Origin of the sequence: Clostridium swellfunianum (assembly GCF_023656515.1) — a bacterium.
Taxonomy (GTDB): Bacteria; Bacillota; Clostridia; order Clostridiales; family Clostridiaceae; genus Clostridium_AT; species Clostridium_AT swellfunianum.
In genome coordinates this window covers 4,110,858-4,168,528 of the sequence record NZ_JAMOFV010000006.1, presented here as the reverse complement: position 1 = coordinate 4,168,528, position 57,671 = coordinate 4,110,858, and the positions used below count along the sequence as shown (strand labels likewise).

At 32.8% G+C, this 57,671-nt stretch carries 49 protein-coding genes, 5 tRNA genes and 2 other annotated features (1 of these 56 only partly in view); of the genes, 48 read left to right on the top strand and 6 right to left on the bottom strand.

Going from position 1 to position 57,671, the window contains the following annotated elements:
- The 11 genes from NBE98_RS19830 to NBE98_RS19780 all read left to right on the top strand — a co-directional run.
- Positions 1 to 321, top strand: the end of a protein-coding gene (locus tag NBE98_RS19830; RefSeq protein WP_250816740.1) for an ABC transporter permease. The gene continues 597 nt to the left of window position 1, outside the view; the window shows 321 of its 918 coding nt (coding positions 598-918); the start codon falls outside the window, past its left edge; its stop codon occupies positions 319 to 321.
- Positions 322 to 333: 12 nt separating this feature from the next.
- Positions 334 to 1,353: an ABC transporter ATP-binding protein gene (locus NBE98_RS19825; protein WP_250816739.1), complete on the top strand. Its 1,020-nt coding sequence runs from the start codon at positions 334 to 336 to the stop codon at positions 1,351 to 1,353.
- Positions 1,353 to 2,309 carry an ABC transporter ATP-binding protein gene (locus tag NBE98_RS19820; protein ID WP_250816738.1) on the top strand — a complete coding sequence of 319 codons (957 nt, stop codon included), beginning with the start codon at positions 1,353 to 1,355 and terminating at the stop codon, positions 2,307 to 2,309. Before NBE98_RS19825 ends, NBE98_RS19820 begins: the two co-directional genes overlap by 1 nt.
- Positions 2,310 to 2,433: 124 nt before the next feature.
- Positions 2,434 to 2,715: an alpha/beta-type small acid-soluble spore protein gene (locus NBE98_RS19815; protein WP_250816737.1), complete on the top strand. Its 282-nt coding sequence runs from the start codon at positions 2,434 to 2,436 to the stop codon at positions 2,713 to 2,715.
- A gap of 76 nt (positions 2,716 to 2,791) precedes the next feature.
- Positions 2,792 to 3,532 carry a class I SAM-dependent DNA methyltransferase gene (locus NBE98_RS19810; RefSeq protein WP_250816736.1) on the top strand — a complete coding sequence of 247 codons (741 nt, stop codon included), beginning with the start codon at positions 2,792 to 2,794 and terminating at the stop codon, positions 3,530 to 3,532.
- Between the two features lie 21 nt (positions 3,533 to 3,553).
- Positions 3,554 to 4,432 carry an Hsp33 family molecular chaperone HslO gene (gene hslO, locus NBE98_RS19805; protein ID WP_250816735.1) on the top strand — a complete coding sequence of 293 codons (879 nt, stop codon included), beginning with the start codon at positions 3,554 to 3,556 and terminating at the stop codon, positions 4,430 to 4,432.
- An 89-nt stretch (positions 4,433 to 4,521) separates the two neighbouring features.
- Positions 4,522 to 4,597: transfer RNA gene (locus NBE98_RS19800), tRNA-Val, on the top strand.
- Between the two features lie 6 nt (positions 4,598 to 4,603).
- Positions 4,604 to 4,680, top strand: a tRNA-Asp gene (locus NBE98_RS19795).
- Positions 4,681 to 4,810: 130 nt separating this feature from the next.
- Positions 4,811 to 4,886 (top strand) — tRNA-Phe (locus NBE98_RS19790).
- Positions 4,887 to 4,892: 6 nt separating this feature from the next.
- Positions 4,893 to 4,967, top strand: a tRNA-Gly gene (locus NBE98_RS19785).
- 3 nt (positions 4,968 to 4,970) lie between these two features.
- Positions 4,971 to 5,045: transfer RNA gene (locus tag NBE98_RS19780), tRNA-Cys, on the top strand.
- A gap of 106 nt (positions 5,046 to 5,151) precedes the next feature.
- Here NBE98_RS19780 and NBE98_RS19775 read toward each other — a convergent pair.
- On the bottom strand, positions 5,152 to 5,850 hold the full coding sequence (locus NBE98_RS19775; protein ID WP_250816734.1) for a DUF6873 family GME fold protein: 699 nt from the start codon (positions 5,848 to 5,850) through the stop codon (positions 5,152 to 5,154).
- Between the two features lie 191 nt (positions 5,851 to 6,041).
- Here NBE98_RS19775 and ytxC point away from each other — a divergent pair, with 191 nt between their 5' ends.
- The 19 genes from ytxC to NBE98_RS19680 all read left to right on the top strand — a co-directional run bounded on the left by ytxC (position 6,042) and on the right by NBE98_RS19680 (position 28,345).
- Positions 6,042 to 6,941: a putative sporulation protein YtxC gene (ytxC, locus tag NBE98_RS19770; protein ID WP_250816733.1), complete on the top strand. Its 900-nt coding sequence runs from the start codon at positions 6,042 to 6,044 to the stop codon at positions 6,939 to 6,941.
- A gap of 52 nt (positions 6,942 to 6,993) precedes the next feature.
- Positions 6,994 to 7,108 (top strand) — a sequence feature (ribosomal protein L20 leader region).
- A gap of 61 nt (positions 7,109 to 7,169) precedes the next feature.
- The gene (infC, locus tag NBE98_RS19765; protein ID WP_284703666.1) at positions 7,170 to 7,667 is read left to right on the top strand and encodes a translation initiation factor IF-3; all 498 of its coding nucleotides are present in this window, start codon (positions 7,170 to 7,172) and stop codon (positions 7,665 to 7,667) included.
- Positions 7,668 to 7,687: 20 nt separating this feature from the next.
- Positions 7,688 to 7,885, top strand: a complete 198-nt coding sequence (gene rpmI / locus NBE98_RS19760; protein ID WP_250816731.1) for a 50S ribosomal protein L35 — start codon at positions 7,688 to 7,690, stop codon at positions 7,883 to 7,885.
- Positions 7,886 to 7,914: 29 nt separating this feature from the next.
- Positions 7,915 to 8,274, top strand: coding sequence for a 50S ribosomal protein L20 (rplT, locus tag NBE98_RS19755; protein ID WP_250816730.1), 360 nt, complete (start codon positions 7,915 to 7,917; stop codon positions 8,272 to 8,274).
- A 259-nt stretch (positions 8,275 to 8,533) separates the two neighbouring features.
- A complete protein-coding gene (locus tag NBE98_RS19750; protein ID WP_250816729.1) occupies positions 8,534 to 9,880 on the top strand; it encodes a TrkH family potassium uptake protein in 1,347 nt (448 codons plus the stop codon).
- Positions 9,881 to 9,924: 44 nt separating this feature from the next.
- Positions 9,925 to 10,587, top strand: coding sequence for a potassium channel family protein (locus NBE98_RS19745; RefSeq protein WP_250816728.1), 663 nt, complete (start codon positions 9,925 to 9,927; stop codon positions 10,585 to 10,587).
- An 11-nt stretch (positions 10,588 to 10,598) separates the two neighbouring features.
- Positions 10,599 to 11,390, top strand: coding sequence for a TrmH family RNA methyltransferase (locus tag NBE98_RS19740; protein ID WP_250816727.1), 792 nt, complete (start codon positions 10,599 to 10,601; stop codon positions 11,388 to 11,390).
- A 23-nt stretch (positions 11,391 to 11,413) separates the two neighbouring features.
- Positions 11,414 to 11,627: a binding site (T-box leader), on the top strand.
- 60 nt (positions 11,628 to 11,687) lie between these two features.
- A complete protein-coding gene (gene pheS / locus NBE98_RS19735) occupies positions 11,688 to 12,707 on the top strand; it encodes a phenylalanine--tRNA ligase subunit alpha (RefSeq protein ID WP_250816726.1) in 1,020 nt (339 codons plus the stop codon).
- 45 nt (positions 12,708 to 12,752) lie between these two features.
- Positions 12,753 to 15,134 carry a phenylalanine--tRNA ligase subunit beta gene (gene pheT, locus NBE98_RS19730; protein WP_250816725.1) on the top strand — a complete coding sequence of 794 codons (2,382 nt, stop codon included), beginning with the start codon at positions 12,753 to 12,755 and terminating at the stop codon, positions 15,132 to 15,134.
- A gap of 166 nt (positions 15,135 to 15,300) precedes the next feature.
- Positions 15,301 to 15,870, top strand: coding sequence for a cell division protein ZapA (locus tag NBE98_RS19725; protein WP_250816724.1), 570 nt, complete (start codon positions 15,301 to 15,303; stop codon positions 15,868 to 15,870).
- Positions 15,871 to 16,049: 179 nt separating this feature from the next.
- Complete coding sequence (locus NBE98_RS19720) at positions 16,050 to 17,051, top strand: glycosyltransferase family 4 protein (protein ID WP_250816723.1); 1,002 nt, start codon at positions 16,050 to 16,052, stop codon at positions 17,049 to 17,051.
- A gap of 152 nt (positions 17,052 to 17,203) precedes the next feature.
- Positions 17,204 to 19,555 (top strand): U32 family peptidase, encoded by a 2,352-nt coding sequence (locus NBE98_RS19715; protein ID WP_250816722.1) that lies wholly within the window; start codon positions 17,204 to 17,206, stop codon positions 19,553 to 19,555.
- Positions 19,556 to 21,916 carry an endonuclease MutS2 gene (locus NBE98_RS19710; RefSeq protein WP_250816721.1) on the top strand — a complete coding sequence of 787 codons (2,361 nt, stop codon included), beginning with the start codon at positions 19,556 to 19,558 and terminating at the stop codon, positions 21,914 to 21,916.
- Positions 21,913 to 22,371, top strand: coding sequence for a 2-thiouracil desulfurase family protein (locus NBE98_RS19705; RefSeq protein ID WP_250816720.1), 459 nt, complete (start codon positions 21,913 to 21,915; stop codon positions 22,369 to 22,371). The genes NBE98_RS19710 and NBE98_RS19705 overlap by 4 nt, the downstream gene beginning before the upstream one ends.
- A 151-nt stretch (positions 22,372 to 22,522) precedes the next feature.
- The gene (glnA, locus tag NBE98_RS19700; RefSeq protein ID WP_250816719.1) at positions 22,523 to 23,953 is read left to right on the top strand and encodes a type I glutamate--ammonia ligase; all 1,431 of its coding nucleotides are present in this window, start codon (positions 22,523 to 22,525) and stop codon (positions 23,951 to 23,953) included.
- A 134-nt stretch (positions 23,954 to 24,087) separates the two neighbouring features.
- Positions 24,088 to 24,984 (top strand): phosphate butyryltransferase, encoded by an 897-nt coding sequence (locus tag NBE98_RS19695; protein WP_250816718.1) that lies wholly within the window; start codon positions 24,088 to 24,090, stop codon positions 24,982 to 24,984.
- A gap of 31 nt (positions 24,985 to 25,015) precedes the next feature.
- Positions 25,016 to 26,776 carry an indolepyruvate ferredoxin oxidoreductase subunit alpha gene (gene iorA, locus NBE98_RS19690; RefSeq protein ID WP_250816717.1) on the top strand — a complete coding sequence of 587 codons (1,761 nt, stop codon included), beginning with the start codon at positions 25,016 to 25,018 and terminating at the stop codon, positions 26,774 to 26,776.
- Position 26,777: 1 nt separating this feature from the next.
- On the top strand, positions 26,778 to 27,353 hold the full coding sequence (locus tag NBE98_RS19685) for an indolepyruvate oxidoreductase subunit beta (RefSeq protein ID WP_250816716.1): 576 nt from the start codon (positions 26,778 to 26,780) through the stop codon (positions 27,351 to 27,353).
- Positions 27,354 to 27,511: 158 nt separating this feature from the next.
- Positions 27,512 to 28,345 carry a hypothetical protein gene (locus tag NBE98_RS19680; RefSeq protein WP_250816715.1) on the top strand — a complete coding sequence of 278 codons (834 nt, stop codon included), beginning with the start codon at positions 27,512 to 27,514 and terminating at the stop codon, positions 28,343 to 28,345.
- Between the two features lie 31 nt (positions 28,346 to 28,376).
- Here NBE98_RS19680 and NBE98_RS19675 read toward each other — a convergent pair whose 3' ends face one another.
- Entirely contained in the window at positions 28,377 to 29,867 is a 1,491-nt protein-coding gene (locus NBE98_RS19675) for an aminotransferase class I/II-fold pyridoxal phosphate-dependent enzyme (RefSeq protein ID WP_250816714.1), read from the bottom strand.
- 222 nt (positions 29,868 to 30,089) lie between these two features.
- On the opposite strand from NBE98_RS19675, the gene NBE98_RS19670 reads away from it, so the two are divergent.
- The 3 genes from NBE98_RS19670 to NBE98_RS19660 all read left to right on the top strand — a co-directional run bounded on the left by NBE98_RS19670 (position 30,090) and on the right by NBE98_RS19660 (position 33,701).
- The gene (locus NBE98_RS19670) at positions 30,090 to 30,695 is read left to right on the top strand and encodes a 50S ribosomal protein L25 (RefSeq protein WP_250816713.1); all 606 of its coding nucleotides are present in this window, start codon (positions 30,090 to 30,092) and stop codon (positions 30,693 to 30,695) included.
- Positions 30,696 to 30,828: 133 nt separating this feature from the next.
- Positions 30,829 to 32,562 (top strand): phospho-sugar mutase, encoded by a 1,734-nt coding sequence (locus tag NBE98_RS19665; protein ID WP_250816712.1) that lies wholly within the window; start codon positions 30,829 to 30,831, stop codon positions 32,560 to 32,562.
- Positions 32,563 to 32,627: 65 nt separating this feature from the next.
- Positions 32,628 to 33,701, top strand: a complete 1,074-nt coding sequence (locus tag NBE98_RS19660; protein WP_250816711.1) for a tetratricopeptide repeat protein — start codon at positions 32,628 to 32,630, stop codon at positions 33,699 to 33,701.
- A 44-nt stretch (positions 33,702 to 33,745) separates the two neighbouring features.
- Here NBE98_RS19660 and NBE98_RS19655 read toward each other — a convergent pair whose 3' ends face one another.
- Complete coding sequence (locus NBE98_RS19655; RefSeq protein ID WP_250816710.1) at positions 33,746 to 34,765, bottom strand: LCP family protein; 1,020 nt, start codon at positions 34,763 to 34,765, stop codon at positions 33,746 to 33,748.
- A gap of 194 nt (positions 34,766 to 34,959) precedes the next feature.
- Between NBE98_RS19655 and galU the strand changes: the two genes are divergently transcribed.
- From galU to NBE98_RS19595, 12 genes are all read left to right on the top strand, one after another.
- Positions 34,960 to 35,862, top strand: a complete 903-nt coding sequence (gene galU / locus NBE98_RS19650; RefSeq protein ID WP_250816709.1) for a UTP--glucose-1-phosphate uridylyltransferase GalU — start codon at positions 34,960 to 34,962, stop codon at positions 35,860 to 35,862.
- Between the two features lie 576 nt (positions 35,863 to 36,438).
- Entirely contained in the window at positions 36,439 to 37,737 is a 1,299-nt protein-coding gene (gene aepX, locus NBE98_RS19645; RefSeq protein WP_250816708.1) for a phosphoenolpyruvate mutase, read from the top strand.
- A 4-nt stretch (positions 37,738 to 37,741) separates the two neighbouring features.
- Positions 37,742 to 38,875 carry a phosphonopyruvate decarboxylase gene (gene aepY / locus NBE98_RS19640; RefSeq protein ID WP_250816707.1) on the top strand — a complete coding sequence of 378 codons (1,134 nt, stop codon included), beginning with the start codon at positions 37,742 to 37,744 and terminating at the stop codon, positions 38,873 to 38,875.
- Positions 38,876 to 38,896: 21 nt separating this feature from the next.
- Entirely contained in the window at positions 38,897 to 39,640 is a 744-nt protein-coding gene (locus NBE98_RS19635; RefSeq protein ID WP_250816706.1) for a phosphocholine cytidylyltransferase family protein, read from the top strand.
- Complete coding sequence (locus NBE98_RS19630; protein WP_250816705.1) at positions 39,627 to 40,730, top strand: 2-aminoethylphosphonate aminotransferase; 1,104 nt, start codon at positions 39,627 to 39,629, stop codon at positions 40,728 to 40,730. The genes NBE98_RS19635 and NBE98_RS19630 overlap by 14 nt, the downstream gene beginning before the upstream one ends.
- A 355-nt stretch (positions 40,731 to 41,085) precedes the next feature.
- A complete protein-coding gene (locus NBE98_RS19625) occupies positions 41,086 to 42,012 on the top strand; it encodes a LicD family protein (protein ID WP_250816704.1) in 927 nt (308 codons plus the stop codon).
- Positions 42,013 to 42,078: 66 nt separating this feature from the next.
- The gene (locus NBE98_RS19620) at positions 42,079 to 43,422 is read left to right on the top strand and encodes an O-antigen ligase family protein (protein WP_250816703.1); all 1,344 of its coding nucleotides are present in this window, start codon (positions 42,079 to 42,081) and stop codon (positions 43,420 to 43,422) included.
- 13 nt (positions 43,423 to 43,435) lie between these two features.
- The gene (locus tag NBE98_RS19615; protein WP_250816702.1) at positions 43,436 to 44,536 is read left to right on the top strand and encodes a glycosyltransferase; all 1,101 of its coding nucleotides are present in this window, start codon (positions 43,436 to 43,438) and stop codon (positions 44,534 to 44,536) included.
- 73 nt (positions 44,537 to 44,609) lie between these two features.
- Positions 44,610 to 46,145, top strand: a complete 1,536-nt coding sequence (gene murJ, locus NBE98_RS19610; protein WP_250816701.1) for a murein biosynthesis integral membrane protein MurJ — start codon at positions 44,610 to 44,612, stop codon at positions 46,143 to 46,145.
- A 42-nt stretch (positions 46,146 to 46,187) separates the two neighbouring features.
- The gene (locus NBE98_RS19605; protein WP_250816700.1) at positions 46,188 to 47,075 is read left to right on the top strand and encodes a LicD family protein; all 888 of its coding nucleotides are present in this window, start codon (positions 46,188 to 46,190) and stop codon (positions 47,073 to 47,075) included.
- Positions 47,076 to 47,175: 100 nt separating this feature from the next.
- Positions 47,176 to 48,564: a sugar transferase gene (locus NBE98_RS19600; RefSeq protein WP_250816699.1), complete on the top strand. Its 1,389-nt coding sequence runs from the start codon at positions 47,176 to 47,178 to the stop codon at positions 48,562 to 48,564.
- Between the two features lie 57 nt (positions 48,565 to 48,621).
- Positions 48,622 to 49,725: a glycosyltransferase gene (locus tag NBE98_RS19595; RefSeq protein ID WP_250816698.1), complete on the top strand. Its 1,104-nt coding sequence runs from the start codon at positions 48,622 to 48,624 to the stop codon at positions 49,723 to 49,725.
- Between the two features lie 102 nt (positions 49,726 to 49,827).
- On the opposite strand, the gene NBE98_RS19590 is transcribed toward NBE98_RS19595, so the two are convergent.
- Positions 49,828 to 51,078 carry an O-antigen ligase family protein gene (locus tag NBE98_RS19590; protein WP_250816697.1) on the bottom strand — a complete coding sequence of 417 codons (1,251 nt, stop codon included), beginning with the start codon at positions 51,076 to 51,078 and terminating at the stop codon, positions 49,828 to 49,830.
- Between the two features lie 19 nt (positions 51,079 to 51,097).
- A complete protein-coding gene (locus NBE98_RS19585) occupies positions 51,098 to 52,195 on the bottom strand; it encodes a glycosyltransferase family 4 protein (RefSeq protein WP_250816696.1) in 1,098 nt (365 codons plus the stop codon).
- Positions 52,196 to 52,400: 205 nt separating this feature from the next.
- On the opposite strand from NBE98_RS19585, the gene NBE98_RS19580 reads away from it, so the two are divergent.
- Together NBE98_RS19580 and NBE98_RS19575 are read left to right on the top strand one after the other, a co-directional pair.
- Positions 52,401 to 53,231 (top strand): LicD family protein, encoded by an 831-nt coding sequence (locus NBE98_RS19580; protein WP_250816695.1) that lies wholly within the window; start codon positions 52,401 to 52,403, stop codon positions 53,229 to 53,231.
- Positions 53,232 to 53,269: 38 nt separating this feature from the next.
- Positions 53,270 to 54,394 carry a glycosyltransferase family 4 protein gene (locus tag NBE98_RS19575; protein ID WP_250816694.1) on the top strand — a complete coding sequence of 375 codons (1,125 nt, stop codon included), beginning with the start codon at positions 53,270 to 53,272 and terminating at the stop codon, positions 54,392 to 54,394.
- 41 nt (positions 54,395 to 54,435) lie between these two features.
- Here NBE98_RS19575 and NBE98_RS19570 read toward each other — a convergent pair whose 3' ends face one another.
- Positions 54,436 to 55,890 carry an oligosaccharide flippase family protein gene (locus tag NBE98_RS19570; RefSeq protein ID WP_250816693.1) on the bottom strand — a complete coding sequence of 485 codons (1,455 nt, stop codon included), beginning with the start codon at positions 55,888 to 55,890 and terminating at the stop codon, positions 54,436 to 54,438.
- 257 nt (positions 55,891 to 56,147) lie between these two features.
- Between NBE98_RS19570 and hutH the strand changes: the two genes are divergently transcribed.
- Complete coding sequence (gene hutH, locus NBE98_RS19565) at positions 56,148 to 57,671, top strand: histidine ammonia-lyase (RefSeq protein ID WP_250816692.1); 1,524 nt, start codon at positions 56,148 to 56,150, stop codon at positions 57,669 to 57,671.

Here is a 57,671-nt window from a genome sequence, read left to right as displayed (position 1 = left end):
GCTGCTCATGCACTTGGTGCAAATCCATCAAGAATTATAATAAGACACTTACTTCCAAATACAATCGGTATTATGATTGTTAATATAACTCTTGACGTTCCAAGTTTTATATTTGGTGAGGCGTTCTTAAGTTATATAGGACTTGGAATTCAGTCCCCAAATACAAGCTTGGGTGCATTAGCATCAGCTGCTCAACAAAACTTGTTCTTCTATCCATATCAGTTATTCTTCCCGGCAGCTCTAATTAGTATGATTATGTTGTCATTTAATTTGCTAGGTGATGGATTAAGAGATGCTCTCGATCCTAAGCTACGTCAATAGGGAGGGATAAAAATGGAAAAAGTTTTAGAAGTAAAAGATCTAAGAGTTTCATATCACACTTATGCTGGTGAGGTACAATCTGTTAGAGGGATTTCATTTCATTTAAATAAAGGTGAAACTTTAGCGATAGTTGGAGAATCAGGCTGTGGAAAAACTGTTACAGCTAAATCCTTAATGAGACTTATACAGACTCCTCCTGGAGAAATAAAAGAAGGTTCACAGATTCTATTTGAAGGTAAAAATATTGCAACAATGAGTGAAAAGGAATTAAGGGAATATAGAGGATCAGAAATTAGTATGATTTTCCAAGACCCAATGACATCTCTTAATCCTACAATGAAGATTGGTAATCAAATAGCAGAAAGCTTGGTTATTCATAGAGGTATGAGCAAGCATGAAGCATTTAAAGAAGCTGTAAAAATGCTTCAACTAGTTAATATTCCAAACGCTGAAAAAAGAGCAAATCAGTATCCTCATGAATTCTCAGGCGGTATGCGACAAAGAGCTATGATAGCTATAGCCCTAGCTTGCAACCCTAAGATTCTTATTGCTGACGAGCCAACAACAGCATTGGACGTTACAATACAAGCACAGATTATGGAGCTTATTGCTGATCTACAAGACAAGCTAGGTACAGCTGTTGTTCTTATAACTCACGATTTAGGTGTGGTTGCTGACGTTGCTCATAGAATTCAAGTTATGTACGCAGGAAAAGTTATAGAAAGAGGAACTACAGAAGAAATTTTCTATAATCCTCAGCACCCATATACTTGGGCATTATTACGTTCTGTTCCAAGACTTGAAACTGGTCATAAGGATCAGCTGTATTCAATAAAAGGAACGCCTCCTGATCTTTTAAAGCCGCCAGTTGGCTGTCCATTTGCTGCAAGATGCGAATATGCTATGCCGATTTGTAAAGAGGCTATGCCAGAGGCTACTAAACTTAGTGATACCCACGAAGTTCAATGTTGGCTGAAGCATCCACTGGCACCAAAGGTTGAATCACCATTAGGCATAGGAGGTGCTAAATAATGTCTGCAAAAAACTTAATCGAAGTAAAAAACCTTAAGAAGTATTTTAAGGTTGGGAAAAATGCAACATTAAAAGCAGTAGATGATGTTAGCTTCGTAATAAGAAAGGGTGAAACTTTAGGATTAGTTGGTGAGTCAGGTTGTGGAAAGACAACTTGTGGAAGAACTGTTATGGGACTTTACTCAGCAACAGGTGGTGAAGTTTTATTCGATGGAGTAAATATACAGGGATTAAGCGGTAAAGAAAAGAAAGATTTTGCTAGAAAAGCACAAATAATCTTCCAAGACCCTTATGCATCCTTAAATCCAAGAATGACAGTAGGGGATATAATTGGAGAAGGTATTGATATACACAATCTCTATACAGGACAAGAGAGAACAGAAAGAATTTATAAGTTGCTTGAGCTTGTTGGATTAAATAAAGAGCACGCTTCAAGATTCCCACATGAATTCTCAGGTGGACAAAGACAAAGAATAGGTATAGCAAGAGCTCTTGCAATCGAGCCAGAGTTTATAGTTTGCGACGAACCTATATCTGCTCTTGACGTATCCATACAAGCACAGATAGTAAACCTACTAATTAAGCTTCAAAAAGAGTTAGGTCTTACTTATCTATTTATTGCCCATGACCTTTCAATGGTTAAGCACATCTCTGACAGAGTTGGAGTTATGTACTTGGGCACAATGGTTGAGCTAGCAAGCAGCCACGATTTGTATTCTAAGCCTTTACATCCATATACTCAGGCGCTTCTTTCAGCTATTCCTATTCCAGACCCTGAAACGGAGAAGAATAGACAAAGAATAATGCTTGAAGGAGAAGTACCAAGCCCAATCAATCCTAAGCCAGGATGTAGATTTGCGGCTAGATGCAGGTATGCTAAGCCTGTCTGCAGCGAGGTATCACCAGAGCTTAAGGAAGTAGAAAAAGATCATTTTGTGGCTTGTCATCTCTTTTAGATGGCGGGAGATTATCTCCCCCATCTTTTTTTATTTTCAAACTCCAGAAGTTTTTTTGAATAAATGAACTCCTCAAGGTTAAACTAATACGTATGAAAGCAGTTAGTTAATGGAGGGGAGCACAATGGGAAAAACACCGCTTAAGAAGGTCATTAAAGCAAAAATAAAATCAAATAGAGAACTTACTGAGATTGAAAAAGTAAGAGAAAAAATAAAGTATGAGATTGCAGCTGAATTAGGACTTTCTGATAAAGTGGATAAATTAGGATGGAGCGGTCTTACTGCAGAGGAGACAGGAAGAATTGGCGGAATAATGACTAGAAGAAAAAAGGAACTTAACTTGCCTAAAAATAAAGAAATAATTATGAATAATGGATATGTTAACTTTGATTATGAGGATAAATAAATATATTGACTTAAACTTTTAAAATATATAATATTAGTTTGGATGTAAAAACAGCAAGGAGAGGAAGGATTAGAAAATGGATCAATATAAGGACTTTGCTGCTATTTATGATAAACTAATAAACAGGGATATAGATTATAATGTATGGGCGGATAAAATAGTAAACTTGTGCAGCGGTCAAAATATAGAAATGAGAGATTATCTCGATTTAGCTTGTGGAACAGGAAATATGACAGAAATACTTGCAAAGCATTTTAGAACTACTTGGGCAGTGGATATGTCTAGTCAAATGTTGACTGAAGCTGAAACAAAACTTAGAGCTTCAAATATAAAAGCTAAATTTGTGTGCCAGGATATTTCTGGCTTAAAGCTTAATAACAAGTTTGATTTAATTACTTGTTGCTTGGATTCTACGAATTATATTTTGGACAATGAAGACCTGAAAAATTATTTCGAAAATGTCTACAATCATCTAAAAGATAATGGATTGTTTGTATTTGATATAAATACTTATTATAAGCTTACTGCTATTTTAGGCAATAATACATTTACTTATGACAATGAAGACGTAGTGTATATATGGGATAACTTTTTGGAAGAGGATGTGGTTCAAATGAATCTTACCTTTTTTGTTAAAGAAGGGAGCGTATATAGGCGTTTTGATGAGGAACATTGTGAAAGAGCATATAAAGAAGAGTTTTTAGATAGGATACTACATAAGATAGGGTTTAAAATTGTTTGTAAGCTAGATAATTATGTGAACTTATCCATACTTGAGGATTCGGAAAGAATAGCCTATGTACTACGAAAAAATTAATTTTTTAAAGCGAGGTAAACTATGGGAGACAAACTAGTTAGAGCTACTGCTCAAAATGGAAGTATAAGAATATTTGGGGCGATAACTACAGATATGGTTGACAAAGCAGTAAAGATTCATGATTGTGCTGCTACGGCTGCAGCTGCACTTGGCAGAATGCTAACTGCAGGAAGTCTTATGGGTGCAATGATGAAGTCGGATAGAGAAACACTGACTCTTCAAATATCAGGGGGAGGAGAGGCACAAGGAGTTGTTGTTACTGCATATCCAAATGGAAAAGTGAAAGGGTATATAGGAAATCCTTCTGTGGATTTGCCTGCTAATAGTAATGGCAAGCTTGATGTTGGAGGAGCTATTGGAACAAATGGTAATTTACTTGTTATAAGAGATATGGGATTAAAAGAGCCGTATGTAGGTCAGGTGCCGATATATACTGGCGAAATAGGTGATGATTTAGCTTACTATTTTACAAGTTCTGAGCAGACTCCTTCTGCCGTTGGCTTAGGGGTACTTGTAGGTAAGGATTTAAGCATAAGCGCTGCTGGAGGGTTTATTATACAGATGATGCCTGGAGCAAGTGAACTGGTTGCGGATTTAATTACTTACAGACTTCAAGAAATACCATCTATTACTGATATGATTATGAAATGCATGAGTATTGAAGAAATATTGGAATATATATTTGAAGATATGGACTTAAATATATTGGATAGTTTAATGCCTAGCTTTGAGTGCGACTGCTCAAGAGAGAGAGTTGAAAAAGCCTTAATAAGCATAGGAAGAAAAGATTTAGAAGAAATATATTCTGAAGGCAAAGATGAGGAAATAAAATGCCATTTCTGTAACAGTTCATATGTTTTTAAAAATAAAGAAATTGGTGAATTATTAAGAAACATATAAATCCAATTTAAGTGGATAAATTGTGTAAAAAAGTTATTGACAATTAATTTGTAACATTATATAATCATAATTGTCTTAAGAAACTTTGTGGGCGCATAGCTCAGCTGGGAGAGCATCTGCCTTACAAGCAGAGGGTCACAGGTTCGATCCCTGTTGTGCCCACCACAAAGTGGCCCAGTGGCTCAGTTGGTTAGAGTGCCGGCCTGTCACGCCGGAGGTCGAGGGTTCGAGCCCCTTCTGGGTCGCCATTTTTTCAAAAATCATTAGAAATGAGTAGCTCAAGGAAACTGTGAGCGAGGAAGCAGAGTTTACTTAGGTAAATGAGCGCCGCAGCGAGTAAGTTGACGCAGAGATGTGAAATTTATAAGGATTTTTCAAGGCTAGATAGCTCAGTCGGTAGAGCAGAGGACTGAAAATCCTCGTGTCCCTGGTTCGATTCCTGGTCTAGCCACCATAACATGCGGAAATGACTCAACGGTAGAGTGTCACCTTGCCAAGGTGAAGGTTGCGGGTTCGAATCCCGTTTTCCGCTCCATATGGCGCTATAGCCAAGTGGTAAGGCAGAGGTCTGCAAAACCTCTATTCCCCAGTTCAAATCTGGGTGGCGCCTCCAATAGAAAAACCTGCATTTATATGCAGGTTTTTAATTTATATATTTTTTAAAAAAATAGGTTTAGAATAGAATATGTATTTTAAAGATAGTTAGACTATGATTAAATTTATATCGTAAATATGCTTCCTCTGTCAATAAGTTTGCCTTCTCTTAAAAATAAGGGATTAACTTTATGTTTTATAAGAAAATTCATAACCTCTTTTCCATAGGCATAGTGTTTTAAGTCTCCATAAAAAGCTAACAAGCCCTCTTCTAAAAGTCCGCAGCATCCTCCTATAAAACCATAATTAAGACCAGGCAGAAGGATATCTCCTGGAGGCAGCAAAAGTACATCTAAGTCTTCTTCTTGTGCGCATGCCGCAATGCCTTTATCGCTTGTTATTAAAGCAGAATTACTGATTATAGCAGTTGAGCATTTTGTATAGCCTTGTTTAACGTTTTTAATATTTTTATTTTGAGTTTGTTTGAGAAGTTCGATGTCAGTATATTTTAGAGTATGTATAAATAAACTATCTAAGTTAACAGCATTTAATATTATGTTATCAGGATATTTATTTTGTAGAGAGAGGTTTGTAAAATTTACTGTTATACCTAATTCTAAAAGCTTGCTTGTAAAATTTAAATCCATATCCTTATGGACAATAACAGTTTTACAATCAATAATATGTAAAAGCATGTCGGGATGACCACATACAGCTTCGTACAATATATCACTTGGCGGGACAGGTAAGACTTTATACCCTAGCTGTTCTAGATTTTTCTTTTCAATATTATCAATTCTATAATCAACTAATACAGTTTTCATTGTGAAACTCTCCTAAAATTTATAGTTTTATCATACAGACTATTTGCATCAAAATCAACACTCTGTGGATTTTAAAGAAAAGCCTACATTAATTTTAAGTCCAATTTTACTTATTTGTCGATAATTGCTTTTTTTACTCTGCATATACATTCTCTTTAGACACATACTAGACTAAGAAGGGAGTGTGAGATATGCTGCTTTTAACTGTTGTATATGATAACAGCAAGGAAGACATAATAGAGCAATTCAATGAAATGAAAAAGTATTTTCACGACAGGAACATAATAGTAGGCTTTTCAGAAAGTATTGACAATAACACGCACTTCTTAAAGATATTTTGTGATGACAATGCTTTAAATGAGAGACTTATTAATATATTCAATTTGTATATGGCAAATATATTGTATAATGTAGTTGTTGACGAATTTTATAAAAAAGATATGCAAAGTTTCCTTACGGATACTTATTTTTTTCTCAAATATGACGAAATAAAGGATATTAAAGAGTTGAGTGTTGAGGCTCTCAAGAGCGAAGGAGAAATACTTAACGAGTATATGGTTTATTTTAGGAATAGAAAAAATTCCATGACGCAAAAAATAATTGAGTGCCTGGAAGACAACAAGGAAATAAATATTAAAGGTTTTATAACATTTAGAATGAAGGAACTAAAGGAAGACCTTGAAAGCATTATAGATAAAGTAGTGGAAAGTTACATGGTTGACAAGGAATACAATGAGTTTATTAAACTCTTAAAATATTTTGTTGAAATTCAAGACAGCAAAATCGAAAAAGTGAACATAATTATTAAGGCAGATGGTACTTATGTAGTACAGGATGGAACTGGAAAAGACATAATGGAGGTTTTATTCAGTGAATTGTCTGAAGCCAAATATAGTGGGACAGTTAATATGGATGACCTGCTTATTAGTGGACTTATAACAAGCGCGCCAAGCACGCTAGCTATTCATGGAGAGGAGAATTGTATCAACAAGGAAATAATAGAAACAATAAAAAAGGTATTTGGAGATAGGGTAGTGTTCTGCAGAAGCTGTGATATGTGTGAAAAGGTTAAAGCTGGAGTAAAAATATAATAGAATAAAAAATAAAATGTTGACAAATTGAAAAATAAATTGTAAAATGTTCTATGTTAAGAAGAAACAGCCGTTTCTCACCTTGCAGCTTTGCTGGCATGGTTACTATGAGTCAATTATTTTATTAGACTATTAGAGGACGGCATATGCCGTCCTTTTTTATATTATAAATTATTCAAAAACCTTTTAAACTTTTAGGAGGTGAAAATTATTAGCAAGGATTTTCTTTTGAATGAGGAAATAAGGGAAAAAGAAGTTAGAGTTATCGGAAGCGATAATGAACAGCTAGGCATACTTCCAACAAAGGAAGCTTTAAGATTAGCAGAGGAGAAGGAACTAGATTTAGTTCTTATAGCCCCTACAGCCAATCCACCTGTCTGTAAAGTAATGGATTATGGTAAATTCTTATATGAGCAGGCAAAGAAGGATAAGGAAGCTAAGAAAAAGCAGAAAATTGTTGATATAAAGGAAGTAAGGTTAAGCCCAACTATTGAAGAGCATGACATTAACATTAAGGCTAATAATGCTAGAAGATTTTTATCTGATGGCGATAAGGTTAAGGTTACTGTAAGGTTCAGGGGTAGGGAAGCTGACTATTCCCATATTGGTTTTGAAATATTGAAATCTTTCTTTGATAAATTAGAGGAAATTTCAGTAATTGAAAAATCGGCTAAACTTGAAGGAAAAAATATGATAATGATACTTGCTCCCAAAAGAGCATCATAACCGAGAGGAGGAACTTTATTATGCCAAAAATGAAGACACATAGAGGTGCAGCTAAGAGATTTAAGAAGACAGGATCAGGTAAGCTTAAGAGAGCTAAGGCGTTCAAAAGCCACATACTTACTAAGAAGAGCTCAAAGAGAAAGAGAAATCTTAGAAAGACTGGTTATGTAGCAGTAGCCCAAGAAAAAGCAATGAAGAAGTTATTACCATATCTATAATATAAAGGTCGAAGAAGGAGGTATTTTAAATGGCAAGAGTTAAAAGAGCAATGAACGCTCGTAAATATCATAAAAAAGTGTTAAAGCTAGCGAAGGGCTATTATGGTGGAAAAAGCAAGTTATTTAAAACTGCTAATGAAACTGTTATAAGAGCATTAAGAAATGCTTATGTTGGAAGAAAGCTTAAGAAGAGAGACTTCAGAAGTCTTTGGATAGCTAGAATAAATGCAGCTACAAGAATGAATGGCTTATCCTATTCAAGATTTATGAATGGAATAAAGCTAGCTGGAATTAACATAAACAGAAAAATGCTTTCAGAGATTGCTATAAATGATCCAAAGGCATTTGCTGATTTAGTTGAAGTAGCTAAGAAGAATTTAAACGCTTAGTAAATAGAAAAATGCAGTTTTATGCTGCATTTTTATTTTTTAACAAAGCTTGTAAATATTGTGTATACAGAGTATAATATGTGTTAAGTTATTTACTTAACAATAATATTAATAATTAATTTTTAGCCGGATATTTCGATTCCTTACTCATTGGGAATTCAATATTCGGCTTCAGATGTTTTGGAGGGGATTAAAAAACAAGTAAATAGAAATAATACATATAAATATATTTATTATAAATTATATTAGAGGTGCTTTTATGCAGATTAATATTTATAAAGGTATTAAAATAAGGCCAGTTCAAATATTAGTTTTAGGCTTCGCATTAATTATTTTGATTGGAGGTCTCATATTAACTCTTCCAATAGCGTCCAGTTCGGGAACAAGAACTCCTTTTATAGATGCACTGTTCACTGCAACAACCTCTGTATGTGTTACAGGATTGGTAACTGTGGATACAGGAACTCATTGGAGCTATTTTGGGAAAACAGTTATAATGATACTAATACAGGTTGGCGGTCTAGGTTTTATGGCCTTTGCTACACTTATTTCCCTAATTATCGGGAAGAAGATAACTCTTCAAGAGAGACTTGTTATGGCCGAGGCAATGAATACTTTTTCACTGCAGGGATTAGTTAAATTAGCAAGATATATTCTATTATTTACGTTTTGCGTTGAAGGAATAGGCGCGCTGCTTTTATCTATGGTTTTTGTGCCTGAACGCGGTCTGTGGACAGGAATATATTACAGTATATTTCATTCAGTATCAGCTTTCTGCAATGCAGGTATAGATTTGATAGGTCAATTTAGAAGTATTACTCCATATGCTGAAAATCCTATTATTGTTTTAACTATCGGTGCTTTAATAGTAGCTGGTGGTTTAGGCTTTACAGTTTGGTATGAAATATTTGATTATAGAAAGAAAAGGAAATTCTCATTGCATGCTAAGCTCGTTTTAACTGTTACAGCTATCTTAATTGTAGGCGGAGCAATTTTAATGTTTATTTTTGAAGTCAATAATCCAGCAACAATGCAGCCTATGAGTACGAAAGGCAAGCTGCTATCTAGCTTATTTGCATCAATAACTCCTAGAACTGCAGGGTACAATTCGATATCTACCTCTGATATGTCTCCAGCCGGGAGATTTTTAACAATAATACTAATGTTTATCGGTGGTTCTCCAGGTTCAACTGCTGGAGGAATTAAGACAACTACTGCAGGTCTTTTAGTTATGACTGTAATATCTGTTATTAGAGGAAGAGAAGATACTGAGATATATGAAAGAAGGATATGCAAGGATATTATATATAAAGCACTTACAATATCAGTTATAGGATTGACATTAGTAGTTGTTGTTAGTATGATTTTGTCAATAACAGAAGTTGGAGCTTCTTTAGAATATATAATTTATGAGGTGACTTCTGCTTTTGGTACAGTAGGGTTAACTTTAGGTTTAACAACCAAGCTTACTACCTTTGGTAAAGCTTTAATAATTTTAACTATGTTCTCTGGAAGGGTAGGTCCGCTAACAATAGCATTATCATTAGCAAGGAATCACAGCGGCAATACTATAAAATATCCTGAAGACAAGGTACTAGTTGGGTAAGGTTTGTTCTCTAAAAAGTTAAGTTATATAAGGAGTGCATTTTAATGAGAAAAAAACAATTTGTAGTTATAGGACTTGGAAGTTTTGGTTCATCTGTAGCTAAAACTTTATATACTCTTGGAAACGAGGTATTGGCAGTTGACTCTGACGAAGCTATAGTTAGAGAAATTGCTGATAATGTGACACATGCTGCTCAGGTAGATACTTCAGATGAAAAAAGCCTTAGAGATTTAGGCATGAGCAATTTTGATGTTGCAGTTATTGGTATTGGCTCGGACGTTCAAGCGAGTATTATGGCAACTTTAATAGTAAAAGAACTTGGAGTTAAATATATAATATCAAAAGCACATGACGAAAAGCATGCTAAACTTTTATATAAGATAGGTGCAGACAGGGTTGTATTTGTAGAAAGAGATATGGGGGTAAGAGTAGCACATAATATATTTGCTTCAAATATATTAGACTATATAGAATTATCGCCAGATTACAACATAGCTGAGATTGTAAGTCCAGATGAATGGTATGGAAAGACATTAAGAGATATTGACGTGCGTGCAAATTATGGACTAAGCGTTATTGCGATTAAAAGGGATCATGACGTAAATATAGCTCCATTAGCTGATGATATAATAAGACCAAATGACACTATAATAGCAATCGGAGCAACTAAGGAGCTTAGTAAATTTGAAAATATTTTTGGAAGATAAGGTGAAGCATCTTGGAAATAATTCAAAGTAAGGATAATAATCTTATCAAAGAAACCAAAAAGCTAAAGGAAAAGAGATATAGAACTGAGAGGAAACAGTTTTTAGTTGAAGGATTTAGATTTGTGGAAGAAGCCTTAAAATCTAGTTTTAAAATTCCATACCTATTCTTAAGTGAAGACGCTATGGATAGATGGCAAAGCTTTAATCTTGAGGGAAAACTTCAAGATTCAACGAAGGTTTATATAGTATCTGAGAGTATTTTTAGGCTTCTTTCAAGTACAGAAACACCTCAGGGTATTATAGCTGTAGTATGCCAGGATAAAGCTGCGCTTGAGGACAAAGATGGATTTTATATTCTTGCAGATAAGCTTCAGGATCCAGGTAATATGGGAACTATTATTAGAAGTGCTCATGCAGCAGGAGCAGCTGGAGTTATCGTTACTAAAGGTACGGTAGATGTGTACAATGAAAAAACCCTAAGATCTACTATGGGATCAATATTTAATATTCCAATAATAGAAGATGTGGATTTAAAAATCACCGATTGCTTAAAAACAAAAGGTTTTAAGCTTATAGTAAGTTCCCTTGAAGATTCTAAAAATTTTTATGATACTGATTTAAATCAAAATATTATAATTGCAGTTGGCAACGAAGGCAGCGGTATTAGCCAAGAGATTTATAAGCTTGCTGATATAAAAGTTAAAATTCCTATGCCGGGGAATGCGGAATCCCTAAATGCAGGTGCTGCTGCCTCCATAATGTTGTTCGAAATAGTAAGACAAAAGTTGACAATAGCGAATTAGTAAACTATAATATTATAAAATACATATAAACTGTGATGAAGAGAGTAGATATTAAAGTTCTTCCAGGGAGAAGGGGTCGCAGACTGAAAGCCCTTTTAAGCTTCTTTTATATTGAAGTTCGCTTCGGAGTTCTGACAGTGAAATGCAGTAGCTGTTGGTGGGTAAAACCATTAAATTTATCTAAGAGGACATTTTGTGTCAATTAGGGTGGTACCGCGGAATAACTCCGTCCCTTTTATGGGGCGGAGTTTTTATTTTTTGCAATATATAATATATTTTGAAAGGAAGGAAGCATAGATGAAAGAAAAGTTAGAAGCTATAAAAGTAAGTGCATTAGGTGAACTGAAGGAAGCTGTAAGCAAAACTGAACTTGAGAATATTAGAGTTAAGTTTCTTGGAAAAAAAGGAGAACTTACACAAATTCTTAGAGCTATGGGCTCCGTATCTCCAGAAGAAAGACCAATCATGGGCAAGATTGTAAATGAAGTTAAGGAAGCTTTAGAAAAAGCTATTGAGGAAGCTGCTGGTGTAATTAAAAATAAGGAAAAAGAATTGAAGCTTAAAAGAGAGGTTATTGATATATCAATGCCTGGAAAGATGAAATTACTAGGAAAGAGACATCCACTTTCATTAACACTTGAAAGTATTCAAGACATATTCCTATCAATGGGCTTTTCAATAGTAGAAGGACCAGAAGTAGAGCTTGATTATTATAACTTTGAAGCTCTAAATATTCCTAAGAATCATCCTGCAAGAGGTGAACAGGATACTTTCTATATAAATGACAATATAGTTTTAAGAACACAAACTTCACCTCTTCAAATAAGAACTATGGAGAAACAGCAGCCGCCTATAAAGGTTATTGCACCAGGGAAAGTTTATCGTTCCGATGCAGTTGATGCCTCTCACTCACCAATATTCTATCAAATGGAAGGGCTTGTAGTAGATAAGGGCATAACCTTTGCAGACCTGAAGGGAACTCTTGATTTGTTTGCAAGAAAGATGTTTGGAGAGGACGTTAAAACCAAATTTAGACCGCATCACTTCCCATTCACAGAGCCTTCTGCAGAAATGGATGCTACTTGTTTTTTATGTGAAGGTGAAGGCTGCAAGCTTTGTAAGGGCAGCGGCTGGATAGAAATATTAGGCTGTGGAATGGTTCACCCACAGGTTCTAAGAAACTGCGGAATAGATCCAGACGTGTACAGCGGCTTTGCATTTGGGTTTGGAATAGATAGAATGGTTATGCTTAAATACGGAATTGAAGATATAAGGCTTCTATATGAGAGCGATGTTAGATTTTTAAAGCAGTTCTAGTGTAAATTGGATTATTAACTTTACATGTGAAAGGGGAAACTTAATATGAAAGTACCAGTAAAATGGCTTAAAGATTATGTAAATATAGATATATCACCAAAGGAATTAGCAGATAGATTAACACTTTCAGGCTCCAAGGTTGAAGAAGTTATTACCTCTGGAGATGAAATACAAAATGTTGTTACAGGAAAAATACTTAAGATTGATCGGCATCCAGATGCTGAAAAGCTAGTTGTTTGTCAGCTTGATATAAATACTGGTGAGGACCTTCAGATAGTAACAGGTGCTGACAACATGAAGGAAGGGGATATAGTTCCTGTAGCACTTCACGGATCTTCTCTTCCAAACGGCTTAAAGATAAAGAAAGGTAAGCTTAGAGGAATAGTTTCAAATGGTATGATGTGCTCTGAAGAGGAGCTTGGAATAGCTGGCGAAGAGCAGGTTCACGGACTTATGATACTTCCTAATGATACACCAATAGGAAAGGATATAAAGGAAGTTTTAGGTCTTGACAATTCAGTTATTGACTTTGAAATAACTTCAAATAGACCTGACTGCTTCAGCGTTGTTGGGATAGCAAGAGAAACAGCTGCTACCTTAGGGGTAAGCTATAAATTGCCTAATACAAGCTACAATTCAGAAAACAAAGACAACATAGCTAACAGCTTGAAGGTAGAAATAAAAGATACAAAGCTTTGCAGAAGATATATGGCAAGAGGAGTTAAAAATATAAAAATAGAGTCTTCACCAGCGTGGATGCAGGAAAGACTTATGCAGGCGGGAGTTAGACCTATAAATAATATAGTTGATATAACTAACTTTGTTATGATAGAGCTAGGACAGCCAATGCATGCTTTTGATAGAAGGGAAATTTCAACTAGCACAATAGTTGTTGAAAGAGCTAAATCAGGAGAAAAATTCACTACTTTAGATGGTGTGGAAAGAACTCTAAATGGTGAGGTATTAAATATTAAGAACGGAGATACAACCATAGGTCTTGCTGGAATAATGGGTGGGCTAGATTCCGAAGTTAAAGAAGATACAAAAGAAATTGTTTTTGAATCTGCTAATTTTGATGGAACAAATATCAGAGTTTCCTCAAAAGCGCTAGGACTTAGAACAGAAGCTTCTTCGAAGTTTGAGAAAGATTTGGATTCAAATCTTGTACAACTGGCTATGGATAGAGCCTGCAGCTTGATTTGTGAATTAGGCGCTGGCGAGGTTATGGAAGGAACGATTGATATTTACCCAGAACCTGTTCAGGCAAAGAGTTTGGTAGTTAGTGCAAATTGGATGAACAGATTTTTAGGAACTGATATACCTGCTGAAAAGATGAAGGAATATTTAGATAGACTTGAACTTTTGACAATAATAAATGATGATATCCTGGAAATAAATGTCCCAACCTTTAGAAGTGATGTAAATATCAAAGAAGATGTAGCAGAAGAGGTTGCAAGAATATTTGGATATAACAATATTCCTACAACCGTTATGACCAGTCCTTCACTAAATGGGGGGAAAAATAAAAAGCAAAAGCTTGAGGATAAAATAATTGAAACTCTAATTGGCTGCGGATTAAATCAGGCAATTAGTTACTCTTTTGTTAGTCCTAAGGTGTTTGATAAAATTCTTTTACCTGAGACATCAAATTTGAGGAAAGCAGTAGAAATAAAAAATCCTCTAGGAGAAGACTTTAGCATAATGAGAACTACATCAATACCATCCATGATGGAATCTCTTGCTAGAAACTATTCAAGAAGCAATCCAGAGGCTGCATTATTTGAAATAGGAAAAGTTTATATTCCAAATGATAATTCTGCTAAGCTTCCAGAAGAAAAGAATATTTTAACGATAGGAATGTATGGTAAGGTTGATTATTATAATCTTAAGGGAATAATAGAAAATATTTTAGATACCTTGGGAGTATTCGGTGCAGGATTCCAAAGAGAAACTGAAAATCCAACCTTCCATCCAGGCAAAACTGCTATTGTAGGCACCAGGAAGGATTATATAGGTATACTTGGAGAGCTACATCCTGATGTAAATGATAACTATGGAATAGATGAAAGTTGTTATCTTGCTGTTATAGATTTAGATGTTTTAATAAGGCTTTCAAATATGGATAAAAAGTATAAGCCTCTTCCAAAGTATCCTGCTGTAACGAGAGATATGGCCATCCTTGTTGATGATAGCATACTTGTACAGCAGATTGAGGATATAATTAGAAAACAGGGTTCCAATATGCTCGAAGGCATAGCACTATTTGATGTATATAAGGGAAGTCAAGTACCTGAAGGTAAAAAGAGTGTTGCTTATTCCTTGACTTACAGGCTTGAAAACAAAACCTTAACAGATGCAGAAGTAAATAAAGTGCATGACAAGATACTGCGCTCACTAGAGCACCAGCTTGGTGCACAATTAAGGTAATTTTAATGAACTTCCAGAGTTTTTAATGAAATTCTGGAAGTTTTTTCATAATTTAGTGTTTTTATATGCAAAAAAACATAAAATTATATTTTCTACTCCAGATAAATATGTTAAAATATAGATAAATTCAATGAGAATCATAGGAAGAGTATAAGAGGGTGAACCCATGAATGTTATAAATGTTACTATCAATGGAATGGAATATAATTTAAAAGGATCTGAGAGTGAAGAATACTTACATAAGGTTGCAAGACATGTGGACAAGAAAATCCAAGAAATATTAAAAAGCAATCCTAAGCTAAGTATATCATCTGCCTCAGTTCTTACTGCAATAAATGCCGCAGATGAAATGTTTAAATGTGATACTGCTTTTGAAGAACAGCAAAGAGAGATTGATAAACTTAACGATGAAAAGAATGTGCTAAACAAAGAAATAGAGTTTCTTAAAAAGCAAATGAAGTACTTAGAGGACTATAACTCAGAACTTCAGCTTAAACTTAAGAATTCTAACGTTATGGATGTAGATAAGTTAAATATCCAGCTTCAGCAAACTGTGGAGGAGGCTAAAAATTATTTGGAAGAAAATAAGACTTTAAAAGCTTCCAATAAAGAGCTTAGATTTCAGCTTCACAGCTATAAGTATAAGACCATGGATCTTCAAAACAGACTTATTGAAAGTGGAATAAATCTGGCAAAGGCTAAGAAAAATAGCAATCCTTTTCTAACTTCAGATTAATAAAATTATTAATTAACAGCAGCAGTAAATAATAATTACGGCTGCTGTTTTTATTCATTTTGATTATTGCGTTATATTGTAATAAGAAAGTGCATAGTAATATTCTAAAGAATACATTGATGGCAGGTGAATTTTGCTTTCAATAAAAGTTTAATGCATAATTAATAGGGGGATGCTGTATGAAGGTATTGCTTTGCATAAGAGGAGATTACATGAAAAGCTTTGCAGGAGACTCAAAAATTGTATTAATGACTGCAAAGTATTTAAGGAGATTAGGTGTTGAAGTAGATATTAATGATGGATATATTTCAGATTATTCAAGTTATGATATTGTACATCTTTTTAATTTAACAAGAATGGGAGAAACTTATAAATACTATAAGCAGGCTCATAGACAGAAAAAGATTATAGTTACTACTCCTATATATGGAAATCTCAAAAAATATTACGAGTATAGAAGCCAATTGGATAATATTAAGCTGTGGGAAAGAACCAGCTTATACAGAGAAGAAATTTTAAAAGGTTCCAATATGGTTTTACCAAATAGTGAGCTTGAAAAGCAAAAGCTTTCTGAGGATTTTGGTATAAACATGTGTTGCAGTGTTATACCTCATGGAGTAGAAATTGAACATGATGAAACTCCTCTATATAACCTTAAAGCTAGATATAATCTCAATAATTACGTGCTTTGTGTTGCAAGAATTCATCCTCAGAAAAATCAACTTAAGCTTGCAAAAGCTTGCAGTAAGCTAGGAGTTAATCTGGTACTAATAGGAAACATAAATGACAAAACCTATTATAATGAATGCATAAATTATAAAAATGTTGTTTATCTAGGTTTTATGGATAGCTATCATATTTATAATGCCTACAGATTTTCAAAACTTCATGTACTGCCGAGCTTTATGGAAATACCAGGACTTTCATCCTTAGAAGCTGCAGCAAGCGGGTGTAATATTGCATCAACTAGTGAAGGAAGTGCTGAGGAATATTTTAAGGATTATGCACTATATTTAAATCCATATGATGAAGAAAGTATAGCCAATGTAATTGAAGCAGGCTTGAAGCAGAGAAAAAGCAGTAAACTCAAAAATCATGTATTGGAAAACCATAGCTGGGAAAAGTGCATAAGTCAGTTATATGGTTGTTATAATAAGCTATTATCAGAAACAGTAAAATAATAGTTCAGTGTTTAGATAGAAAGTATGCTAGTAGCCAATTAGCATACTTTTATTTTTATAATTAAATATAAAATTACTTTAGAAAATAATGTTTTGAAAATGGATAAACTATTGATATAATAAGGGTTAGGACATTTTTAGGAGAGATGAAGATGAAGAAAATTGAATTACTGGCTCCAGCAGGCAGTATTGAAAGTCTTTACTCTGCTGTACAGAGTGGAGCAGATGCAGTATATTTAGGCGGCAGTAAATTTTCAGCAAGAGCGTATGCCTCAAACTTCGATGAAGAAAATATGATTAATGCTGTTAACTACTGCCACTTATATGGAGTTAAGGTTTTCATAACTATAAATACATTGATAAAAGAAAATGAGATGCAAGAGGCGATAGAATATGTAAGGTTTCTATACAGCATAGGTGTAGATGCTCTTATAATACAAGATGTTGGCTTGGCTTATCTTATAAGACAAAACTTTCCTGATTTTGAGCTTCATGCTTCAACTCAGATGACTGTGCATAATGGAGAGGGAGCTCTGCTGCTAAAGAATGCAGGCTTTAAAAGAATTGTACTTTCAAGAGAGTTGTCATTACATGAAATTGAACATATATCTAAAGATTTAGGAGTAGAAACTGAAATATTCATACACGGTGCTCTATGTGTATGTTATTCGGGGCAGTGCCTTATGAGCAGTATGATAGGAGGCAGAAGCGGTAACAGGGGGCGCTGTGCTCAGCCTTGCAGATTGCCTTATACCTTGATAGATAGGAAGAACAATAGAGAAAGCTCCGCATATATATTAAGCCCTAAGGATATTTGTACTTTGGAAGACTTAGAAAAGATAATAGCCAGTTCTACTTCCTCTTTAAAAATAGAAGGAAGAATGAAAAGACCAGAGTATGTCGCTGGAGTTGTGGATGTATATAGAAGAGCTGTGGACAGCATATACGAAAACAGATACTTTGATCTTGAAAAGGAAAACAATAAGCTTCTCAAGCTTTTTAACAGAGAAGGCTTTTCAAAGGCTTATATGCTTGGAAACAAAGGAAGAGATATGATGGCTTATAATTTTCCTAAGAATACTGGAGTGCCTGTTGGAAAGGTTATTAAAGGCTCTATAGTAGAACTTTCAGAAGATGTAGCCTTAGGAGATGGAATAAGAAATGGAGAAGAGGGTTTTATAGTTTCCAAAATTATAAAGGATGGTAATGAAGTTTCTGAAGCCTTTAAAGGAGAGAAAATAAAGCTGATTCCTTCAAAATATAAGTCAGGAGATAATTTATATAAAACGTCGGATATAAAGCTTTTAAAGGAGCTTGAAGGCTTTTTTAAAAACAATTATGAAAGAAAAATTGAACTGCCTTTAAATATTAAGTTTAAGGTAAATGAACCGTTAATTCTTAGAACTCAATACGATAGTATGTGCTTCTCAGCAGAAGGGGATATTGTTCAGACTGCATTAAAAAAGCCTTTGGATAACTCAAAGGTTCAAGAGAATCTTAAAAAGAGTGGAGATACTGCCATTAAATTTAATGAAATTAATATAGAATGCTTTGAAGAAGGTTTTTTACCAGTATCAGCAATAAATTCTGTAAGAAGAGAACTTGTCGAAAAGATTGAACAGTATATCATTGAAAATTCTAAAAGAGAGTATAAAAAAGAATTGATATACCCAAGGTATTACATAAAAAAAAGCAAACTTCCTAGTACAGTTGTAGTTGTTAACAGTATAGATCAGATTAAAGCTTTAAAGGACTGCGATATAAATACTGTAATTGCAGTGGATGTATTTAAAAAACAAGCTCCGGTTAAGCTTGAAGAATTGATAGATTTAGATATAAAAGAATTGTACTTAAGAGTTCCTAATATTGTAAAAACAGAGTTTGAGCAGGTTTGCTCTATTATTGATAAATATCTTGGACATATTCAAGGGATAATAACAGCTAATCTAGGTATAATAAACAGATTTAAAGATAGAACAAATATAATAGGAGATTATAAGCTCAATATATTTAATAGTTTTGGCTTTAGTTTTTATAAAGAATATATGCTTGGGGCAGCTATAAGTGTTGAATTAAATAAAAAGGAACTTTCTGAGATAATTAAGAATAAAAATCTTCCTGTCCAAATGAAACTATATGGCAAGGAAGAACTTATGGTTAGCGAATACTGTCCAATTGGAAGTACTCTTGGGGGAAAGAGTTCTTTAAGCTACTGCAGTGAGGATTGCGGCAAGGGAAGCTATGTTTTAAAGGACAGGAAAAATGAAGAGTTTATCTTAAGAACAGATAAGTTTTGCAGAAGTTATATATATAACTCTGCGGCTACGAACCTTATACCGCATATAGAAGAGATTAAAAGGCTAGGAGTAGATTCCTTTAGGATTGATTTTATTGATGAAAGCTATGACCAGGCAATAGAAGTGCTAAATTCCTATAAAGAAGGAAAATGGCAGGGTGAATACGAAGGGTTTACTAGAGGCCACTATAAAAGGGGTGTTGAATAATTGAATGAAAAAGCTTTAAGAGTGCTTGAATATTACAAAATTAAAAACATGATAAAAAACTATACTCAAACATCAGCAGGAAAGGATTTAATAGATGCTTTAAAACCTTATGATAACATATATGAGGTCAAAGAACACCTTGAGGAAACAAGGGAAGCACTGCAGTTGCTTGCTAAAAAGGGAAGTCCTCCCTTTGAAGGCTTGTATGATGTTAGAGAAGGTATAAGCAGAGCTGAGAAAGCATCAACTCTTATGCCAGGTCAGCTCTTAAAAATAGCTAATATGCTTAGATGTTCAAGAAGGTTCAAGGATTATGTAAGTCGTAAGGAAGAAGAAGAATCATTTAGAGTTATTGAAGATATTTGCGAGGGGCTAGTACCTCTTAAAAAGCTGGAGGATGAAATACTTTTAGCTGTAGTTAGTGAGGAGGAAATATCTGATAAAGCAAGCACAACTCTTTATAATATAAGAAGAGCTTTGAAGGATAAGAATGCATCTATAAAGGATAAAGTTAACTCACTTATAAGATCCAATTCTAAGTTCTTACAAGATAATCTTTACACAATAAGAGGAGACAGATATGTTCTTCCTGTAAAAGCAGAGCATAAAGGTGCAGTACCTGGACTTGTTCATGATCAAAGCTCATCAGGGTCAACTCTATTTATTGAGCCTATGGGTTTAGTTAATCTAAATAACGAAATTAAAGAATTAATGCTCAAGGAAAAGGCTGAAATAGAAAGAATACTTGCAGAACTTTCCGGAAAAGTGTACGACAATATAGTTGTGGTTAAAAACAATGCAAATATAATCTGGGAACTTGATTTTATTTTTGCTAAGGCTCGCTTTGCAAGTGATACAAATTGCACTTGTCCAAGTGTAAATGACAAAGGAATAATTGATATAGTTGAAGCAAGGCACCCTTTAATAGATTCAAAAGTTGTTATGCCTATAAGTGCATATTTAGGAAGAGAATTTACTTCGTTAGTTATAACAGGGCCTAATACAGGTGGTAAGACAGTTACTTTAAAAACTGTTGGACTTCTTCACCTAATGGCCTTAAGCGGAATAATGATACCTGCTAGAGAAAATTCTACAGTTAGTTTTTTTAAGGAGGTCTATGCAGACATTGGAGATGAGCAGAGTATAGAACAAAGTCTTTCAACCTTCTCTTCTCACATGAAAAATATAGTTAATATTATCGAAAAGGCAGATGACCAATCATTAGCTTTATTTGATGAACTTGGAGCAGGAACAGATCCAACAGAAGGTGCAGCACTTGCTATGTCTATACTTGAAAATTTAAGAAGCAGAGGAACTAGGATAGTTGCTACAACCCACTACAGCGAGCTTAAGGGCTATGCATTAAAAACTACGGGAGTTGAAAACGCTTCTGTGGAATTTGATGTTGAAACTCTAAGACCAACCTATAGGCTTCTAATTGGGGTTCCTGGAAAATCTAATGCCTTTGAAATATCTAATAGACTTGGCCTTCCTGAATATATAATAAATACTGCAAGAGAAAATATATCTACAGATACATTAAAATTTGAAGAACTGATTCAAAGTCTTCAAGAAAAGAGTATTAAAGCCGAAAATGATGCTAGAATTTCTGAAGGCTTAAGGCTTGAAGCGTCAAAACTTAAAGAAAAGTATGAAGAAAAGCTTTTTAACTTCCAAAAGACCAGAGACAACGCAATAATTAATGCCCAAAGAGAGGCTAAGAGACTCATTAAGGAAGCTAAAGAGGAAGCAGATGAAATACTTAAGAATATGAGAGAACTTGAGAGGCTTGGATATTCCTCAGAAGCAAGACAAAAGCTTGAAGAGGAAAGAAAGAGATTAAAATCAAGGCTTGAAAATGTTGAGGATTCCATGAACAAAAAAATGGAGGATGAAGGTGAAGGACTTAGTGAAGTTAAGGAAGGTCAAGAGGTATTTTTGCCTTCTCTTAATCAAAAAGTTATAGTTCTGTCAAAGGCTGATAGCAGAGGTGAGGTTCTGGTTCAAGCTGGAATTATGAAAATAAATGCTAAGCTGAAGGATTTAAGAGCTTCAAAGCTTACACAAGAAGAAAAGAAGGAAAGAAAAAAGAGGGAAGTAAATCTTAATTTGAAATCTGTCTCATCTTCCATAGATTTAAGAGGAATGGATTCTGAAGAAGCTGTATACAATACAGATAAATATTTAGATGATGCCTACAGAGCGGGACTTGGAGAAGTTACTATAGTTCATGGTAAAGGGACAGGTATTTTGAGGCAGGCAATAAATGATATGCTAAAAAGACATCCTCATGTTAAAAGCTACAGACTTGGAAACTATGGAGAAGGTGGAACTGGAGCTACTGTGGTGGAACTAAAATGATAATTGTTAGTGCATGCTTATGTGGAATAAATACCAGATATGATGGAAAGAGCAATTTTAATGATAAAGTTTCGGAACTTCTAAAGCAAGGGAAGGCAGTGCTTGTATGCCCTGAGCAGCTTGGAGGATTAAGCACTCCAAGACCTGCTCACGAAATAACTGGAGGTACAGGTGCAGAAGTACTTGAAGGTTGTGCTAAGGTTGTAAGTGCCAATGGTGATGATGGCACTTGCTATTTTATAAAGGGAGCAGAAGAAACACTGGAAATAGCTAAACAAGTTGATGCTAAAATTGCAATATTAAAGGCTAAGAGTCCGTCATGCGGATGTGGAAATATATATAATGGTGCTTTTTCAAAGTCTTTAATTGAAGGCAATGGAGTTACAGCTGAATTGTTAATACGAAACGGAATCAAAGTTTATACAGAACAAGAAATAGATAATATATTGCTTTAATATTTGATGGGTATAGAACCCATCTTTTTTTTATATTAAATTTTTGAAATATTATATTCATTCAATTATATCTAATTGACAAAAAAAATTCATGTATTATACTAAAATTATGAATATATGAAATTTTTAAAATTATATGGAGGGAAACATCATGTTCAACAGCTTTGGAGAGATAAAGGATTATGTTCAAAAAAACAATATTAAAATTGTAGATTTCAAGGTTATAACTCTTCCAGGAAGATGGAATCATCTTTCAATACCAGCTGAGAGACTTTCCGAGAAAACGTTTACTGAAGGCATTGGTTTTGATGGATCAAGCTACGGATATTCCAGTATTGAGAATTCAGATATGTGCTTTATTCCTGATATGAAAACTGCTTTTGTGGATCCTTACTGCAAGATACCAACCTTAAGCATGATAGCTAACATACATACAATAGGAAAGCAGGAAGGAAGATTTAGCGGAGACCCAAGATTCATTGCTGAGAAAGCAGAGAAATACTTAAAAGACCTTGGCATAGCAGATGAATATGTTATAGGGCCAGAATTCGAATTTTACATATTTGACCACATAAGCTATGAAACAAAAAATTTCCATCAGGAGGTAACTATTGATTCTGCCCAAGCACCGTGGAATTCAAATAAAAAAGATGATAACTATGGATATAAGGCTCCATTTCAGAAGGCTTATCATTTAGGACTGCCTTATGATGTAAATAATGATTTAAGAAGTGAGATGACTTTGAAACTTCAGGAAATGGGCATACCAGTAAAGTATCACCATCATGAAGTAGGAGCAGCGGGACAGCTTGAAATAGAGGTTGAACTTGGAACAATGCTTAAAATGGCTGATGCTACAATGATGGCTAAATATGTTATTAAAAATGAAGCAGTAGTTCATGGAAAAACTGCAACCTTTATGCCTAAGCCGCTGTATGGTGAAGCAGGAAGCGGAATGCATGTACATATGCTTTTAAGAAAAAATGGAGAAAACTTATTTTATGATAAAGATGGTTATTCTAAAATGAGTCAAAACTCATTATATTTTATTGGAGGAATCTTGAAGCACTCCAAGGCTCTGCTCGGATTCACTAATCCTTCAACAAATTCCTATAAGAGATTGGTTCCAGGTTTTGAGGCACCTGTTTCAATATGTTTTGCTACAGGCAATAGAAGTTCTGTAATAAGAATACCAGGTTATATTAAGGATCCTTCACAGGTTAGGTTTGAATTTAGATCCTCTGACGCTACAGCTAACCCATACCTTGCTTATTCTGCTCTTTTAATGGCTGGTATAGATGGTATAGTAAATAAAATTGATCCTACAAAGGAAGGCTACGGACCTTTTGATATTAATGTATTTAATATGCCAGAAGAAGAGAGAAACAAAATAGAATCTCTTCCAAAATCTCTAGATGAAGCATTAGAAGAACTAAGAAAAGATCATGAATTCTTAACTAGAAATGGAGTGTTTGATGAGCACTTTATAAATAACTGGATTAAGTTTAAATACAATAGAGAAGTTATGAAGGTTATACCAGTACCTTCACCAATCGAGTACGAAATGTATTATGATTTATAAGAAAATCCTGTAAGAAGAAAAGAATATAAACATATAACAATATAACCATATAAGAATATAAGAATTTATATTCTTTTCTTCTTGCTATTATTTTATGGTTTATTCGATTTTTTTTATTTAAAGGGGGAATTATTGTGGTAAGAAAGCTAGAGGAATTATTGAGCCTCGCTAGGGAGAATAGTAAAAAGACTATAGCTGTGGCAGCTGCCCATGATAAAGAGGTTTTAAAAGCTGTAGTAGAAGCTGTAAAGCTTAATATTGTTGATGCTGTTCTTGTGGGGAAGGAACAAAAAATTAGAGAGCTTGCAGAATCAGAAAAACTTTGTCTTGAAAATACTAGCATAATAAACGAAGAGGACGAAAAGAAGGCTGCTGCTATTTCAGTTGAGCTTGTTATATCACATAAGGCTCATTACATAATGAAGGGAATGCTTAATACTTCTGATATTCTAAAAGCAGTTTTGAATAAGGAAGCAGGCTTAAAAAAAGAAGAGCTTTTATCTCATGTTATGGTATACGATACTCCTGCTTATCATAAATTGATAATATTGACAGATGGAGGAATGGTATCTTATCCAGAATTGAAGGACAAGATTCATATAATAAATAATGCTGTTAAAGTTGCTAAAGCGCTTAAAATAGACATGCCTAAAGTTGCTGCTATCAGTGCTATAGAATCAGTCAATCCTTCTATGCAGGCAACTGTGGATGCAGCTATATTATCACAAATGAACAAAAGGGGGCAAATAAAAGGTTGCATAATAGATGGTCCTTTAGCGTTAGATAATGCTATATCAAAGGAAGCGGCACAGCATAAGGGAATTGTAAGTGAGGTAGCGGGTGATGCGGACATATTGCTTGTGCCAAATATAGAGAGCGGCAACTTTTTAGGAAAATCCTTAACATACTTTGCTAAAGCGGAAAATGCTGGGGTTATAATGGGAGCTAAGTGTCCTGTTGTTTTAGTATCCAGAGCTGACAGTGCAAAGTCAAAGTTATACTCCATTGCACTAGGATCATTATTAGGGTAATAAATAAACTTTAATTGGGGGGAATTATATTATGAAGGTTATTATGTCTGGAAATGAGGCTATTGCCAGAGGGGCTTATGAAGCAGGCTGTAAAGTTGCTTCAGCTTATCCTGGTACGCCTAGTACTGAGATACTTGAGAATTTTGCTACATATGAAGGGGTTTATGCTGAATGGGCGCCAAATGAAAAAGTTGGCTTTGAGGTTGCAGCAGGTGCTTCCATTGGAGGAGCTAGAAGCTTGACTACCATGAAGCATGTTGGACTTAATGTAGCAGCAGACCCATTGTTTACAATGGCTTACGAAGGAGTTAATGGAGGCTTTGTGGTGGTTTCTGCAGACGATCCTGGTATGCATTCATCACAAAATGAGCAGGATAACAGGTTGTATGCTCCGCACGCAAAGGTGGCCATGGTTGAACCTGCAGATTCTCAGGAATGCAAGGATTTTATGATAGAAGCTTTTGAGATTAGTGAAGAATTCGATACCGTTGTGCTTTTTAGAACAACCACTAGAATATCCCACTCTAAGACTATAGTAGAACTTGGTGAGAAAAAAGATAAAGAAGTGAAAGCTTACGTTAAAAAGCCTGAAAAATATATAATGATTCCAGCCCATGCAAGGAAGAAACATTATGAGGTTGAAGATAGATTAGAAGCATTAAGAGAATATTCGAATAAAAGTTCATTAAATAAGATGGAATTTAATGACACTAAAGTTGGTATAGTAACCAGTGGTATATCCTATCAGTATGCAAAGGAAGTATTTGGAGATAAAGTTTCCTATCTTAAAATTGGTATGAGTTACCCTCTTCCAGACAGGATGATCTTAGAATTCGCAAAAGAGGTGGATACTTTATATGTTATAGAAGAGAATGAACCATATATAGAAAATGCTATAAAAACTATGGGAATTAACTGCATAGGTAAGGAACTTATTCCTATTTGCGGTGAGTTAAATCCTGATATAATCAGAAAAAATGTTTTAGGAGAAGAGATTGAGGAAACTTATAAGACAGACATAGTTCCCCCATCAAGACCTCCCGTGCTTTGCCCTGGTTGTCCTCATAGAGGTATCTTTCATGCTGTATCAAAATATAAAGATGTAATTTCATCAAGCGACATAGGATGTTATACATTAGGTATGATGCCGCCTTTAAATGTTGCTGATACTGTTATATGTATGGGAGCATCCATATCAGGAGGTATAGGACTTCAAAAGGCAAGTATGATGGCTGGAAGACAAAGCAAGATTTTTTCTTTCATAGGAGACTCGACCTTCTTTCACTCAGGTGTAACAGGGCTTATAAATGCAGTTTACAACAACAGTGCTATAGTTACGGTTATATTGGATAACAGAATTACGGGGATGACGGGGCATCAGGAAAACCCTGGTACAGGAACAACGCTACAGGGTATGCCTGCACCTATAGTTGATATAGAAGCTCTAGTATTAGCCTGTGGCATTAAAGAGGAAAATATTAGAGTTGTAGATCCATATAAGCTGAAAGAAACAGAAGAGGCAGTGAAGGAAGCTTACAACAGTACTGAACCTTTTGTTATTATCACAAAACAGCCTTGTGCCTTAATTAAAGACGTCTTAAAGAAGAGAGCCAAGTTAAAGTGTGTTATTGATGCTGAAAAGTGTAAAAGATGTAAAGCTTGCCTAAGAACAGGGTGCCCAGCATTGTCCTTTAAAAATAATGTTGTAAGCATAGATAAGAATATGTGCAACGGTTGCGAAATCTGTAAGCAGGTATGTAAGTTTAATGCTATAGAAAAGGTGGGGGAGTAAGATGAGCGAGGTTAAAAACATATTGTTTGTAGGTGTTGGTGGGCAAGGGACTATACTTGCTTCAAAGCTTCTCTCTGAAGGACTTATGAGACAAGGATTTGATGTTAAGATGTCTGAGGTACACGGAATGGCACAAAGAGGTGGAAGTGTGACTACACAGGTGAGATATGGTGAAAAGGTGTATTCTCCTCTTATAGAAAAAGGCAAGGCAGATGTTATTGTAGCCTTCGAAAAGAGCGAGGCAGCAAGATGGGTACCCTACCTTAAGAAAGGCGGACACTTAGTTGTAAACGATTATGAAATACATCCAGTTACAGTACTTATTGGAAAAGATCAATATCCAGAGAATATTGATTCTAAGTTAAAGGCTGCAGTAGAAAATACAATTATTGTAGATGCTGCAGGCATAGCTGAAGCTCTTGGGAATATAAAAGCTCAAAATGTTGTTCTGTTGGGAGCACTTATAAAGGCATTAAAGCTTGATAATGTTAATTGGAATGAACCAATAGAAAACATCGTTCCTTTAAAGGCTGTAGATCTAAATAAAAAAGCTCTTGAAGCAGGGATGAGAGCTTAAAAACTAAGAATCTTCATTTTTGAAGATTCTTAATTTTTATGTTTCTATATTTCAAGACTTTTGTTATAATAAGCATAAATTTATAAACAAGGAATAAGCATACTTTATATATAGCTTTTGACTTTGAAAATGGTACTTAAGTAAAGAGGAGGATTTTAATGCTAGAGTATAAGGAACTTTCAGATGAAACTATAGAAATTATAAAGACATATGTAAAAAAAGGAGAATCCTGCAGGATATCTGGTCAAATAGTGTTAAATAATAAAGTTTATAGAGAGATAATATTTTATAAACGCAATTTAAGGACTTTTAGAAATGAAAATCAAGGTTATTTATACTTGGATGAAAACAATTCTATAGTTTCCTCTAAGAATATTCAAAAAGAGTTGGCTAAGTTAGCTCAATATTATGATGTGTTTTTCAGTGATGGAAAGAACGGAGGAATTTTAGCTGCCCTTCAAACAGAGGAACAGCTTGAAAGAGAAAAAGGGCATATGGAAGATATAATAACTGCTTTGGAATTTTTATCTTCTGAAGGAATAGAAGGTGCTGTTAAAATTAAGGATGTAGTGTATAAATTACCAGAAGCAAGAGAAAAGGCTAATAAAAAGGTGAATGAACTGGCGCTTTTGATTAAAAATGTAAGAGAAGAGAATAATACTTTTGACGAAGCTGTACTTCAAAAGATTTATCCAGTCTATGAAGATGTATTAAAGTTAAACTTTGAAAAGGTTAGGCTTATCGGTACACTCTATGATTGCTGTGATTATGTTAAGGAACAGGCTGAAAGGCAGAGAAAGAAATGGAAGATAAGATTTAAAAGTAAGTTAGTAGGGCCACTTTTAAAATTAAGCGACGAAATTTCATATTTTAGAAGAGTTATAAGGACTTATGAAAAGGTGCTTAATATGAATACCTCTCAGTATGTTAAATTTTTAAACAATATTAATAAAGAAAAAATAGAAAATAGATTTAATATGGTTAGAATTTAAAAAATGCTGGACTTTATGTGTCCAGCATTTTTTATTCTACATTTATATAAACTGCATCTTCAGGTTTAACGACTTTAATAAATTCAACCTTTGGATCTTCAGTACCCTGTACGTAAAGTCCTGCAGCTTTTAGTTTTTCAATATAATCTACTATTTCCAAGGTTATCTTTTCACCAGGACAAAGCACAGGTATTCCAGGAGGATAAGCTAGCAGGAATTCCCCGCTTATCATGCCTATACTTTCCTTTAGTAAAACAGATGTCTTGATGCTGTTAAAGGCCTCTCTAGGCTTTTGAATCTGCTCAGGAATGTTAGGAATATCTATAAAATCTGACTTTCTGTCTCCTTTGCCATAATATTCGCTGCTTATTTCTCTTAAGGCATTTAGCAGGGTATCAATGTTTTCCTTTGTGTCACCAAAGGAGCCTACTGCTAAAACATTGTAAAGATCGGAAAGTTCCATTTGTATATGATATTTATTAGAAAGTATCATATCTAGGTCATAGCCGGTAATGCCTAGGTCTCTGCAGGTAATTGTAATCTTGGTAGGATCAAAAGCGTGAGCACCAGGTTTTCCTAAAATATCTTCACCAAAGCAGTAAAAACCAGGTATATTATTTATTTCATTTCTAGCATAATTGCACAATTCTATAGTTGAATCTAAAAGCTCCTTACCACGAAGTGCGATTTGCCTTCGAGCACAGTCTAAGGACGCCATCAAAATATAAGATGGAGAGGTTGTTTGAAGTAAGTTTAAAATTTGCTGCACTCTATGCTTATCAATCCTCTTTGAATTAACCTGAAGAAGTGAGCATTGAGTCAGTGCACCTATTATTTTGTGAGTGCTTTGAGCGCATATGTCAGCTCCAGCTTCAATTGCAGATACCGGAAGCTTATTATTAAAGCCTAAATGAGGTCCGTGAGCTTCATCTACAATAAGCGGAATATCATAGCTGTGTACAATATCAACTATCTTTTTTATATCTGTAGAAACACCATAATAAGTTGGATTTATAATTAAAACAGCCTTTGCATCTGGATTCATTCGCAAAGTTTCTTCTACGGTTTCAGGCGCTACACCAAGAGCAATGCCAACAGTCTTATCAAGTTCAGGCTGCATATAAACAGGGATAGCACCGCTTAATATGATTCCTGCAGTAACTGACTTGTGAACATTTCTAGGTATAATAATTTTATCCCCATCACTTACTACAGACATTATCATAGCTTGTATTGCACCAGAAGTTCCATGAATTGAGAAGAAAGAGGCTTCACTGCCGTATGCATCGGCAGCTAATTCTTGAGCCTTCTTAATAGGTCCTGTTGGGTGATGAAGACTGTCTACCAGTTTAAATACTGTAACGTCAATTTTAAAGGGATTTTCACCTATAAAATTTTTATATTCTTCATCTATACCATAGCCTTTTTTATGTCCTGGCACATGAAAAGGAATAGTTTCTCTATTTACATACTCCATGAGAGCATCGAAGAGAGGAGTCTGATTTTGATCTAACTTATACAACTTTTAACAGCACCTTCTTTCATTTTTTACGTCCGTAAAACCCTGACAAATGAGAGGTTGTTTTACATTTGTTAATCACACTATCATTATAGGATATATGTTTTTTAAATGTAATATGCATCAAAAAATTTAATTTCTAATTCTTATTAATTAGTATTCCTATAAAGCTAATGTATATAAATTTATTTTATGTCAATAATAGAAAAAGTAGGAGGGATAATTATGGAAATCTTAAATGCTGTTACAAGAGAAAAAAGAACTGCTCATGAAGCTAAGAAAGAAAGAAGAAATGGTAGAGTTCCAGGCATTCTTTATGGAAAAAATATTTCTAACATGTTGTTTGAAATTGGTGAAATGGAATTAATAAAAGAGCTTTCAAGAACAGGAGAGCATGGAATAGTTAATATCAATATTGATGGCACAGAACATAAGGCCCTTATAAAAGAAGTTCAAAAGGATCCTGTTAATCGCAAATTTATACATGTAGACTTAGAAGAATTGTCAAATGACACTGTTGTTACAACTGATGTACCTCTTGTGTTTGTAGGTGAAGACATGGTCCGCAGAAATGGTGGAATTCTTCAAAAGGAAAGAAATAAAGTTAAGGTACAATGTATGGGTGGAAACATTCCAAAATCAATTAATATTGATGTTTCGGGGTTATCATTTGGCGATACATACAGATTAGCTGATATTGAATTCTCTAGCGAGATAAGTTTTTTAGACGATAGGAATACTGTAATTGCTGCAGTTACAGATGGTAATACAGATAATATGGCTCAAACTACTCCAGAGGTAGGAAGCAGTTCAAAATTGTCAGGACAATAGTGGGAATATCCACTATTTTCTGGCATTTTTTATGTATACTTAAAATTTATATTAACATGCCAAAAATATGTTTTATTTCCCCAATTTTATAGTATAATAAAAATGTTTAGCATTTAAAGTTGGGAGGATAACTATGGATTATAAGGGAAAATACGAATTATGGATTAATTCTATGGTAGTTGATGAACAAACTAAGGAAGAGCTTAGAGCTATTAAGGACGATAAGGAGCTTGAAGATAGATTTTATAAGGAGCTAGAATTTGGAACTGGAGGGCTTAGAGGAATAATCGGTGCTGGAAGCAACAGAATGAATATATATACTGTTGGAAAAGCAACTCAGGGGTTGGCTGAGTATTTACTAAATACATATAAGGAAGAAGCTTCCGCAAGCATAGCTTATGACTCAAGAATAATGTCAAAGGAATTTGCAGAAACAGCAGCATTAGTACTATGTGCAAATGGGGTTAAGGTTAACTTATTTGAATCACTAAGACCTACACCAATGCTTTCGTATACTGTGAGACACCTAAAATCAAAGGCTGGTATTGTAGTAACAGCTTCACATAATCCTAAGCAGTACAATGGTTATAAGGTATATGGAGATGATGGTGGACAGGTTACAGATAAGGCTGCTGGTGAGATATTATCTTACATAACAAATGTAGATGATTTCTCAAAAGTAAAAAGAATGAGTTTAGAAGAAGCTGAGAATAGTGGATTATTAAATATTATAGGTGAGGAAGTTGACAAAAGCTATGTAGACAGGGTTAAAGGGTTAACAATTAGAGAAGATTTGGTAAAAAAACAAGCCAAGGATTTAAAAATTATATATACCCCAATTCATGGTTCAGGCAATGTTCCTGTTAGAAGAGTTTTAGATGAACTAGGGTATGAAAATGTTTTTGTGGTTAAAGAGCAGGAACAACCTGATGGAACTTTCCCAACTGCACCATATCCAAATCCGGAAGAAACTAAGGTTTTTGAATTGGCGCTGGAAATGGCAAAGGAAGTACAGCCAGATATTATTTTTGGGACTGATCCAGATTGCGATAGAATTGGCATTGTAGTAAAGGACAGCCAAGGGAATTACAAGGTACTAACAGGCAATCAGACCGGTGTACTGTTAACTAACTATATACTTTCATCCTTGAAGGAAACGAACAAGATGCCAAAGAATGGCACAGTTATAAAGACAATAGTTACAACAGAAATGGCTGCAGCGATAGCAAAAGCTTATAATGTTGAACTTGTTGATGTTTTAACTGGATTTAAGTATATTGGAGAAAAGATTAAAGAATTTGAAGACACAAATTCAAATAGCTATCTTTTTGGCTTTGAGGAAAGCTATGGATACCTGGCAGGCGACTTTGTTAGAGATAAAGATGCAGTAATAGCCGCGGCTTTAATTACTGAAATGACGTTATATTATAAATCTAAGGGAATGAGTCTATATGATGCCCTAATTGAACTTTATAACGAATATGGCTTCTACAAAGAAAGTTTAATATCCATTGAACTTCAAGGAAAAGAAGGTCAAGAAAAGATAGCTAATGCTTTAGAATATCTTAGACATTCAATGAAGTCAACTATTAATGAAGTTAAAATAGTTAAAAAGATGGATTACAAGTTAAGCATTGAGAAAGACTTAATAAATATAGAAGAAAAGGTAATAAAGCTTCCCAAATCAAATGTATTGAAATTTGTTCTTGAAGATGGTTCATGGTTCGTTGTTAGACCATCGGGAACAGAACCAAAGATGAAAATATACCTTTCCTGTATAGGAAATAGTCTAGCAAATGCTGAAGCGAAGATGGAAGAGTTTAAGAGAATTATTATGGATATAGTAGACTCAGCATGTAATTGCTAATTTATGAGAGTGGGGTTATCTCACTCTCTTAATGCGTTTATGAAAAATGGAAGGGATGATATTTAGTGGAAGGAAAATCTTATTTTTCTGAGAGACTTCAAAGCATATTGTTTTTAGACATTAAAAAAGAAAGACTAATGTCGTTATTTAATGTTTTTTTAAGTGAAAATATTTATATGCCTGTAAAGTCAGCAAAAATCATTGGAAAAGTAAAGTCTGGAGAAGAACTTGAAGAAATTCCGATATCTTTCTTTATAGAGGGGATGTTTTATGTTCTTGGAGTTGATGAAGATTTTAAGTATAACCGTAGCTATAGGGAGATGCTTTTATCAATTCCTAATACTAACTCCTTTATTAAAGGTATCATATTCAACGAGGTAAAACAGGAGCACTATGAAGATGCGTACATTTTTTTAAAAGGATTAGTGCAGCTTGAACCGAATGCTGAAAACTTTGATAAGCTACTATCTTTATCAGAAGTTATAAAAGATACGGATAAAAACTTTAGGAAGGAGCAGCTTTCTATAATTGAAAGAGCAAAGGCTGTGGAAGATTATGAAATGCCTTTTCTATACGAAGGAATATTAAAAAGAGAAGCGGGAGATTTTGATGGAGCTCTTTTCTGTGTAAATACCTATATATCAAAAGGTGGTGCAAAAACACCTGAGGTCTTAGAACTTCTAAATAATTTAAAGGGTATAACAGCTTATGAAAGAGGAAAAGAACTGATTTATGAAGATGCAGACAGTGCATTAAAAATATTAATACCTTTGATGGAAGAGTATGGAGATAATGCCTCGTTATATTACCATATTGCTGTGGGCTATAGAATATTAGAGAATTATGAAAAAGCCATCTATTATTTAAACGAAGCGCTTGCAATTGACGATGCCTTAGTGGAGGTTATAAATGAACTTGGAATTAACTACGCCTCACTTGGAGATTTTAAAACAGCCATCCAGTATTTAAGAAAAGCTTTTGAGGCTACCAAATCTATAGAGATATGTACCAACTTGATTATGTGCTACTTAAATGCAGGGGATATGGAACAGGCTAAAAATCATTTGGATATAGCTAAAAAGCTTGATGAAAATGACGAGATTGTTAGAGAGTTAGATGATATTATAAATAAAAAATAAAAGAGATGTGCTCTTGAATTAAGGGCACATCTCTTTTATTCATGCTAAGGCTTTATATCATCGTATATATATTTATGAATTTGGTCTGCTGTCGTTTTTACATCAAATACTAAATACCATACACCACTTATAGTTTGACCTTTACCTTGATTGTCTAGCGGGAACCGTTCTTGTTCAAGAGTTTTAGTACCTGAAGTTAAAACTCCTGTTCCCATTGAAATTATATCAAGTTTATCAATGCTTGTTTCAACATATGGTAGAATTGTTGATACTATTGATGGATATTTGCTGACTCCAGCTTGTTGAACTTTACTAAATAAAGCATTTAAAACAGTTCTTTGTCTTTCTGTTCTTTCAAAATCTCCACCAGCTGTATATCTAATTCTAGTATATGCTACAGCTTGCATACCATTAAGATTTTGCACTCCAGATTTTGATAGTACTGGTGGAGTAACTTTCTCTATAGAGGCGGTTTCTTGTACATAGCCATTTATTAATGGTAGTTCTTCTTTAGTTACATTTATTTGTACTCCGCCTAACGAATTGATTATTTTTTCTAAACTAAAAAAATCTACTGTAGCATAGTCTTTAATGTTAAGTTGAAAATTTTCATTTAGAGTTCTAATAGCTAACTGAGGGCCGCCATAAGCATAGGCGTGAGTTATTTTTGTTTTTCCGTGACCTGGAACATTAACATAGCTGTCTCTCATGATAGAAGTTATTTTTATCTTTTTATGCTTCTTGTCTATAGTTGCTATCATTAATGAATCTGAGCGGCTAGCTTCATTTTTAGATCTTCTATCTACACCAAACAAAGCTATGTTTGTAATTTCGTTATTTGGATCTTCTTGCTCTATCTTCTTTTGAGCTTCATCACTGATGCCTAATTCACTGTTATCCTTAGTTAGCTTTGTGGTATTTATTTTAGATAACTCCGCATAAAAACCACCTACAACTGCTGAAATAACAGCAAGTAAAACAAATACTATAGATATTATTATATATTTTTTGCGTTTTTTCTTATTTGGCTTCTGTTTAGAGCCGGATCTAGTCTTTTTTTCCATAAAGTGTACCTTCCTTTAATACCAAATTTAAGTTAGCTTATAATAATATACTATACTTTCTATATAGGGAAAATACTCTAAAACATAATAATGCTAATAAATTATGGGAATATAGGGAGAATATATAATATAATTGTAATTTTGAGGATTTTGATTTATAATTATGTTGAAAATGTTGGAAGGGAGAACTAAATATGAAAGTTAAAAAGGCTATTATACCTGCTGCAGGGTTAGGAACAAGATTTTTGCCTGCAACTAAGGCTCAACCAAAAGAAATGCTGCCAATAGTAGATAAACCAACTATACAGTATATTATAGAAGAAGCTGTTGCATCAGGGATTGAAGAAATACTTATAATAACAGGTCGTAATAAAAGAGCAATAGAAGACCATTTCGATAAGTCAGTAGAATTAGAACAAGAATTAGAAGCTCACAATAAAGAAGAATTACTTACCATGGTAAGAGATATATCCAATATGGTTAATATACATTATATTAGGCAAAAAGAGCCTAAAGGCCTAGGGCACGCAATTAGCTGTGCAAAAACATTTGTTGGAAAGGAACCTTTTGCAGTAATGCTTGGAGATGACGTTGTAGACAGCGAAGTACCATGCTTGAAACAATTAATTGATTGTTATACTGAATACAAAACAACTATATTAGGGGTACAGCAAGTTCCATTAGATGATGTTTCAAAATATGGAATTGTTAAAGGTATGCACATAGAGGATAGAGTCTATAAAGTTAAAGACCTAGTTGAAAAGCCTAAAACTGAAGAGGCGCCATCAAACATCGCTATATTAGGTAGATACATAATTACCCCTCAAATATTTGATATTTTAGATAATACTACACCGGGCAAAGGCGGCGAAATTCAGCTTACAGATGCTTTAAAAAGCTTAATACAAAATGAGGCAATGTACGCATATAATTTTGATGGTAGAAGATATGACGTTGGAGATAAGTTAGGGTTTTTAGAAGCTACTGTTGAGTTCGCATTAAAGAGAGAAGACCTTAGGGATCCATTTATTAAGTATCTACTATCTATTAAAGAGAATTCTTCAATAAAAGAATTCGTAAAGAATGAGTTAGAGTAGGAGTAACGTTTCTGAAATGCCTCAATTACAATAAACATAATTTTAAATGTCCGTGATTATAACTCTTTAGTTTATGAAAGATGACATCGATTTACTTGATGTCATCTTAGTTTTCATAGTACTTATTATGATCCAAATTATTCTTACACAATAAAATTTATGTTTTGTATTGAATTATCTTTTTTATATGATAAAATTGATTTGTGTTCATATTTTGAATTGTTATAAGTTTTTGAGGATTATGTAAATATATAAGTGTATAAAAAATAATAATTATGGCACATGCAAAGGTTCAGTATTTGAACTTTTTATAAATAGTACTTTAAAGGTTTAATTAAATTGCATGAATAGACAAGCATAGTATAATCTTTGGCTTTGGCTAGAGAATATCTCAATTAAAAATTCATTATGTAGAGTTAAATATGACCATATATTTTTAGAAAAATATATGATATAAGGTACGTAAAATTATATGGGAGGTTTAGGTAATAATTCACAAATAATAGCAACTTAAAAATCCAATTATATATTAAGGGGTAAAATATAATAGAAATATAAATTGAAGGGAGATATATTATGAGTAAGGTTTATGTAGCAATGAGTGCCGACATTATACACCATGGACATATGAACGTTATAAATAAGGCAAGAGAGTTAGGAGAGGTAATTGTAGGACTTCATACTGATGAAGTAATTTCAAGTTATTGGAGAAATCCGATTTTGACTTATGAGGAAAGAAAAGGAATAGTACAAAACTTAAAGGGTGTTAGTCAAGTTATTCCTCAGAATACGTTAGACCAAGTTCCTAACTTACTAGAGCTTAGACCTGACTATGTGGTGCATGGTGATGATTGGAAAGAAGGTTTTCAGAAAAATTTACGAGATAGAGTTATTAACACCTTAAAGGAATGGGGTGGAGAACTTATAGAGATTAAGTATACTGAAGGTGTGTCAATTTCAAAACTTGATGATGCTATTAATCAAATAGGAACTACTCCTCAGGTAAGAATGAAGAAGCTAAGAAAAGCAATTGACTCTAAAGGCTTAATTAGAGTTATGGAAGCTCATAATGGATTGACAGGATTAATTGTTGAAAAAACAAGAGTAGAGCAGGAAGGCAAGATAAAAGAATTCGATGCTATGTGGGTAAGTAGTTTATGTGATTCAACAGCAAAGGGTAAACCAGACATAGAACTTGTAGATTTAACTTCAAGATTAAATACAATAAATGACATACTTGAAGTAACAACGAAACCTATTATCCTTGATGGGGACACTGGTGGAGAAATCGAACACTTTACGTACACTGTCAAGACATTAGAGAGATTGGGAGTTTCAGCGGTTATTATCGAAGATAAAATTGGACTTAAAAAGAATTCTCTTTTTGGAACAGATGTACAGCAAACACAGGATAGCATTGAACACTTCTGTGAAAAAATAGCTGCTGGAAGAAATGCAAGAGTAACAAAAGACTTTATGGTGATAGCTAGAATAGAAAGTTTGATTTTGAAGGCTGGTATGGAAGATGCATTAAAGAGAGCTAAGGCTTATATAGAAGCTGGAGCAGACGGAATTATGATTCACAGCCAAAGCAAAGAGCCTAAAGAAATATTAGAGTTCTGTGCTGAATATAAAAAGATAGAAAATAAGGTGCCACTAGTTGTAGTACCAACTTCATACTGCCAAATTACTGAAGCAGAGCTAGCTGAAGCAGGTGCAAATGTTGTTATATATGCAAATCATTTAATTAGAAGTGCATATCCAGCAATGGTTAAAACAGCTGAAAGCATTTTAACGCACGAAAGAGCCCTAGAAGCTAACGAGTATTGCATGCCTATCAAGCAAATACTTACATTGATACCAGGAGGCCAATAAAAGGATGGTAAATGTTGAAGGTTTTTATAATCTGCTAAAAGAAAAAGATATAGGTTTCTTTACTGGAGTACCAGATTCTTTACTGAAAAACTTTTGTGCTTATGTTAAGGATAATACTCCTGATAGCCATAATATTGTAGCTGCAAATGAAGGAAATGCTCTTGCATTAGCTTCAGGTTACTATTTAGCTACTAAAAAAATTGCGCTTGTATATATGCAAAACTCTGGTTTGGGAAATATTATAAATCCATTAACCTCCTTAACTGATCCTTTGGTATACAGCATACCAGCTCTCCTTGTAGTTGGTTGGAGAGGAGAGCCAGGAAAGAAGGATGAACCTCAACATATAAAGCAAGGTAAGGTTACAGTTGAACTTTTAGATACTTTAGGCATTAAATATACTGTTCTATCCAATGAAAGTAGTCAAGAAGAGGCAAAAGAGGCTCTTGATAAGGCTGTTAATCACATGAAGGAACATCTAGAGCCTTACGCATTAGTTATTAGAAAAGATACTTTTGATGAGTATAAATTAAAGTCTGAAAATAAATCTAACTTTACTTTAACAAGAGAAGAAGCTATAAGAGTAATATTAAAAAATATAGATTCAGAAGATGTAATAGTTTCAACAACGGGAATGGCATCAAGAGAACTTTTTGAGCTAAGAGAAGCACGCGGCGAAGGTCATGAGAAAGACTTTTTAACAGTAGGTTCTATGGGGCATTCCTCACAGATTGCACTTGGAATTGCTATTGCAAAACCTGAGACAAATGTTTACTGTTTAGATGGAGATGGAGCTCTTTTAATGCATATGGGTGGACTTTCTATAATTGGTTCAGTTAGTCCCAAAAACTATAAACATATTGTAATTAACAATGGAGCTCATGATTCTGTTGGAGGACAGCCAACAGTTGCCTTAGAAGTTAATATTGGAAGTATAGCTACAGCATGTGGTTATAAATCAGTATTAACTGTAGAAACTGAACAAGATATAAGTGAAAAAATCAATATTCTTAAAAAATCAGAAGGACCTGCCTTATTAGAAATAAGAGTAAATAAGGGTGCAAGAAAAAATTTAGGTAGACCTACTACAACACCAGTACAAAATAAATTAGCCTTCATGGATTTTTTATCTAAATAATAAGATATTGGAGTTGATATAATGGTAACTACTGCGGTAATATTAGCTGCAGGACTTGGCAGCAGATTAAAAGAAAAGACAAAATATATGCCTAAAGGATTTTTAACTATAGAAGACAAAGCAATTGTGCTTAGATCTATTGATAAGCTCATTGAGGCAGGTATTAATAGATTAGTAATAGGTACAGGATACCATAGCGAATATTATGAAGAGTTAGCTTTAAAGAATCCTTTAATTGAGTGTGTAAAGAACGAGGAGTTTGCTTCGACAGGAAGCATGTATACACTTTATAATCTTCAAAGTAAAATAAATGAGGACTTTCTCCTTTTAGAGTCAGATATATTATATGATAAGCATGGCTTAGACGAATTATTAAAAGATAGAAGAGCTAATGTTATATTAGCAAGCGGAAAAACTAACTCTAATGATGAAGTTTATATTGAAGCTGATAAGGATAATAAGCTTGTTAATATGTCAAAAAAATCTGAGCAGTTACAAAGTATTTATGCAGAATTAGTTGGTATAACAAAGGTATCTAATGATATGTATAAGGAAATGTGCCGATATACTGCTAATGAGTTAGAAAAGAATAGAAAATTTGATTATGAAAGTGTTATTGTAGCTGTTTCAAAGAAAATGGATGTATATGTTAATAAGCTAGAAGATTATGCATGGTGTGAGATTGATGATGACACTCATCTTAATAGAGCTTTAAATAGTATATTTCCAAAGATAAAGGAGAGTGAAGAAAATGGAAAGCATTAAAAGAAATGTACTTTTAAATCCTGGTCCAGCTACCACTACTGACAGTGTTAAATATGCTCAAGTTGTTCCAGATATATGTCCTAGAGAAAAGGAATTTGGAGATGTAATGGAGTTTGTTTCAAAGGAATTAACAAACTTTGTTGCAGATAACGAAAAATACACTACAGTTTTATTTGGCGGCTCCGGAACTGCTGCTGTAGAGGCTATGCTCACTTCAGCAGTAGGTGAGGATTATGTACTAATTATAAATAACGGTGCCTATGGGAAGAGAATGTGCGAAATAGCTGAAGCTTACTGTATGAATTATATAGAATTTAAAAGCTCACCTTTTGAGGCTGTCGATTTAAATGCTTTAGAAGAAGCTATTAAGCAATCAAAAGTTAAAATATCTCATTTAGCTGTAATACATCATGAAACAACAACAGGGCTATTAAATGATGTGAAAACCTTAGGACAGCTATGTAAGAAATATGCTATGGATATGATAGTTGACGGAATGAGTTCCTTTGCAGGTATGCCAATAAATATGGAGGAAATGAATATAACATATTTAGCTTCTAGCTCAAATAAATGCATACAAGGTATGGCAGGTATAAGTTTTGTTATAGCTAAATTAGATGCTCTGATAAAGCTTAATGATGTTAAAAAAAGAAATTATTACTTGAATTTATACCAACAATATGAATATTTCAAGAAAAATTATCAAATGAGATTTACTCCTCCAGTACAAACCTTATATGCTCTAAAGCAAGCTATAATTGAGGCAAAAGAAGAAACTGTTGAGAAAAGACATGAAAGATATGTAAAAGCGTGGAAGACTTTGGTGGAAGGGCTTGATAGATTAGGTCTGAAGTATTTAGTAAATCCAAAAGATCATTCTAAGCTTATAACTACTGTTGTAGAACCTGAATCTGGAATGTATAATTTTGACAAAATGCATGATTATCTTTATGAAAGAGGATATACAATATACCCTGGCAAAGTTAGCGATTTAAATACATTTAGAATAGCTAATATAGGTGACTTAAACTACACTGATGTCGAAAAATTCTTAACAATATTGGAAGAATATATAAATACGTTAAAATAAAAGCAAGCCTTTATGATTTTTATCATAAAGGCTTTTTTAGTGTGTCAGAACATGTAATAGCCTGACTGAGAATAGATAAGAGACTTTTCTGGTGATAATACTTACAAGTCCTACCATAAAAAACTAGGATATAAAATGTATCACAATTACATTTATTTTTATTGAACCACGATTTACCTCACGGTATGAATTCTGATATGAAAAATCACTGAATAAAGCTATTATTCAGTTTTTATTCGATTAATCAACATTTTAGAGCATAAATTTGATTTTTGTATGTAAATACTTTATAATTAATAAGTCATTATATACTTGCTAGGTAATTACAAGGGATATAAGGAATAGGGGGATATTAATGGATAGTAAAATACTGGAGTTATTTCCAGACAGAAGATTAGATTATTTAAGTGAAACAAATTTAAGGCAAGCTCAGTTAATTTCATTAAGAATATTAAAAACAATAGATTATATATGCAAAAAGCATAATATTCAATATTGGTTGGATTGTGGTACTTTACTTGGAGCTGTTAGGCATAAGGGATTTATACCTTGGGATGATGATGTTGATATAGCTATGACAAGGGATGATTATAATAGATTTTTAGAAATTGTCCATAAAGAACTTCCAGATGATTTTTTTGTTCAAAATTTTAACACAACCCCTTACGCTGGTAATACGTGGACTCAAATTAAGGACAGAAAAAGTAAAATTATATTGGAAAGGAATGCAGAGTACCATGAAGGTATTTATGTAGATATATTCCCATTTGATACATACTCAGATAAGTTATTAAAACGAATTTTTCGTGAGAAAATATATAAATTAATGTATATAAAGGTTCAAGCTATAAATGCACCGCTTAAAAAGCCTTACTTTGAAAAAATTAATATAATTAAAAATATAGTGAAAGTTTTATTAAAAGTAACTTTCTTTATATTTGCTTTTTTAAATTATAAATTCATATATAACCTAAATATAAATACAAGAGATAAAAGAATAGCAGATATGGCCAAGAATCCTCAAACTAACTATGGTATTGGTACTGATGTTCTAAATTGGGATAATGTTTATAAAGCAGGAGATATATTTCCTTTAACAAAAGTAAAGTTTGAGGATTATGAATTTAGTTGTCCTAATAATTATGGAAACTATCTAAAATTAACTTATGGCAGTGACTATATGAAGATGCCTCCAGAGAGCAAGAGGATCTTTCATAATCTTGAGATTAAACCTGTTTTGAATGAAACGGAAATAGAAGAGCTCAACAGAAAATTTAGATAAATATTGGTGAGATAGTGATAATATAAGGCGTTTTTATATTTGGTAGTGATTGGAGGATATAATATATTGAAAACTGTAAGTAAAAATTATGATACCTTTGCTGAAGCTTTAATTATATTTGTAATTTTATTATCGTCAACAACTGGATGGTATTTAATTGATTTTTTAGGTATGTCATATTTTTGGCTTATATTTATTGGATCAACATTTTTAATTGTGTATTTATTTTATAGAAAAATTAATATATTAGATTATTTTAAAAACTTTTTTAAAAATAAATTAAATATTATTATTATTTTATATCTAGTTTGGATATCCATAACCTATCTTGTGAATTTTATTGGGAAATCTAGTATTTTATATATAGGTAAGGCCTGGGTATTAGTTTCCGTATATTTGATAATTTCTCAAGCTTATTTTAATAATTTAAGCAAGGATAGAAAGTATAAATCTATTTTTAAATGTGCAAAGTCTATTTTTTATCTTGGCATAGTTTTGAGCATTGTTGGTTTATATCAGTTTGTTTATAATTCGAACAAGGTTTTTGGTATAATTGTATCAGATTGGCCTTCGTATAATCCTGCGTCTATGTATGGAAATGTAAATGGTTTTGGAACATATTTATTTTTCTCAATTGTTTCAGGGGTATACTTGTTTGTAAATAATATTGAAAGCAAGGTCAAATACTCCATTGGAGCTATAGTTGTTGCTCAAATTTATATTATGTATTTAACCGTAGCTAGAACAAGTATAGTTATAACAATAATTTATTTAATAGTTAATTTTACTGGCCTTTGCGTCTTTAGAAGAAACACATTAAAAAAATTATTTAATTTTAAAATGATTTTGATTTTGATTTTTGCTAATATAGCTATGGTTTGTATTTTAAATATGTCCGATATAAAGCAATATTTCTCTAGTAAACCTATTAGGACTACTGAAAGAAAAGCTAGTGATATGCTGGCGGAGAAAAATAGTAAAGGGGTTAACAGTAGACAATTAATATGGAAGGCAGTTCTAAGTAATTATGAAGAATACGTTATTACAGGTGATGGGCTAAAATATAATATACTTAAAAGAATTAATCCTGAAGAGGTCATAAGCAAGAGAAGTAAGGGAGTAGATAGGATAAGTTATCACAATACATTATTTAGATATTTTGCTTCAAATGGTATATTGGGGCTAATTTTATTCCTAGCATTATATTCTTATGTGCCGCTTAAGATTTTTAAAGGAATGAGAATAAGAAAAGAATATTCTTTTGAATTTTTAAACCTTCTTACTTTCCTTTTGTGTATATTTTTATATATGCAAATGGAAGAAGTATATCTGGGAGAGGTTGGTCTAGTTCCTATAATAACATGTTTAATGATAAGTTTCTCGAATTCATTTATTGAATTAGAGGATTAATAAGGAGATAATTATGAATGTATTATTTATAGGAATTAGAGAAGATGAACAGGATATTACTTCAGGTCCTAAGAAGGTAGCTAACACTTTATTCAATACATTAAGAAAGCAAGACAAAAATGTGTATTTTTATGGACTACCATGGGAAGATGGAAATAAAGGTAAATCGTCTGATTATGAAATAGCTAATGAATATGAAGTAGAAGGTTCGATGAGGCATATAGCGAAATTTATTAGAGAAAAAAATATAAATGTTGTATATCTTGCAAGATACTATTCTATTTTGGCTCTGTTTTTATGTAGTCTTAAGCTTATATATAGGTTTAAACTTGTTTACACTGTCCATGGTATAATAAAGAAAGAAAAAGAGATTAATAAGTCTTTTAAGACCTATAGTATTTTATTTGAGAAAATGATATTGAGGTACTCTGACAAAATAGTAGTTATAACTGAAGATTCAAAGAAAGAGCTTATTAAAAGTTATCCTAGTTTATGTGAGAAGAAAATTACTGTAATTAATAATGGTGTTTCTATTTTACCATTAAGTGAAAAAATAGATATTAAAGCTGTATATAATTTAAGAAAACAAGATAAGATTATTTTTACTATTGGAACAAGAAAAATTAAGAATATTGAGACTGTAATTGACAATTTTATAAATAGTAATCTCTATAATAGTTGTGTCTTACTTATCGCAGGCGAAAATGACACTGAATATGCAAGATACTTGATAAGTAAATATATTGGCTATAATAAAGTAGTTTTCACTGGGAATATGAATCCTAACATTCTCAATAATGCTTATTCTCAATGTGATATCTTTGTACAAGTGAGCAAATTTGAGACATTTGGCATGTCTATTGTAGAAGCATTACTGCATAAAAAAAATGTGGTTATTTCATCGAAGCTTCCAATAAGTCAGTGCTTTTCTGATGAAGAAGTTTGTTTCTACAATGAAGAAAAGGATGAATTAAGCAATAAAATGTTATATTGTCTAGATAAACTACCATATGAGAATGAAAAAGGCTTCCAAAGAGCTAAGGATCTATTCGATTGGAAAAATATATCGCAACAATATTTTGAAGCTTTTGAGTCTACATACTACGCAAAATAACCGCTATATCTATAGTGGTTATTTAATTTTAGTAAAAATCTTTAAAGTTCATCATATTAATTTGGAGGAAAACATGAGCAAATCAAAATTAGCTAGGGCTGCAGGAATTGTAATGATTATTACAATTATCAGTAAGGTAATAGGTTTTTTAAGAGATACTTTGGTTGCAAATTCATTTGGAGCTACCTATCAAACAGATGCCTACAATATGGCTATAACGATTCCAGAAATACTATTTGCAGTTTTTAGTTTAGCTATTACCACTACGTTTATTCCTATATTGAGTGAGAGTTTTAAGAACCATGGGAAGAAAGAAATGTTCAAGTTCGCTAATAATATTATTAACATATTAGTGATTATATCAATAATATTAACCATTGTAGGATGGGAACTTTCGCCACAGCTAGTTAGAATTATAGCGCCTAAATTTAGAGGACAAACCTTTGAACTTACAGTAACTCTGATGAAAATTAGTGTTATAAATATTTTATTTATGACTTTAAATGGAGCATATACAGCTATACTGCAAACTTTAGATGACTTTACTTCTCCTGCTCTTGTAGGAATAATGCTTAATATGCCAATTATTATTTATATTCTTTTAGGAGCAAAAGCAGGTGTAATAGGCCTAACTATTGCCACTGTATTTGGAAACGTGTTGAAGGTTTTGGTGCAGTTACCATGGCTAGTTAAAAACGGATATACCTACGAACTATTTATAGATTTAAAGGACAGTAGGATTAGGAAGATGCTGCTTCTAATACTACCAGTGGTTATAGGGGCAGGAGCAAATCAGATAAATGCAATTATCGATAAAACTATAGGATCAGGACTTCCAGCAGGCAGTATTTCTGCTTTAAATTATGCTTCTCGGATAACTGATGTAATATATATTAGCTTTGCTACAGCTATTGTAACGGTTATTTATCCTGCACTATCAAGAGAGAGTAGCAGCACCAGCTACGATAATTTTAAAATCTACATAAATAAGGCTGTAAATAACATCAATTTAATTATGATACCATGTACAGTTGGGTTAATAATTTTGAGCAATCCCTTAATAAATTTTTTGTTTAAGCATGGAGCATTTGATGATAGGGCCGCATCAATGACTTCTATAGCATTAGTATGTTTTTCAGTGGGGATTCCATTTTATGGGATAAGAGATGTGTTTAATAGAGCGCTATATGCTTTAAAGGATACAAAATCTTCAACTTTTAATGGAATTTTAGGCATAACAATAAATATAATCTTAAATTTAATCTTGGTAAGATTTATAGGTATAGGTGGACTTGCATTATCCACATCAATAGCTGCCATAACAACTACTTTTTTATTATTAAATAGCTTAGTGAGAAAGATTGGAAAGTTGAATATGGGACCTATAATAATTAATCTAATTAAGATTATTATCTCATCGTCGGTAATGGGATTAATTGTTAAAATTTCCTATAGTGCATTGAATAGTGCTATAGGTGGTTTTTCTGGTAATCTCATTGGAATAACTATATCAGTTTTTTTAGGAGTGACTACCTATTTTATACAATTAAAAATATACAAAGTTCCTGAATTTGAAGATATTTTGCAAATGATTAAAAATAAGCTATAATTTAAGGAGACCAATGAAATTAGCCTAGGTAGGAGGTACATAATGAAACCAAATTTATCAGAAGTATTCCCTGACAAGAGATATGAGGAAATAGATAAAAGTATTTTAAGACAATCACAGCTTGTAATGTTAAGAATTCTTAAAATTGTTGATTATATATGTAGAAAGCATGAACTGTCATATTGGCTAGATTCAGGAACTTTACTTGGAGCAGTAAGGCATAAAGGCTTTATACCATGGGATGACGATATTGATATAGTGATGCTGAGGAAGGATTATCTTAAGTTCATGGAAATTGCTAAGAAGGAACTGCCTGATGATTTATTTTTGCAAACAAATGAAACAGATATTGAATATGATATGCCTTGGATGAAAATCAGAGATAATAATAGCAGAATTTATGAGTATAAGCCAGGCAAATATCATAATGGAATGTTTATTGATATTTTTCCAGCAGATTATTACGATGATAATTATGAGGCAGCTGAGAAGTATAAGCGAAGGTATAAGCTTTATCATAGAGTATTAACTTTGATAAAAGAACCTATTGAACCTATAAAGAATTCTAAGTTGCTTGTTAAAAATATTACTAAGATATTGCTAAGAGGTGTACTTTTTCCATACACAATTATGGAGAGGGAAGCTGTTACTAAAAAATTAAATGATATAAAAAATGAATGTATTAAGAAATTAACTAAAGAGGATGGAAAATTTATAGCGTATGGAATAGATTATATGTTCTGGGACACTCTTGTTGTAGAAAAAAAATCAGTGTTTCCTTTAAAGGAGCTTGACTTTGAAGACAGTAAGTTCTTAGTACCTAATGATTATGAAGCTTATCTCACAAAAATTTTTGGAGATTATATGAAGCTGCCTCCTGAGGAAAAAAGAGTCCCACATAATCTTGGATTAGAGCCAATAATAAAGTAGTTTTATATTCTTATATTTAAAATTGACTAAATATGCGGATAAGTGTAGAATATCTATGAAGAAACTTATTAAAATGTAATCAATTCTTGAGGTGTATTATATGAAACCAGACAAACAACTTGCTACAGGTATGTTTAAAATAGGAGTATATTTTATTGATATTTTACTTGTGGTAACATCAATATATTTGGCTTTTGCTTTGAAATTCAACTTTAACCCACCTGATTTTAATTATCAACCATTTGTTGAAATTTCTCCGCTTATAGTAATTGTATATCTGATTTTTATGTACGTATTTGGTCTCAGTGATATATTAAAACAATCTATTGGAGAGACAACTTTTTCAATATTTTTAACGGTACTGGCATTGCTTTTTGCAACTACTTTTATTACCTTTTTTGCCAGGGGATTTGCTTATCCAAGAACCGTACTATTATATAGTACAATTCTTCAATTTGTCTTTCTCGTGCTATGGAGAGCATTAGTTTGGAAGATAAGAAGAATAAATCATGGGATAAAGGATTCGCTAGTAATAGGTGAGGAAGCTGCTGAAAATGTAACAAAGAAGATTTTGATTAAGCAGAGGGACCTATACTCAATAAAATATATTTGCAGTGGGAAATCTGAAAATCTTGACAAGTACTTAAATGAGGTAGAGGTAGTATTTATTTGTAATGATGTAGACTTAGAAATTAAGAGCAAAATTGTAGACAATTGTCTCGCAGATAGGAAAAGTGTATATATTATTCCTGATATCTATGAAATATCCCTGCTCAATTCAAAGTTAAGTAGAGCAGATGATATACCTATGCTGAAAGTTAAAAAACTAGGCTTAACCTTTGAACAAGAACTTATAAAAAGATTACTAGATATAGTTGTTTCTGCAATTGGAATAGTATTGGCATCACCTATAATGCTTTTATCTGCATTGATAATAAAGCTTACTGATGGAGGCAACATATTTTATAAACAAGAGAGAGTAACAGTTAATGAAAGAAGATTTTATGTTCTTAAGTTTAGAACAATGGTAATGAATGCAGAGAAACTTACAGGACCAGTACTTGCCGAAAAAGATGATCCTAGAATAACTAAGTTTGGAAGATTCATGAGATCAACAAGGATAGATGAGTTGCCACAGATGTTTAATGTTTTACTTGGAGATATGAGTATAGTGGGCCCTAGGCCTGAACGTCCTTTCTTTGTTGAACAGTTTAAGAAGGAGATATCTGATTATAAATACAGGACTTTAGTAAAAGCAGGAGTTACTGGACTAGCGCAGGTATTGGGTAAATATACAACAACTGCAGAAGATAAAGTAAGATATGATATTATGTATATTAAAAACTATTCTATTTTACTTGATTTAAAACTAATTCTTCAAACAATAAAGATTATGTTTATGAAAGAAAGTTCATCAGGAGTGCCTGACGAAATTTTGTTAAGTGAATTGGTTAGTGACTTAGAGTTAGATATTAAGGTTGATAGATAAAGAAGCTTTTTATAAGCTTCTTTATTTTAAATATGTGTCTATTTTGGAGGAAGATTAATGAGGATTAATGTACTGCATATTGTTGCTAATGGTAAGCTTAGCGGAGCCGAAAAGGTGGTATCTGATATTTGCACTAATATAGATACGGAAATGTTTCATCCACTAGTCGTTTGCACTCAGGGGGAACTTGTTGAACATTTTAAATCAAGACATGTAGACTGTTTTAATGCAGATGTTAATAAAATGGAGATAAGTAAACTTAGAAGCATACTTGTAGCGAATAAAGTGCACATTATCCATGCTCATGATGTAAAAGCTTCTATAGCTGGCTACTTGGCAAGTATAAATTTAAAAATACCGGTTATTTCTCATATACATAGCAGTTATCCTTGGATGAAAACTAAAAGTCCGCTAAAATATATTGATAGATTTTTTAGAAACAAGTATACGCTATCTATAGCGTGCTCCCAAAAGGCAGCAGAGTATTATTTTGAATACAATAAAAGTCTTGATAAAAGTAAAATGATAGTTAAAGGAAATATGTTTAATTTTAGGGAGCTAGCTCAGGTAAAGCTTCAGGATGAGAAAGAGATGAAGCGAAAATTTTTCATCGATTCTGATACATATGTATTTGGCTATCTTGGAAGACTGCTCGAGTCTAAAGGCGTTGATCTTCTTATTGAAAGCTTTTATAATTTCAGTTTAAAGAATGATAAAGCTGTGTTGCTTATTGTAGGCGACGGTGAGTATATGGATAAATTGAAAGATTTAGTGAGTAATTACAAGCTAGAGGATAAGGTTATTTTTGCAGGGTATCAAAAGGACGTATATAGTTATTTAAATGTATTTGATTCATTTATTTTGCCTTCACGATATGAAGGGTTACCTATATCTGTGCTTGAAGCCATGGCAATGGAAAGAGTAGTTATCTCAACTCCAACAGCTGGCGTACCTGAGGTTATTGACAATAATTACAGCGGTATACTTCTGAAAGAGAGAAGCATGGAATGCTTACTAGAGGCTATGGAATATGTGTACTTTAATAGAGATAAGGCTGAAGAAATGGGCAAAAATGCAAAGGCTTTTTTGTTTGAGCATAGGAATATTAAGAACTATATAGTAGACCTTCAGAAGCTGTATGCAAAAATTTCAAGTAAGTAAAATCGTTATATGTAAATTTAAGATAATTAACTGCTAATAAAGTATAAGCCTGTAGTTTAAGAATATTAATTCTTAAACTACAGGCTTTTTACGAGCGAATCATTATTGAATTGAAATTTCTGAACTGCTTGCTAGAAAAACAAAAAACCAAAATACTATAGCAACCTGAGGAACAAAAAGAATATTATCAAAGAAATTCAATATAAGAAAGGAAGCAGAAGAAACAAGAAATCCATAGTAAAAGAATTTAATAGTGCCTGTATGTTTCTTATAAGCATAGAGTATACTTTTAAAAGCAAAGAATACTATTGCAAAAAAGGACAAAGTTCCACCTGCTCCAAGCTCACTTTGAATTTTTAAATAACTATTATGACTTGGAAATTGAGAAACATTCTCCTGAAAGTATTCAGGATATTTTTCTACATAGCTATCGTAAAGCACCGAAAAGTTACCATTGCCCACTCCTCTAAGTGGGTGTTCCTTTATCATTTTTAAAGCAACGCTCCAAATTTTAATACGACCTTCGTTTTGGGTTATATCTGCAAACTGCCTAATACGTGCATTTATATTTGGTATAAGAAGCATTATAATACCGCCTGAAATCATAAGATAAATTAACTTCCAGTTGTAGGTGAAGACAAGTATTAAAAGACCTACAGCAAATGAGAGCCAAGAATTACGGGAAAATGTTAATAGTAAATTAGCTGAACAAAGCGCGATTACTATAAGATAAAGCAGTTTAACTATTTTATTCTTAGTTGATAAAAACAAAAGAATAAATGGGAAAGAAGCAACAACTAAATAGGCGCCAAATGCATTTGGGTTCCCAAAGGTTGACTCTACTCTTCCTGTAAATCCGGAGCCTGTTAGGTTAACTAAAGACACCGACATACCTTTATTAGTTATAAACTGATATAAGCCAATAATATTAACTATAATTGTTGAACAGGTAAAGGTGTATATAAAACTACTTAAATATGCAGTGTTATTAAATTCTGAGATTAAGATAAATCCTATTGTTATGTATAAGAAAAATCGTATGGTTTCAGTTAAAGCTAAACTTTTATCTGTTGAGTATAGTACTGAAGCTAACATAAAAATAGATAAGGTAATCATTGAAAGTATTAAAGGATTGTGTAAAAAAGTATATAGCTTACTAATAAAAGCTCTAAAGCCGTAATGCTTTGAAAAAAAGAGCAGTATAAGGTAGTAAACTAAGATAATCAAAAATATTAAATCGGATACACTTGCTTTATTCAATACCTTAACTTGACTTGGTATTACAGTAGCTGCAAAAAAATATATACAGCATAAAAAAAGAAGTATTTTCTTATATAAAGAGTTTGGAGACATATTTGACCCTCCCACAATTTTAAATCATCTCATATATTTCTCTAGTTGACCTAATCATATTATCAATTGAGTAATTTTTAAGACAGAATTCATAGGCTTCAGCTGCCTTATGTACTGATTCCTCTTGATTATTAATAACGTGAAGCATTGCCTGCATAAGTTCTTCACTGTTAAAAGGTTTTACAATATACCCAAGCTTACCATCTTCTAGTATCTCTCTTATAGCTCCAACCTCAGTTGAAATGACAGGAACCTTATTTTTTATAGCTTCTAAAATTACAAAAGGGAAACCCTCTTTGACTGACGACATAACAAAGCAATCAAAGGACTTCATTATCTCCTGAGCATCCTTTCTAAAGCCTAAAAATTTGATGTTAGGATTATTTTTAGCTAAGAGCTTCATTTCTTCCTCTAGTTCACCACTGCCTACTAATACTAGTTCTGCGTTAAAATTATCACTCTCAATAAAATTATTAAAAGCTTGTATTAAATATCTATGCCCCTTATTTTCGTAGAAGTTTGCAACAAAGCCAAAAGTGAACTTATTGCTATTTATACGACTTGAATTATTGCTTTCATTACTATCAAATTCTATACCATTTGGTATGTACACTATGTCTTCCTTACATTTCATGCCTAATTTTTTTGCAATAGCAACATCGTTGGGATCAACGCAAATTACAGTATTGCTCTTTTTTGCTTCATGTTTTTCTAAAAATATGTACAAGTCTTTTTTGTATTTATTCATGGGCTCATTAAATACAAAACCGTGCGCGGTATAAATAATATTTTTAACCTTTGCTCGATGAGCAGCTTCTCTGGCAATAATACCAGCCTTGGAGCTGTGGCAGTGAACAATTTCGTACTTATTATCTGTAAACTCCTTAAGTAAGAATCTATAAGCTTTTAAATCTTCAACTAGATTAATTTCTCTGACCATATTTTTAACGGAAACATGCTTTATACCTAGGAGTTTCAATTCGTCAATAAGGCCGCCATTAGGAGCAGAGTATACGGTAATATCATAGTTAACCTTTAAGTATTTACAAAGAAGGAGAATACTTTTCTGAGCTCCCCCCATCTCTGCTTGTGTTATAACATAAGCAATTTTTTTCATGTAAAATAACCTCACTATAGTTCTAATAATTAGATTTCCTAACCCCTATTATATACATAAATGTCTTTAAGAACAATTAATATTTAGAAAGTCGTAATGATGTCATATAGATAAAGAGCTATACCTATAGTTGAAACAATCATACAATTAACCTATAATATATAGGAATACTAAGTTCATGCACATTGCAGATAGGATGATTTAAATGGATTACAAATTAGATTTAAATTCAGTAAAAGAATGTTCTTTAAGAGAAGCTCAAATGATAATGTTAGATATTTTAAAAGAAGTTCATAAAATTTGCGAAAAGAATAATATTAAGTATTTTCTGAGTGACGGAACTCTTTTGGGAGCGGTTAGGCATAAAGGCTTTATACCTTGGGATGATGATCTAGATATCTCTATGCCTAGAGAGGATTATAATAAATTTATGTCTGTTGCTGAAAATGAATTGTCTAATGAGTTTTTCATGCAGACTGTCCATACCGATCCAAGCTATAAATTATATCATGTACCCTTAAAAATTAGGCATAATAGAAGTCTTTTTATAGAAGAAGGAGAGAAAAATGAAAAATACCATCAAGGTATTTACATTGATATATTTCCTATTGATAAAGTTCCCGATTCAACAAGTAAATTTATTATTCAGTCAAAGCTATCAAAATTTCTCTTAGTTATGAAGTCAAGAATATCTACTAGTGATTTTCCATCTATTCATGCTTTTGCAAGAACTTTCTTGCAGGTTATTGGAAAAGGAATAAGCTATAAGCTTGTAAACAAGATTATCTTTGCTACATATAAATGGAATAATGAAGCTGGCGGAGATTCTTATTGCCAGGGAATTGATTTATTATGGAATAGTGTTTTCAGAACTGAACATCTTTTTCCTCTTAAAAAGATAAAGTTTGAAGATGACGAATTTTGGGCTCCAAATAAGCCTCAGGAGATTTTAAAAACTATGTATGGAGATTATATGAAGCTTCCGCCTGAAAATGAAAGATTGTATCATGCAAGATTTATTGGCATTCAAGATTAGTGTGCTATTATGTATAAAAACTAAGGATGGTAATTTTCATGAAATATTGCTTACTTTATTTAAAAACTAAAAATATTAATTTAATTAAGGATATGGGGATGATTCCTTATAAGCTTCACAAAAATTTCAACTATGATTCAACAGTAGCTACATATAATCATGATGAATTTATTTATTTGAAGGATGAAGTAAAAGGCTTAAAGATAGATTTTGTTGAAAAAAAACATGATAACTTTTCATTAGATGGTGCAAAGTATCTTATTAAAAAAGCTAAACAGATTGATATTTTACAAGTATTTCATGTGACTTTATACTCGGTAGTTTATGCTTTTATTTATAAATTCTTTAACCCCAAGGGAAAACTGTATATTAAGTTAGATTGTTCTTATAAGCTTATAGATAGAATTAAGAGCCTAAATTTTATAATGCGCATAATGCTTAACAGATATTTTCATAAGGCAGATTTAATAAGCGTAGAGCAGCAAAGCTTATTTAGAGAATTAAAACAATTGTTTCCAAACCATAGAGATAAACTGATAAATATACCTAACGGCGTTGATTATGATTATCTGGATAAGATGAATATTCATTATGATTTTAATGTTAAAGAGAATATAATACTAAATGTTGCGAGAATAGGAGCCCCGGAAAAAAATACTGAAATGTTACTTGAGGCTTTTTCTAAAATAGAGAATATAGAAAATAACGGCTGGAAGTTAGTGCTTGTAGGCCCAATAGAAGATAGATTCCAAGAATATATAAATAAATACTTTGAAGAAAATCCACTTTTAAAGGAAAAGATTATTATAAAAGGTGCTATTACCGATAGAAAACAAATATATGAGGAATACAATAGATCAAAGATATTTTGTCTAAGCTCAGAGTTTGAAAGTTTTGGCATAGCACTGATAGAAGCTGCTGCGTTGGGAGATATAATTGTTTCTACTGATGTGGGAATTGCAAGAGAACTTGTGACCTCAGGAAATGGAGCAGTGGTTCCAGTTAATGATACTGAAGCACTTTCAATGGCCCTCTCTAAATTTATGAATGACCCTAAAGCACAAGTACATTCAGAGAAAACCTATGAGATTTGCAGAGATAAATTTGATTGGAATGATATTGTTTCAAAATTAAATATACATATAGAAAATTTATTTATATAGAGTTTATGATAAAAGCCGTATTGAATACCAATACGACTTTTTTATTTAGGTTTAATCTTTGATAGAATCTTATTTATAAAAAACATTAGTACTTTATCTTTAGTAATAAGTAGTATAAGGAAATATACAGCAGCATTTATGATAAAACCAAAGATAAAAATTGATATGGTGCCTGTAATGTATTGTCTAATAAGCAGTGTAATAGGTATGAATAGAAGCGAGGCAACAATGTATTTAATCCTATTTAAGGATAGCAAGTTATAGTCTAATTTTATAGATTTCTTTATATAAATATATTCGATTAATATAAGTAAGGAATTAGATACACAGGTTGTTATGATAGCAGATGATGAAGTCAGCAAATTAAGCTTAAGTAGTATTATCTTTGATATCAAATTTAAAACACCGCAAACAAGAATAAAATAGACTAATAGCTTTTCTTTTTTCTTTATATAAACAATTTGTTTAGTTAATATAGCCTCTATTCCAAAAGAAATCATATAAATGCTGAATACTTTTAACACAGGTATGGTAGCAGCAAAGTTTTTCCCACCATACAACAATATTACTTCGTTTGATAGAACAAATAAGCCTAGTGATGCTGGAAACAAAAAAGCAAAAAATATATCGGTTACCTTATTTAGCAGATTTATATACGAAGCCTCGTCATTATTGCCCAGGTAATTAGAAAGCCTAGGGACTGTAACGAAAATAATATTCAGCATAACTGTTGCTATCATATACATAATTGATTGAGCCATACCGTAATATGCTACAGAAGGCTTGCTTACATATTCCCCTAAAATTATTCTATCAAGCTGTGTGTATAGAATATTTGCATTAGCTAGAATTACTACCATGAATAAAGGTTTTATATGCTTTCTTATTTTTATTTTTGATAGCTTAATATTAATAGATTTCTTAATGTAAAAAAAGCTGATTATATTATTTAAAAAAGTATACAGTATAAGCAAAAAAGAGTACTTGTACAGATCTCCAGAAGTCTTTATGAAGGTCAACAGCAAGGTTATGTGAATAATTCTAACAACTATGGTTTTATAGGTGATAAAGTTATAATTTTCTAATGCCTCGTTAGCCCATTCTACATAAAAAATATTAGATATTAGGTTGAAGGAGTATATAAGTAGAATAGGAAAGATATTAGAACTGCTATATCGAGTTGTTATAAATACAATATAGATTATCAGTACTGAAATATTTGTTATCATGCCAAAGAAAAATAAGCTGCTAAATAAATTACTTAGTTTTTCTTTATTATCTCTTATCCTGCTGACCTCTCGAAGTCCATAATCATACATTCCAAAGGCGCCAAAAATTAAAAAATATCCAAATAAAGAGTCAGAAAAATTTGACATACCCATACCATCAGGTCCTAAAATTCTATAAGTATAGGGACCTATTATCACTGGAATTATTAGATTAAACAAGCTTAATAAAAATTTGTAAATTGTATTTTTAAATAAAGATTTATTCATATCAAGTACCTTTCTTTTACATGCTCAAGCAGATATGTATGTAATAATTAAAAGATATTTATAAGTCTACCATTTATAAGTAAGGTAATCAATATATTAAAGTTAAGAGTTATAGATGGAACAAGCTTTCAATTCATCATGTTAAAATAATATTTAATTAAATATATTCTGACAATTTAAAGGCGATAAAATAAAGGTTATTTACGACATGTGAAGAATATTAGTAATAATGGAAAATAGTACAAGGTGGTGGAATTATGGGGGTTATCAAAATTGATGGAAGTAGCTTATCACTTGAAGATGTAATAAAGGTGGCAAAACATAATTATGAAGTTCAGCTTACTGATAATGCAAAGAAAAAGATTTTATCTTCAAGAGAGATTGTTGAACAAATTGTTGACAATAACAAGGTTGTGTATGGTATAACAACAGGATTTGGAAAGTTTGCTGATGTAGTTATATCTCAAGAAGATTGTAAAACACTACAGAGAAATTTAATATTGTCTCATTCCTGCGGATATGGTGATAATTTTTCAAGTGAAGTTGTTAGGAGCATAATGCTTTTAAGAGCAAATGCATTGGCAAAAGGCTATTCTGGCATTAGACTGGAAACACTGCAAACTTTACTTGAAATGTTAAATAAAGGTGTTCATCCATGCATTCCGGAAAAAGGTTCTCTGGGAGCTTCTGGTGATTTAGCTCCTCTTGCACATATGGTGCTTCCTATGCTTGGAGAAGGTGAAGCAGAATATGAGGGAGTCATTATGTCCGGAAAGGAAGCAATGAAAAAAGCGGGAATAGAAACTGTAGAACTTACTGCAAAGGAAGGATTGGCACTAATAAATGGGACCCAAGTTATGACTGCTGTTGGGGCTTTAGCTTTGCAGGAAGTCATTAATTTATTAAAGCTTAGCGATATAGCAGGAGCTTTAACCTTGGAGGCCTTAAGAGGAATTAAGGATGCTTTTTATTTGGACATACATCACATAAGACCGCATGCAGGACAAATAGCAACTGCTGAAAACATATTATCACTTATAGAAGGAAGTACCTTTATTACAAGACAAGGTGAGCTTAGAGTTCAAGATGCATACACCTTGAGATGTATACCACAGGTTCATGGTGCCAGTAAAGATGCAGTAAATTATGTATTAGATAAGCTCAGTATTGAAATAAATTCTGTTACAGATAATCCAATTATCATTTCAGAGGATATGGTTATATCCGGAGGGAATTTTCATGGTCAGCCTATGGCGTTGTCCTTTGATTTTCTGGGAATTGCTGTAGCTGAGCTTGGAAATATATCTGAGAGAAGACTTGAAAGGCTTATAAACTATCAGTTAAATGATTTACCGCCATTTCTTGTGAAGAACGGAGGCCTTAATTCTGGATTTATGATAACACAGTATGCAGCTGCTTCTTTAGTTTCAGAAAATAAGGTTTTAGCTCATCCAGCTTCTGTAGACTCTATACCATCTTCTGCAAATCAGGAGGATCATGTCAGCATGGGAACTATAGCAGCAAGAAAAGCTTTAAATATAGCTGAAAATGTGAAAAGAGTTTTAGCAACGGAAATTATGGCTGCTTGTCAGGCAATTGACTTTAGAGAAGGGTTTGAACTAGGAAAGGGAACTGAACAAGCTTATAAGATTATAAGAAAGCATATAGACTTTATTAAGGAAGATAAGGTTATGTATAACGAACTAAATAAATGTACTGAACTTATAGATAATAATGAATTGATAAGCAGTGTTGAAAAAGTAATAAAGTTAAAATTTTAG

Bases quoted from the DNA above. Each gene is read 5' to 3' on its own strand.
- NBE98_RS19825 (WP_250816739.1), top strand. From the start codon at position 334: ATGGAAAAAGTTTTAGAAGTAAAAGATCTAAGAGTTTCATATCACACT.
- NBE98_RS19820 (WP_250816738.1), top strand. From the start codon at position 1,353: ATGTCTGCAAAAAACTTAATCGAAGTAAAAAACCTTAAGAAGTATTTT.
- NBE98_RS19815 (WP_250816737.1), top strand. From the start codon at position 2,434: ATGGGAAAAACACCGCTTAAGAAGGTCATTAAAGCAAAAATAAAATCA.
- NBE98_RS19810 (WP_250816736.1), top strand. From the start codon at position 2,792: ATGGATCAATATAAGGACTTTGCTGCTATTTATGATAAACTAATAAAC.
- hslO (WP_250816735.1), top strand. From the start codon at position 3,554: ATGGGAGACAAACTAGTTAGAGCTACTGCTCAAAATGGAAGTATAAGA.
- NBE98_RS19775 (WP_250816734.1), bottom strand. From the start codon at position 5,850: ATGAAAACTGTATTAGTTGATTATAGAATTGATAATATTGAAAAGAAA.
- ytxC (WP_250816733.1), top strand. From the start codon at position 6,042: ATGCTGCTTTTAACTGTTGTATATGATAACAGCAAGGAAGACATAATA.
- rpmI (WP_250816731.1), top strand. From the start codon at position 7,688: ATGCCAAAAATGAAGACACATAGAGGTGCAGCTAAGAGATTTAAGAAG.
- rplT (WP_250816730.1), top strand. From the start codon at position 7,915: ATGGCAAGAGTTAAAAGAGCAATGAACGCTCGTAAATATCATAAAAAA.
- NBE98_RS19750 (WP_250816729.1), top strand. From the start codon at position 8,534: ATGCAGATTAATATTTATAAAGGTATTAAAATAAGGCCAGTTCAAATA.
- NBE98_RS19745 (WP_250816728.1), top strand. From the start codon at position 9,925: ATGAGAAAAAAACAATTTGTAGTTATAGGACTTGGAAGTTTTGGTTCA.
- pheS (WP_250816726.1), top strand. From the start codon at position 11,688: ATGAAAGAAAAGTTAGAAGCTATAAAAGTAAGTGCATTAGGTGAACTG.
- pheT (WP_250816725.1), top strand. From the start codon at position 12,753: ATGAAAGTACCAGTAAAATGGCTTAAAGATTATGTAAATATAGATATA.
- NBE98_RS19725 (WP_250816724.1), top strand. From the start codon at position 15,301: ATGAATGTTATAAATGTTACTATCAATGGAATGGAATATAATTTAAAA.
- NBE98_RS19720 (WP_250816723.1), top strand. From the start codon at position 16,050: ATGAAGGTATTGCTTTGCATAAGAGGAGATTACATGAAAAGCTTTGCA.
- NBE98_RS19715 (WP_250816722.1), top strand. From the start codon at position 17,204: ATGAAGAAAATTGAATTACTGGCTCCAGCAGGCAGTATTGAAAGTCTT.
- NBE98_RS19705 (WP_250816720.1), top strand. From the start codon at position 21,913: ATGATAATTGTTAGTGCATGCTTATGTGGAATAAATACCAGATATGAT.
- glnA (WP_250816719.1), top strand. From the start codon at position 22,523: ATGTTCAACAGCTTTGGAGAGATAAAGGATTATGTTCAAAAAAACAAT.
- iorA (WP_250816717.1), top strand. From the start codon at position 25,016: ATGAAGGTTATTATGTCTGGAAATGAGGCTATTGCCAGAGGGGCTTAT.
- NBE98_RS19685 (WP_250816716.1), top strand. From the start codon at position 26,778: ATGAGCGAGGTTAAAAACATATTGTTTGTAGGTGTTGGTGGGCAAGGG.
- NBE98_RS19680 (WP_250816715.1), top strand. From the start codon at position 27,512: ATGCTAGAGTATAAGGAACTTTCAGATGAAACTATAGAAATTATAAAG.
- NBE98_RS19670 (WP_250816713.1), top strand. From the start codon at position 30,090: ATGGAAATCTTAAATGCTGTTACAAGAGAAAAAAGAACTGCTCATGAA.
- NBE98_RS19665 (WP_250816712.1), top strand. From the start codon at position 30,829: ATGGATTATAAGGGAAAATACGAATTATGGATTAATTCTATGGTAGTT.
- NBE98_RS19655 (WP_250816710.1), bottom strand. From the start codon at position 34,765: ATGGAAAAAAAGACTAGATCCGGCTCTAAACAGAAGCCAAATAAGAAA.
- galU (WP_250816709.1), top strand. From the start codon at position 34,960: ATGAAAGTTAAAAAGGCTATTATACCTGCTGCAGGGTTAGGAACAAGA.
- aepX (WP_250816708.1), top strand. From the start codon at position 36,439: ATGAGTAAGGTTTATGTAGCAATGAGTGCCGACATTATACACCATGGA.
- aepY (WP_250816707.1), top strand. From the start codon at position 37,742: ATGGTAAATGTTGAAGGTTTTTATAATCTGCTAAAAGAAAAAGATATA.
- NBE98_RS19635 (WP_250816706.1), top strand. From the start codon at position 38,897: ATGGTAACTACTGCGGTAATATTAGCTGCAGGACTTGGCAGCAGATTA.
- NBE98_RS19630 (WP_250816705.1), top strand. From the start codon at position 39,627: ATGGAAAGCATTAAAAGAAATGTACTTTTAAATCCTGGTCCAGCTACC.
- NBE98_RS19625 (WP_250816704.1), top strand. From the start codon at position 41,086: ATGGATAGTAAAATACTGGAGTTATTTCCAGACAGAAGATTAGATTAT.
- NBE98_RS19615 (WP_250816702.1), top strand. From the start codon at position 43,436: ATGAATGTATTATTTATAGGAATTAGAGAAGATGAACAGGATATTACT.
- murJ (WP_250816701.1), top strand. From the start codon at position 44,610: ATGAGCAAATCAAAATTAGCTAGGGCTGCAGGAATTGTAATGATTATT.
- NBE98_RS19605 (WP_250816700.1), top strand. From the start codon at position 46,188: ATGAAACCAAATTTATCAGAAGTATTCCCTGACAAGAGATATGAGGAA.
- NBE98_RS19600 (WP_250816699.1), top strand. From the start codon at position 47,176: ATGAAACCAGACAAACAACTTGCTACAGGTATGTTTAAAATAGGAGTA.
- NBE98_RS19595 (WP_250816698.1), top strand. From the start codon at position 48,622: ATGAGGATTAATGTACTGCATATTGTTGCTAATGGTAAGCTTAGCGGA.
- NBE98_RS19590 (WP_250816697.1), bottom strand. From the start codon at position 51,078: ATGTCTCCAAACTCTTTATATAAGAAAATACTTCTTTTTTTATGCTGT.
- NBE98_RS19585 (WP_250816696.1), bottom strand. From the start codon at position 52,195: ATGAAAAAAATTGCTTATGTTATAACACAAGCAGAGATGGGGGGAGCT.
- NBE98_RS19580 (WP_250816695.1), top strand. From the start codon at position 52,401: ATGGATTACAAATTAGATTTAAATTCAGTAAAAGAATGTTCTTTAAGA.
- NBE98_RS19575 (WP_250816694.1), top strand. From the start codon at position 53,270: ATGAAATATTGCTTACTTTATTTAAAAACTAAAAATATTAATTTAATT.
- NBE98_RS19570 (WP_250816693.1), bottom strand. From the start codon at position 55,890: ATGAATAAATCTTTATTTAAAAATACAATTTACAAATTTTTATTAAGC.
- hutH (WP_250816692.1), top strand. From the start codon at position 56,148: ATGGGGGTTATCAAAATTGATGGAAGTAGCTTATCACTTGAAGATGTA.